The organism is Escherichia sp. 20412-1 (assembly GCF_003027595.1).
GTDB lineage: Bacteria > Pseudomonadota > Gammaproteobacteria > Enterobacterales > Enterobacteriaceae > Escherichia > Escherichia marmotae.
In genome coordinates this window covers 1-57,671 of record NZ_PYQM01000016.1, presented here as the reverse complement: position 1 = coordinate 57,671, position 57,671 = coordinate 1, and the positions used below count along the sequence as shown (strand labels likewise).

The 57,671-nt window shown below is 50.6% G+C and carries 43 protein-coding genes and 1 pseudogene (1 of these 44 running past the window's edge); 15 read left to right on the top strand and 29 right to left on the bottom strand.

Annotation, left to right across the window (positions count from 1 at the left end; translation table 11 throughout):
- From pqiB to rlmKL, 4 genes are all read right to left on the bottom strand, one after another.
- On the bottom strand, positions 1 to 1,572 hold the 5' portion of the coding sequence (pqiB, locus tag C7B16_RS12920) for an intermembrane transport protein PqiB (RefSeq protein ID WP_000445524.1). It extends 69 nt beyond the left edge of the window; the window shows 1,572 of its 1,641 coding nt (coding positions 1–1,572); the start codon lies at positions 1,570 to 1,572; its stop codon lies off the left edge, out of view.
- 4 nt (positions 1,573 to 1,576) lie between these two features.
- Complete coding sequence (gene pqiA / locus C7B16_RS12915) at positions 1,577 to 2,830, bottom strand: membrane integrity-associated transporter subunit PqiA (protein ID WP_000333137.1); 1,254 nt, start codon at positions 2,828 to 2,830, stop codon at positions 1,577 to 1,579.
- Positions 2,831 to 3,031: 201 nt separating this feature from the next.
- Positions 3,032 to 4,939, bottom strand: a complete 1,908-nt coding sequence (locus tag C7B16_RS12910) for an ABC transporter ATP-binding protein (protein ID WP_107179784.1) — start codon at positions 4,937 to 4,939, stop codon at positions 3,032 to 3,034.
- Positions 4,940 to 4,950: 11 nt separating this feature from the next.
- Positions 4,951 to 7,059, bottom strand: a complete 2,109-nt coding sequence (rlmKL, locus tag C7B16_RS12905; protein WP_107179783.1) for a bifunctional 23S rRNA (guanine(2069)-N(7))-methyltransferase RlmK/23S rRNA (guanine(2445)-N(2))-methyltransferase RlmL — start codon at positions 7,057 to 7,059, stop codon at positions 4,951 to 4,953.
- 244 nt (positions 7,060 to 7,303) lie between these two features.
- On the opposite strand from rlmKL, the gene C7B16_RS12900 reads away from it, so the two are divergent.
- On the top strand, positions 7,304 to 8,413 hold the full coding sequence (locus tag C7B16_RS12900) for a YcbX family protein (RefSeq protein WP_107179782.1): 1,110 nt from the start codon (positions 7,304 to 7,306) through the stop codon (positions 8,411 to 8,413).
- On the opposite strand, the gene zapC is transcribed toward C7B16_RS12900, so the two are convergent.
- Positions 8,410 to 8,952, bottom strand: coding sequence for a cell division protein ZapC (gene zapC, locus C7B16_RS12895; protein WP_001220666.1), 543 nt, complete (start codon positions 8,950 to 8,952; stop codon positions 8,410 to 8,412). The two genes, C7B16_RS12900 and zapC, sit on opposite strands and share 4 nt — an antisense overlap.
- Positions 8,953 to 9,125: 173 nt before the next feature.
- Positions 9,126 to 10,136 (bottom strand): quinone-dependent dihydroorotate dehydrogenase, encoded by a 1,011-nt coding sequence (pyrD, locus tag C7B16_RS12890; protein WP_107179781.1) that lies wholly within the window; start codon positions 10,134 to 10,136, stop codon positions 9,126 to 9,128.
- 236 nt (positions 10,137 to 10,372) lie between these two features.
- Between pyrD and ssuE the strand changes: the two genes are divergently transcribed.
- The 5 genes from ssuE to ssuB are packed head-to-tail and all read left to right on the top strand — an operon-like array spanning position 10,373 to position 14,609.
- Positions 10,373 to 10,948 carry an NADPH-dependent FMN reductase gene (ssuE, locus tag C7B16_RS12880; protein WP_001516126.1) on the top strand — a complete coding sequence of 192 codons (576 nt, stop codon included), beginning with the start codon at positions 10,373 to 10,375 and terminating at the stop codon, positions 10,946 to 10,948.
- On the top strand, positions 10,941 to 11,900 hold the full coding sequence (locus C7B16_RS12875) for a sulfonate ABC transporter substrate-binding protein (protein WP_107179780.1): 960 nt from the start codon (positions 10,941 to 10,943) through the stop codon (positions 11,898 to 11,900). Before ssuE ends, C7B16_RS12875 begins: the two co-directional genes overlap by 8 nt.
- The gene (gene ssuD / locus C7B16_RS12870; protein ID WP_001516124.1) at positions 11,897 to 13,042 is read left to right on the top strand and encodes an FMNH2-dependent alkanesulfonate monooxygenase; all 1,146 of its coding nucleotides are present in this window, start codon (positions 11,897 to 11,899) and stop codon (positions 13,040 to 13,042) included. Before C7B16_RS12875 ends, ssuD begins: the two co-directional genes overlap by 4 nt.
- Before the next feature lie 11 nt (positions 13,043 to 13,053).
- Positions 13,054 to 13,845 (top strand): aliphatic sulfonate ABC transporter permease SsuC, encoded by a 792-nt coding sequence (gene ssuC, locus C7B16_RS12865; RefSeq protein ID WP_107179779.1) that lies wholly within the window; start codon positions 13,054 to 13,056, stop codon positions 13,843 to 13,845.
- The gene (gene ssuB / locus C7B16_RS12860) at positions 13,842 to 14,609 is read left to right on the top strand and encodes an aliphatic sulfonates ABC transporter ATP-binding protein (protein WP_107179778.1); all 768 of its coding nucleotides are present in this window, start codon (positions 13,842 to 13,844) and stop codon (positions 14,607 to 14,609) included. Before ssuC ends, ssuB begins: the two co-directional genes overlap by 4 nt.
- 105 nt (positions 14,610 to 14,714) lie before the next feature.
- On the opposite strand, the gene pepN is transcribed toward ssuB, so the two are convergent.
- Positions 14,715 to 17,327 carry an aminopeptidase N gene (gene pepN / locus C7B16_RS12855; protein ID WP_107179777.1) on the bottom strand — a complete coding sequence of 871 codons (2,613 nt, stop codon included), beginning with the start codon at positions 17,325 to 17,327 and terminating at the stop codon, positions 14,715 to 14,717.
- Between the two features lie 265 nt (positions 17,328 to 17,592).
- On the opposite strand from pepN, the gene pncB reads away from it, so the two are divergent.
- The 4 genes from pncB to aspC all read left to right on the top strand — a co-directional run bounded on the left by pncB (position 17,593) and on the right by aspC (position 23,415).
- Entirely contained in the window at positions 17,593 to 18,795 is a 1,203-nt protein-coding gene (gene pncB / locus C7B16_RS12850; RefSeq protein ID WP_010376903.1) for a nicotinate phosphoribosyltransferase, read from the top strand.
- Positions 18,796 to 18,964: 169 nt separating this feature from the next.
- A complete protein-coding gene (gene asnS, locus C7B16_RS12845; RefSeq protein ID WP_000117892.1) occupies positions 18,965 to 20,365 on the top strand; it encodes an asparagine--tRNA ligase in 1,401 nt (466 codons plus the stop codon).
- 601 nt (positions 20,366 to 20,966) lie between these two features.
- Positions 20,967 to 22,040 carry a porin OmpF gene (gene ompF / locus C7B16_RS12840; RefSeq protein ID WP_000977929.1) on the top strand — a complete coding sequence of 358 codons (1,074 nt, stop codon included), beginning with the start codon at positions 20,967 to 20,969 and terminating at the stop codon, positions 22,038 to 22,040.
- 184 nt (positions 22,041 to 22,224) lie between these two features.
- Positions 22,225 to 23,415: an aspartate transaminase gene (aspC, locus tag C7B16_RS12835; protein WP_000462674.1), complete on the top strand. Its 1,191-nt coding sequence runs from the start codon at positions 22,225 to 22,227 to the stop codon at positions 23,413 to 23,415.
- 50 nt (positions 23,416 to 23,465) lie between these two features.
- Here the strand turns inward: aspC and gloC are convergent, their stop codons facing one another.
- The 7 genes from gloC to cmoM form a co-directional block, all read right to left on the bottom strand.
- A complete protein-coding gene (gene gloC, locus C7B16_RS12830; RefSeq protein WP_107179776.1) occupies positions 23,466 to 24,113 on the bottom strand; it encodes a hydroxyacylglutathione hydrolase GloC in 648 nt (215 codons plus the stop codon).
- Positions 24,114 to 24,139: 26 nt separating this feature from the next.
- Entirely contained in the window at positions 24,140 to 24,688 is a 549-nt protein-coding gene (locus C7B16_RS12825; protein WP_001516120.1) for a YcbK family protein, read from the bottom strand.
- Between the two features lie 181 nt (positions 24,689 to 24,869).
- Positions 24,870 to 26,702: a L,D-transpeptidase gene (gene ldtD, locus C7B16_RS12820; protein ID WP_107179775.1), complete on the bottom strand. Its 1,833-nt coding sequence runs from the start codon at positions 26,700 to 26,702 to the stop codon at positions 24,870 to 24,872.
- A 256-nt stretch (positions 26,703 to 26,958) separates the two neighbouring features.
- Entirely contained in the window at positions 26,959 to 31,419 is a 4,461-nt protein-coding gene (mukB, locus tag C7B16_RS12815) for a chromosome partition protein MukB (RefSeq protein WP_000572625.1), read from the bottom strand.
- Complete coding sequence (gene mukE / locus C7B16_RS12810; RefSeq protein WP_010329756.1) at positions 31,419 to 32,123, bottom strand: chromosome partition protein MukE; 705 nt, start codon at positions 32,121 to 32,123, stop codon at positions 31,419 to 31,421. The genes mukB and mukE overlap by 1 nt, the downstream gene beginning before the upstream one ends.
- A complete protein-coding gene (gene mukF / locus C7B16_RS12805) occupies positions 32,104 to 33,426 on the bottom strand; it encodes a chromosome partition protein MukF (protein ID WP_001288861.1) in 1,323 nt (440 codons plus the stop codon). The genes mukE and mukF overlap by 20 nt, the downstream gene beginning before the upstream one ends.
- Entirely contained in the window at positions 33,423 to 34,208 is a 786-nt protein-coding gene (gene cmoM, locus C7B16_RS12800; RefSeq protein WP_001516118.1) for a tRNA uridine 5-oxyacetic acid(34) methyltransferase CmoM, read from the bottom strand. The genes mukF and cmoM overlap by 4 nt, the downstream gene beginning before the upstream one ends.
- Before the next feature lie 135 nt (positions 34,209 to 34,343).
- Here cmoM and elyC point away from each other — a divergent pair, with 135 nt between their 5' ends.
- Positions 34,344 to 35,123 carry an envelope biogenesis factor ElyC gene (gene elyC, locus C7B16_RS12795; protein WP_000899544.1) on the top strand — a complete coding sequence of 260 codons (780 nt, stop codon included), beginning with the start codon at positions 34,344 to 34,346 and terminating at the stop codon, positions 35,121 to 35,123.
- On the opposite strand, the gene C7B16_RS12790 is transcribed toward elyC, so the two are convergent.
- From C7B16_RS12790 to C7B16_RS12725, 14 genes are all read right to left on the bottom strand, one after another.
- A complete protein-coding gene (locus tag C7B16_RS12790) occupies positions 35,100 to 35,993 on the bottom strand; it encodes a YcbJ family phosphotransferase (protein WP_000436936.1) in 894 nt (297 codons plus the stop codon). The two genes, elyC and C7B16_RS12790, sit on opposite strands and share 24 nt — an antisense overlap.
- A 152-nt stretch (positions 35,994 to 36,145) precedes the next feature.
- Complete coding sequence (gene kdsB, locus C7B16_RS12785) at positions 36,146 to 36,892, bottom strand: 3-deoxy-manno-octulosonate cytidylyltransferase (protein WP_000011587.1); 747 nt, start codon at positions 36,890 to 36,892, stop codon at positions 36,146 to 36,148.
- On the bottom strand, positions 36,889 to 37,071 hold the full coding sequence (gene ycaR, locus C7B16_RS12780) for a protein YcaR (RefSeq protein WP_000350069.1): 183 nt from the start codon (positions 37,069 to 37,071) through the stop codon (positions 36,889 to 36,891). The genes kdsB and ycaR overlap by 4 nt, the downstream gene beginning before the upstream one ends.
- Before the next feature lie 51 nt (positions 37,072 to 37,122).
- Positions 37,123 to 38,355 (bottom strand): crosslink repair DNA glycosylase YcaQ, encoded by a 1,233-nt coding sequence (ycaQ, locus tag C7B16_RS12775; RefSeq protein ID WP_001516116.1) that lies wholly within the window; start codon positions 38,353 to 38,355, stop codon positions 37,123 to 37,125.
- 35 nt (positions 38,356 to 38,390) lie between these two features.
- Positions 38,391 to 39,377, bottom strand: a complete 987-nt coding sequence (lpxK, locus tag C7B16_RS12770; protein WP_001516115.1) for a tetraacyldisaccharide 4'-kinase — start codon at positions 39,375 to 39,377, stop codon at positions 38,391 to 38,393.
- On the bottom strand, positions 39,374 to 41,122 hold the full coding sequence (gene msbA / locus C7B16_RS12765; RefSeq protein WP_000551252.1) for a lipid A ABC transporter ATP-binding protein/permease MsbA: 1,749 nt from the start codon (positions 41,120 to 41,122) through the stop codon (positions 39,374 to 39,376). The genes lpxK and msbA overlap by 4 nt, the downstream gene beginning before the upstream one ends.
- A 36-nt stretch (positions 41,123 to 41,158) precedes the next feature.
- On the bottom strand, positions 41,159 to 43,423 hold the full coding sequence (locus tag C7B16_RS12760) for a ComEC family protein (RefSeq protein ID WP_107179774.1): 2,265 nt from the start codon (positions 43,421 to 43,423) through the stop codon (positions 41,159 to 41,161).
- Between the two features lie 205 nt (positions 43,424 to 43,628).
- Entirely contained in the window at positions 43,629 to 43,913 is a 285-nt protein-coding gene (gene ihfB / locus C7B16_RS12755) for an integration host factor subunit beta (protein WP_000167336.1), read from the bottom strand.
- 159 nt (positions 43,914 to 44,072) lie between these two features.
- Positions 44,073 to 45,746 (bottom strand): 30S ribosomal protein S1, encoded by a 1,674-nt coding sequence (gene rpsA, locus C7B16_RS12750; protein WP_000140327.1) that lies wholly within the window; start codon positions 45,744 to 45,746, stop codon positions 44,073 to 44,075.
- A gap of 110 nt (positions 45,747 to 45,856) precedes the next feature.
- Positions 45,857 to 46,540 (bottom strand): (d)CMP kinase, encoded by a 684-nt coding sequence (cmk, locus tag C7B16_RS12745; protein WP_107179773.1) that lies wholly within the window; start codon positions 46,538 to 46,540, stop codon positions 45,857 to 45,859.
- Between the two features lie 172 nt (positions 46,541 to 46,712).
- The gene (ycaL, locus tag C7B16_RS12740) at positions 46,713 to 47,477 is read right to left on the bottom strand and encodes a metallopeptidase YcaL (protein WP_001516112.1); all 765 of its coding nucleotides are present in this window, start codon (positions 47,475 to 47,477) and stop codon (positions 46,713 to 46,715) included.
- 168 nt (positions 47,478 to 47,645) lie between these two features.
- Complete coding sequence (aroA, locus tag C7B16_RS12735) at positions 47,646 to 48,929, bottom strand: 3-phosphoshikimate 1-carboxyvinyltransferase (protein ID WP_000445220.1); 1,284 nt, start codon at positions 48,927 to 48,929, stop codon at positions 47,646 to 47,648.
- A 71-nt stretch (positions 48,930 to 49,000) separates the two neighbouring features.
- Positions 49,001 to 50,089, bottom strand: coding sequence for a 3-phosphoserine/phosphohydroxythreonine transaminase (serC, locus tag C7B16_RS12730; protein WP_000057146.1), 1,089 nt, complete (start codon positions 50,087 to 50,089; stop codon positions 49,001 to 49,003).
- Between the two features lie 197 nt (positions 50,090 to 50,286).
- On the bottom strand, positions 50,287 to 50,979 hold the full coding sequence (locus C7B16_RS12725; RefSeq protein WP_000642842.1) for a DUF421 domain-containing protein: 693 nt from the start codon (positions 50,977 to 50,979) through the stop codon (positions 50,287 to 50,289).
- A 129-nt stretch (positions 50,980 to 51,108) separates the two neighbouring features.
- Between C7B16_RS12725 and ycaO the strand changes: the two genes are divergently transcribed.
- From ycaO to pflA, 4 genes are all read left to right on the top strand, one after another.
- Complete coding sequence (gene ycaO / locus C7B16_RS12720; protein WP_001516111.1) at positions 51,109 to 52,869, top strand: 30S ribosomal protein S12 methylthiotransferase accessory factor YcaO; 1,761 nt, start codon at positions 51,109 to 51,111, stop codon at positions 52,867 to 52,869.
- Positions 52,870 to 53,275: 406 nt separating this feature from the next.
- On the top strand, positions 53,276 to 54,133 hold the full coding sequence (gene focA / locus C7B16_RS12715; protein ID WP_000642551.1) for a formate transporter FocA: 858 nt from the start codon (positions 53,276 to 53,278) through the stop codon (positions 54,131 to 54,133).
- 54 nt (positions 54,134 to 54,187) lie between these two features.
- Positions 54,188 to 56,470, top strand: coding sequence for a formate C-acetyltransferase (pflB, locus tag C7B16_RS12710; protein WP_001292821.1), 2,283 nt, complete (start codon positions 54,188 to 54,190; stop codon positions 56,468 to 56,470).
- A 191-nt stretch (positions 56,471 to 56,661) separates the two neighbouring features.
- Positions 56,662 to 57,402, top strand: coding sequence for a pyruvate formate lyase 1-activating protein (gene pflA, locus C7B16_RS12705; protein WP_000111043.1), 741 nt, complete (start codon positions 56,662 to 56,664; stop codon positions 57,400 to 57,402).
- A gap of 142 nt (positions 57,403 to 57,544) precedes the next feature.
- Here the strand turns inward: pflA and C7B16_RS25625 are convergent.
- A pseudogene (locus C7B16_RS25625) lies at positions 57,545 to 57,671 on the bottom strand (cellulose synthase); the annotation flags it as partial.

The window sequence follows — 57,671 nt, the reverse complement described above, 5'->3', positions numbered from 1 at the left end:
CTCATTGAGCGTTTTCAGCACTGGTTGCAATTCACGCAAGACCTGATCAAGACGCTGCATATCCGCCACCATCTTGTTGTAAGCTGCGGAGCCAGGCTGGAAGCCCTGCATACTGCGATTCAGCTCACGCAACGTTGACTGCATATCCGTCGGCAACTGCTGCATCGACTGGCTGGCCAGAATCTTGTTCATACTATCCAGCGTAGTTTGCAGGTTTTTCATCGTGCGCTGGCTTTCCGACAGCGTGCTGGTCGCCTGCTCAATCATCGGATTCAACGGAAGTTTGTTGATCTTATCCAACGCCTCCATCAGACGCTGCTGGATTTGCGCCAGGCCGCCGCTAACGGTCGGGATAATCTGATAACCATTAAACTCTCGGATCCCGGTTATCGCTGGCGTATTCGGGTAGAAATCGAGATCAACATAGAGTGCGCCAGTAACCAGATTTCCGGTTTTCAGCGATCCACGTAAACCACGCTTCAACAACTCTCCAAGATGCTTAACGACATCCGCATTTTCGCCAAGCTGCATTTTCAGTCGTTCCGGTTCAATGCGAATGAGTACCGGAATACGGTAATCATCATTAAATGTCTGACGCATATTCGGCGCAAAGAAAGGCACCTTACTTACTGTACCCAGGCGAATACCACGGAATTCCACTGGTGCGCCAGGCTGCAGGCCGCGTACCGAATCTTTAAAGAACATCAGATAATCAATGTGATCGGTGTACAGCGAATCCTGAATGCTCTTCTGATCGTCATACAAAACGAATGCTGTTTTCGGTGCAACAGGCTGCCCTAAATCCAGCCCTTCAGGCACGTCAAAGCTGACGCCGCCGCTGAGTAGCGTTGTCAACGACCCCATCTCCACGCGCATTCCCGCCGACGTGAGATCAACCGCAATGCCACTGTCCTTCCAGAAACGAACATTGCTGGTCACCAGTCGGTCGTAAGGCGCGTTAACAAAGAGCTGGTAACTAATATTACGTTTTTGGGTATCAAACGTGCTGGTTTCCACCGAGCCAACCCGAAAGCCGCGGAATAACACCGGATCCCCCGGAGAAAGTTGCCCGGCTTTTTTACTGTCGAGTATCACCCGGATCCCTTTCGCATCCGGCGGAGCCAGCGGTGGTGAATCAAGCAAATCGTATCTCGTCTGCTTGCCCCCTTTAGCCCCAGGCTGCAGCTCAATATAAACCCCTGACAGCAGAGTCCCCAGGCCGCTAATGCCCTCGCGACCAATCTGCGGTTTTACTACCCAAAAAACGGTATCTTTATGCAGCAGTTTTTCCATACCTGCGTTCAAACGCGCTTTGATTTCAACGTGCGTCAAATCATCAGCCAGTGTGGCGCTTTCAACCACGCCGACATCAACACTACGGCTTTTAATAGTGGTCTTGCCACCTTCTATCCCTTCCGCATTCGCGGTGATCAGGGTCACTTCCGGCCCCTGATGGCTGTAATGATAAAAAAGAACCCACGCTCCTATAAGCGCCGTGACGATAGGAAATATCCACACGGGAGACCAGTTCTTCACTTTCTGGATTTTGGCTTCCCCATTATTAGATTCCATACTGTCAGGACTCCTCATGCTCTGGTTCAGGTTGACGATCCCACGACAAACGCGGGTCAAACGTCATCGCAGAAAACATTGTCATAATGACGACTAAAGCAAACATTAATGCACCCATTGCCGGATAAATACTCATTAAACCTCCCATACGCACCAGCGCCGAGAGCACCGCAATCACGAAAACGTCAATCATTGACCAGCGGCCTACAAACTCAACAACTTCGTAAATCAAATGCATTCTTTCGCTGTCACGCTTGCCGTGTCCTTTGGCATCCCAGCACAACCAGCCAATGGCGATCATTTTTAAGGTCGGAACCATGATACTGGCCAAAAAGATAACCGCAGCGACCGGATAAGAACCTTCGCTCCACAGCAAGATCACCCCGGCGAGAATAGTCGACGGCATCTTTGAACCTAAAAAATCGGTCACCATGATGGGCAAGATATTGGCAGGGAGATACAGCATGATCGACGTAACGAGCAACGCCAGCGTCCATTGCAGACTGTTTTTACGTCGAACATACCCTTTGGTGCTACAGCGTGGGCACACCGGTTCATCGGCAGGAAGGATTGCTGTGCAACAAGAACAGGAGCGCAGCCCCTGGTTAATACCTGTCACCCCCGGTTTCAGCGGCTGATTCAGCGCAGGCATAGGAGCAATATCATCCCATAACCAACGGCGATCGACACACTGAAAGGCACGCAACTGAAGCACGCAGAACAAACACCAGGGAATAAAACTGCTGCCTACGCCAATGCTGCCATAAGCCATCAGTTTAACGAAACTCACCAGTACACCAGCGAGGAAAATCTCCGCCATTCCCCAGGTTTTAAGTTGAAAAAGCACCCGTCCTAAGTGCTCTTTCAGGCGAACTGGCAATTCCGCGCGGTTGACCAATAACAAAATAGTTATCAGGCAAAACGCAGGAACCAGTTGCACAAACAACAGAAAGAAAGTGCCAAGGCTGGCATAGTTTTCGGAAAACAACACGCCAGGAATTTCCAGCAACGTAATTTCGCTGGTTACCCCGGCGACGTTCATTTTCACAAAAGGAAACAGGTTGGACAGCAACAGCATAAACAGTGCAGCCAACGCGTATGCTGTGGGGCGCTGACGTGGGGCATCCCACGCAACAGTTAACGTCGTGCCACACCGGGGACATGCCGCTTTCTGACCATGCTCAAGGTGGGGTAACGCCACCAGCATGTCACACTGCGGGCACAAAATATGCTTCGCGGCATGATGATGTTCGCACATTGGTACTCCTTAATGATGCGCTATTTTACAGATTGCTGACAAAGTATTCGTTTATCATGCCGGATGCGGCGCGAGCGCCTTTTCCGGCATGATAAATTGTACAAATCCAATAAATTGAGGTTTCCCTCATGCCTGATAAGCGTAGCGCATCAGGCAATTTATCTTTGTCATCAGCCTCTATATCAAACAACTGTTTTGCGATCAGCCACCATTTTTCAGCGCTTCAAGATACTCCCAACGCTCAAAAGCTTGTTCCAGCTCCTGCTCAGCAGCAGCCAGATTGGCAAGCACTTTTTGCGTATGTTCATGAGACTGACTGAAGAAGGAGGCATCTGCCACCTGTGCCTGTAAGGCTTCCAGCTTTGCTTCCAGCTCTTCAAGTAATTGCGGGAGCTGTTCCAGTTCGCGCTGCAGTTTATAGCTTAGTTTGCTCGTGCTGCGTTTTACAGTTTCTGCTTTTGGCACAGGCACTTCTTCGGTTTTCTTCACCGCTGGTTGCTTAAGCGCCACATACTGTTCTTGCTGACCGCGAGCGTCGTGATAACCGCCAACATAACGACCGATTTTACCTTCACCTTCAAAGATCCAGCATTCTGTTACGGTGTTATCGACAAACTGACGATCGTGGCTCACCAGCAACACCGTGCCCTGGTAGCTGTCGATGAGTTCTTCAAGCAGTTCCAGCGTTTCGACGTCAAGGTCGTTGGTCGGTTCATCAAGGATCAGTAAGTTACTTGGTTTGAGGAACAGACGCGCCAGCAGCAGACGGTTACGCTCCCCACCAGAAAGTGCACGTACCGGCGTCATCGCCCGTTTCGGATGGAACAGGAAGTCCTGCAAATAGCCCAGTACGTGGCGTGGTTTACCGTTAACCATCACCTCTTGCTTACCTTCTGCCAGGTTATCCATCACCGTTTTATCGGGATCGAGTTCCGCACGATGCTGATCGAAATAAGCCACCTCCAGTTTCGTCCCGACATGGATGCGCCCGCTGTCTGGCTGAAGTTGCCCCAGCATCAGTTTTAACAACGTGGTTTTTCCGCAACCATTCGGGCCAATCAACGCAATTTTGTCGCCACGTTGCACCTGAGCGGAAAAATCTTTCACCAGTTGTTTGCCCTCAACCTGATAGCAAACATCTTCTATTTCAAAGACGATTTTACCGGAGCGGCTGGCCTCTTCGACCTGCATCTTCGCTGTGCCCATTACCTCGCGGCGCTGGCTACGTTCACGACGCATCGCTTTCAGGGCACGTACACGACCTTCATTACGGGTACGACGCGCTTTGATCCCCTGACGGATCCACACCTCTTCCTGTGCCAGTTTGCGATCAAACTCAGCATTTTGTAGTTCTTCAACGCGCAGAGCTTCTTCTTTTTCCAGTAAATACTGGTCGTAATTCCCAGGATAGGTCACCAGCTTACCGCGATCGAGGTCGACAATACGCGTCGCCATATTGCGAATAAATGAACGATCGTGGGAGATAAAAATTATCGTCCCGTTGAATGTTTTGAGGAAACCTTCCAACCAGTCGATAGTTTCGATATCCAGATGGTTGGTCGGTTCGTCGAGCAGTAACACGCGCGGATTGCTAACCAGCGCACGTCCTAATGCCGCTTTACGCAACCAACCGCCAGAAAGCGACGACAGCGCAGCATTGGGATCTAATCCCAATTGTGCCAGTACTTCGTTGATGCGGTTTTCCAGTTGCCACAGGTTATGGTGATCAAGCTGTTCCTGAACTTTCGCCAGTTCGTTAAGATTTTTCTCGCTCGGGTCATTCATCACCAGGCGTGAAATATCGTGGTAGCGTTTCAGGTATTCCGCTTGTTCTTCAATACCTTCAGCGACGAAATCATAAACGCTTCCCTCAACGTTACGCGGCGGATCTTGTTGCAGACGAGCAACGATTAAATCTTGCTCGTAAATAATGCGACCGTCATCCAGCCCCTGTTCACGGTTGAGGATCTTCATTAACGTCGATTTGCCCGCGCCATTACGGCCCACCAGACAAACACGTTCGTTATCTTCGATATGCAGCTCTGCATTATCGAGAAGTGGCGCGTCGCTGAACGACAGCCATGCGCCATGCATACTGATTAATGACATTACTATTCCTTTCAGGCTGCGGTAATCAGCCAGCAGTTGTGGATCTGGCGGTTACGGGCAAAATCCTGGGAAAGTGTTTTTTGCGTAATTTCTTGTGCTTTCAGCCCCAGTTTTGCCAGTCCGTCGAGATCCATACGAAAACCGCGTTTGTTGTTTGAGAACATAATCGTCCCCCCTGCGCGCAGCAGACGCTTCAGATCTTTCATCAGCGCCAGATGATCGCGCTGAACATCAAACGCATCTTCCATTCGTTTTGAGTTAGAGAAGGTTGGCGGATCGATAAAGATTAGATCGAACTGCTCATTAGCCTCACGCAGCCACGCCAGGCAATCGGCCTGAATCAGTCGATGCGCACGGCCAGTTAAGCCATTCAGACGCAGGTTGCGTTCTGCCCACTCCAGATACGTACGCGACATATCCACCGTAGTGGTGCTGCGTGCGCCGCCTAATCCCGCATGCACGGTGGCGCTACCGGTATAGGAGAAGAGGTTGAGGAAATCTTTGCCTTTGCTCATTTGACCGAGCATACGGCGTGCGATGCGGTGATCGAGGAACAGACCAGTATCGAGGTAATCCGTCAGATTCACCCATAAGTGAGCGTTGTATTCAGTGACTTCAAGAAACTCGCCTTTTTCGCCCAGTTTCTGATACTGATTTTTACCCTTCTGCCGTTCACGGGTTTTCAGCACCAGTTTGTTTGGCGCAATCCCCAATACCGAAATGGTCGCGGCGATAATATCGAACAGGCGCTGACGCGCTTTGTGCGCATCAATCGTTTTCGGCGGCGCATACTCCTGCACCACCACCCAGTCAGCATAGCGGTCAACGGCAACGTTGTATTCCGGCAAATCGGCGTCATACAGGCGATAACATTCAATCCCTTCCTGGCGTGCCCACTTCTCGAACTTTTTCAGGTTCTTACGCAGACGGTTAGCGTAATCTTCCGCCACCATCGCTGGTTTGCTGTCCGGAGTACTTTCGGCAACGTGGTAATTTTTCTGCACGCAGTCCAGCGGTCCGTTTTTCGCTTTGTACTGTTTGTCTGCGCGCAGTTGCAGGCAACTTAACAGATCCGGCGAAGCGCTGAATAAAGAGAGATTCCAGCCACCAAACTGGTTTTTCATGGTTCGACCCAGCAGGCTATGTAGCGCAATCAGCGCCGGTTCGCTGTCCAGACGTTCACCATATGGCGGGTTGCTCAGTACTGTACCGTACGGCCCTTTTGGCAGCGGATTGGTCAGTTGCGCGACATCCTTCACTTCAAAAGTAATCAGTTCGCCAATACCGGCGAGGCGGGCGTTAGTGCGTGCGCGTTGAATCACCCGCGCATCGCTGTCGGAACCGTAAAAATGAGAGCTGTATTCCGCCAGACCTTTACGGGCACGGGTCTGTGCTTCAGCTTTTACTTCCTGCCAGATGGCTTCGTCGTGCTGCGCCCAGCCGCTAAATCCCCAACGCCCACGGTGCAAGCCCGGTGCGCGATCGGTCGCCAGCATCGCCGCTTCAATCAGCAACGTACCGGAACCACACATCGGATCGAGCAGTGGTGTTCCCGGCTGCCAGCCGGAACGCATTACAATAGCCGCCGCCAGGGTTTCTTTGATTGGCGCAATACCCGCACGATCGCGATAGCCACGCAGATGTAAACCGTCACCGCTTAAGTCGAGAGCAATGCTGGCGGTTTCTTTATTCAGCCAGACGTTAACGCGGATATCCGGCGTATCGCGATCAACATTCGGACGCGGCAGATTCTTACGCGTGAAAGCATCAACGATGGCATCTTTCACTTTCATCGCGCCATACTGGTTGTTACGGATGGTGTCATTCAAGCCGCTGAAGTGAACAGCGAAGGTCGCGCCTGGATTAAACATCTCTGTCCAGTTGATCGCCTGAACACCGAGATAGAGGTCTAAATCGCTGTAAACCTTGCACTCGCTCAGCGGCAACATAATACGCGAGGCCAGGCGGCTCCACATCAGGCTCTGGTAAACAAGCCGCGTGTCGCCCTTGAAATGGACCCCACCCTGAACCACCTGGCATTCAACGGCCCCCAGGTTTTCCAGTTCAGTTTTTAACAGCTCTTCCAGCCCACGGGCCGTACTGGCAAACAGAGAATTCATATCGTCACTTTTACTCTAAGAGCCTACCGCAGTAGGCGTAATTGTTGCAGTCAGTCAGGAGATGGGCAGCGCGGAGAAACCGGTGCGTACACGTAGTACCTAATGATTTCGGGCGCAGCCCAGGGCCGAACTGACAAATAAAATAGCCTATTGGTATAGGCTCTAAGAAAATTGTTGCGCATTATAGCTAATAAGTGCGTCATGTCATAAAGTTGAGGGCTTATTTTCATTTGAGGACCGCTCCGTGGCGACATTAACCCGGCTTTTTATTCATCCTGTTAAATCCATGCGCGGCATTGGTCTGACACACGCTCTTGCAGATATCAGCGGGCTGGCCTTCGATCGAATTTTTATGCTGACAGAACCCGACGGCACATTTATTACCGCCCGTCAGTTTCCACAGATGGTGCGCTTTACCCCCTCTCCCGTTCATGACGGTCTGCATCTCACTGCGCCCGATGGCAGCAGCGCGTGGGTACGCTTTGCCGATTTCGCCGTACAGGACGCACCAACGGAAGTGTGGGGCAACCATTTTACTGCACGTATTGCTCCAGCCTCGATCAACACATGGTTAAGTGGATTTTTCTCCCGCGAAGTGCAGTTGCGCTGGGTGGGGCCGCAGATGACGCGGCGCGTAAAACGCCACAACACTGTACCCCTGTCATTCGCTGATGGCTATCCGTATCTACTCGCAAATGAATCCTCATTACGTGATGTACAGCAACGCTGTCCGGCAAGCGTCAGAATGGAACAATTCCGCCCCAATCTGGTTGTTTCTGGCGTGCCTGCGTGGGAAGAAGACACCTGGAAAGTGATTCGTATTGGCGATGTGGTGTTCGATGTGGTGAAGCCATGTAGCCGTTGTATTTTCACCACCGTTAGCCCGGAAAAAGGGCGAAAGCATCCGGCTGGCGAACCATTAAAAACGTTGCAATCTTTCCGTACTGCCCAGGATAACGGCGATGTCGATTTCGGTCAGAACCTGATTGCCCGCAACAGCGGTGTTATTCGTGTTGGCGATGAAGTGGAAATTCTGGCAACGGCACCGGCAAAAGCCTACGGCGCAGCCGCAGCGGACGACACTTTCCCAGCGACACAACAAGCGGACGCAAATGTAGATATCGACTGGCAAGGGCAGGCATTTCGCGGTAATAACCAACAGGTATTACTGGAACAATTAGAAAATCAAGGGATTCGTATTCCCTATTCTTGCCGTGCTGGCATCTGCGGAAGTTGTCGTATCCAGCTTCTGGAAGGCGAAGTCACCCCGCTGAAAAAATCAGCTATGAGCGACGACGGAACAATTCTTTGCTGTAGTTGTGTGCCGAAGAGTGCATTGAAACTGAAAGGTTAAACGGCTTGTTCAAGGCTGACGCTGTCATAACTCACGTGCGGTCTCAGCCTGTCATTCATAATTTTGATAGCGTCACCCAGTTGCATGGCGCGCCCGGCGATGACGACGCAAGGCTGTGCCAGCAGGCACAGTGCAGCATTTTCGCCAGATTCAATAACCAGTAAATTGACTTGCTCATTGGTGTCGCTTAACCAGACACAGGCTGCATCACCCGATACTGGTGCCCACATTTCGCCATGAGAAACAAAATGCCAGCTTTTCGGCATTTGCGGTTTGAGGTAACGAATCGCCACCAGCGCATTAAGCACCAGTTCGGCTTTTTGTTCTTTTGATAAGTTAAGGTCGCGGCATTTTTCTTCAAACGTGAAATAGAGCGCGGCGTCATCAACGCAAAATCCCGCAGGAGAAAAAGCATCCGGTGTCAGCATTTTACGAGCAAAACGTGAGCGAAATAGCATACCATTGGCTAAATCAAGCATCATTCGATCATGCTCTTCATCGTAATACCAACGCCAGTTATCATCTGGTTTAATTCGCATATGCCTCTCCTCTACCCTATAAATCTACCGCAACACATTCCATTGTCGCTTTGCTTAATAACCTCAACAAGAAAAGTACAAAATATCTAAATAAGTAACAGGAATGAATATAAAACAACCAGGGCTGAAAATAAAGCCCTGATTATCTTATAAAGAAAAAATGAAAGAAATAATTAGATATGGGTAATGATTTCTTTAATCAGCGGCGGGCCTTTAAAAATAAAACCAGAATAAATTTGCACCAGTGATGCACCCGCAGCAATCTTCTCACGGGCGGCGATGACCGAGTCAATACCACCAACACCAATGATTGGTAAACGGCCGTTTAATTCCTGCGACAAGCGGCGAATAATTTCTGTACTCTTTAATTGTAACGGGCGACCACTTAAACCACCGGTTTGCTCGCAATTTTTCATTCCCTGAACTAAAGAACGATCGAGGGTGGTATTAGTCGCAATAACACCATCAATATTATGGCGAACCAAACTATCGGCCACCTGGATCAACTCCTCTTCAGAAAGATCCGGCGCGATCTTCACTGCAATTGGCACATATTTATGGTGGATCGCCTGTAAATCATTTTGCTTATTTTTAATTGCAGTTAATAAATCATCCAGTGCTTCGCCATATTGTAAAGTGCGTAATCCTGGGGTGTTTGGCGATGAAATATTGATGGCAATATATCCCGCATAGGCGTAGATTTTTTCCATACAAATCAGATAGTCATCTTTACCCTGCTCTACCGGCGTATCTTTATTTTTGCCGATGTTAATTCCCAGAACACCGTCATAATGGGCTTTTTTAACGTTCTCAACGAGATTATCAACGCCGAGGTTATTAAAGCCCATACGGTTGATCAAACCTTCCGCATCCACCAGGCGAAAGAGACGAGGCTTATCGTTTCCTGGCTGTGGACGCGGGGTGACAGTACCGATCTCGATCGATCCAAATCCCATTGCACCTAAAGCGTCAATACACTCCCCGTCTTTATCAAGACCGGCAGCCAGACCAAGCTGGTTTTTAAAGGTCAGTCCCATGCAGTTAACCGGTTTCGCTGGAACGTTCTGCCGAACAAGTGCTTCAAACGGCGTTCCGGTAATGCGGCGTAATTGCTGAAAAGTAAATTCATGAGCGCGCTCAGGATCGAGCTGGAAAAGGGCTTTACGAACGAAGGGGTAGTACATGAACTCTCCTGGATTCCCGGTGTGCAAACCGGGGGCGTATTATGTGCGAGTTCAGCCAAAAAGGGAATTGACCTGCGGCAATAAATAGCAAACGTTTTCTTATTGCGCCTTTTTTATGCTTTTTTTGGCTTTCCTTCACCAGATAAATCATTTCGACTCACCAGCTCCCTCTGTCAGACTGACCCAATTGTTATCAATGTTAACGAAATAAGAACAATTAGTTATAAGGAGAGAGTATGCGTGTCATTACCCTGGCTGGAAGTCCTCGCTTTCCTTCTCGCTCCAGTTCCTTACTGGAATATGCGCGAGAAAAGCTGAATAGCCTGGATGTGGAGGTTTATCACTGGAATCTGCAAAACTTCGCCCCGGAAGATTTGCTCTATGCACGTTTCGACAGCCCGGCTCTGAAAACTTTCACTGCACAACTGCAAGAGGCTGACGGGCTGATTGTCGCGACCCCCGTCTACAAAGCGGCTTATTCCGGGGCGTTAAAAACCCTTCTCGACCTGCTACCTGAACGCGCACTGCAAGGCAAAGTGGTTTTACCACTGGCAACAGGCGGCACAGTGGCTCATCTATTGGCGGTCGATTACGCACTCAAACCGGTACTAAGCGCTTTAAAAGCGCAGGAGATCCTGCACGGTGTGTTTGCCGATGACTCGCAGGTGATTGATTTCCAGCATAAACCGCAATTCACGCCGAATCTGCAATCCCGTCTTGATGTCGCACTCGAAGCCTTCTGGCAGGCGTTGCACCGTCGTGATGTCCAGGTTCCTGATCTTTTCTCTCTACGAGGAAACGCCCATGCGTAACATATTTAAACTGGCGCTGGCGGGATTACTTAGCGTCACTACGCTCGCGGTTGCTGCGGAGTCTTCGCCTGAAGCGTTACGGATAGGTTATCAGAAAGGCAGCATCAGCATGGTGCTGGCAAAAAGCCATCAACTCCTGGAAAAACGCTATCCGCAAACAAAAATTTCATGGGTGGAATTTCCTGCGGGTCCGCAGATGCTGGAAGCACTCAACATCGGCAGTATTGATCTTGGCAGCACGGGCGACATTCCACCTATCTTTGCCCAAGTTGCTGGTGCGGATTTGGTATACGTCGGTGTCGAGCCGCCAAAACCAAAAGCCGAAGTCATTCTGGTGCCAGAAAACAGTCCCATAAAAACCGTGGCTGAACTGAAGGGCCACAAAGTCGCATTTCAGAAAGGTTCCAGTTCGCACAACCTGTTACTACGCGCACTGCAACAGACCGGGCTTAAATTCACCGATATCCAGCCCACTTACCTGACACCTGCTGATGCCCGCGCGGCCTTCCAGCAAGGTAACGTAGATGCCTGGGCCATCTGGGATCCTTACTACTCTGCTGCATTATTACAGGGTGGTGTGCGGGTATTAAAAGATGGTACTGGTCTGAATCAGACCGGGTCGTTTTATCTGGCGGCCCGCCCCTATGCAGAAAAAAACGGTGCCTTTATTCAGGGCGTACTGGAGACCTTTAGCCAGGCCGATGCGTTAACCCACAGCCAGCGCGAGCAAAGTATCACCTTGCTGGCAAAAACGATGGGCTTACCGGCACCGGTAATAGCCTCTTATCTTGGCCACCGTCCTCCCACCACCATCAAACCAGTGAGTGCCGAGGTTGCCGCTTTACAGCAACATACTGCCGACCTGTTTTATGAAAATCATCTGCTGCCGAAAAAAGTCGATATTCGCCAGCGCATCTGGCACCCCACTCAACTGGAAGGAAAACAATTATGAGTCTGAATATATTCTGGTTTTTACCTACGCACGGTGACGGTCATTATCTGGGAACGGAAACAGAGTCTCGTCCGGTTGATCACGGTTATCTGCAACAGATCGCGCAAGCGGCGGATCGTCTTGGCTATACCGGCGTGCTGATCCCTACGGGCCGTTCCTGCGAAGATGCGTGGCTGGTGGCGGCGTCGATGATCCCGGTTACGCAAAGGCTGAAGTTTCTTGTCGCCCTGCGCCCTGGTGTAACGTCACCTACCGTTGCCGCCCGCCAGGCCGCCACGCTCGACCGTCTGTCGAATGGCCGTGCGTTGTTTAACCTGGTAACAGGCAGCGATCCACAAGAACTGGCGGGAGACGGCGTGTTCCTCGACCACAGCGAGCGTTACGCAGCCTCGGCGGAATTTACTCAGGTCTGGCGACGTTTATTGCAGGGAGAAACTGTCGATTTCAACGGTAAGCATATTCATGTGCGCGGGGCAAAACTACTCTTTGCACCGATTCAACAACCGTATCCTCCGCTTTACTTTGGCGGATCGTCAGACGTCGCCCAGGATCTGGCCGCAGAACAAGTTGATCTTTATCTCACCTGGGGCGAGCCGCCAGCACTGGTAAAAGAGAAGATCGAGCAAGTGCGGGCAAAAGCGGCCGCACATGGTCGCAAAATTCGTTTCGGTATTCGCCTCCATGTGATTGTCCGCGAAACCAACGACGAAGCGTGGCAGGCCGCAGAACGGTTAATCTCCCATCTTGATGATGACACCATCGCCAGAGCACAGGCTGCATTTGCCCGCACGGATTCCGTGGGGCAACAGCGAATGGCTGCGTTACATAACGGCAAGCGCGACAACCTGGAGATCAGCCCCAATTTATGGGCAGGCGTTGGTCTGGTACGCGGCGGTGCGGGGACGGCGCTGGTAGGCGATGGTCCGACAGTCGCCGCACGAATCAACGAATACGCCGCGCTTGGCATCGACAGTTTTGTCCTCTCAGGATATCCACATCTGGAAGAAGCGTATCGGGTTGGCGAATTACTGTTCCCACATCTGGATGTTGCCATTCCACAGATTCCCCAACCACAGCCATTGAACCTGCAAGGCGAAGCGGTAGCGAATGAGTTCATCCCACGTAATGTCGCGCAAAGCTAAGGAAGAAAATGATGGCAACGCCAGTGAAGAAGTGGTTATTGCGCGTTGCCCCCTGGTTTTTACCGGTGGGCATCGTGGCGGTGTGGCAACTGGCCTCCTCGGTTGGCTGGCTGTCGACGCGTATTTTGCCCTCTCCGGAAGGAGTGGTGGCCGCGTTCTGGACGCTCTCGGCCAGCGGTGAGCTTTGGCAGCATCTGGCGATCAGCTCCTGGCGGGCGCTGATTGGTTTTTCGATTGGCGGATCGCTGGGGTTGATTCTGGGATTGGTTAGCGGCCTGTCGCGCTGGGGAGAACGGTTGCTGGACAGCTCAATTCAAATGTTGCGCAACGTGCCGCATCTGGCGCTGATCCCGCTGGTGATTTTGTGGTTTGGCATTGATGAGTCTGCAAAAATTTTCCTGGTAGCGCTCGGCACGCTGTTCCCCATTTATATCAATACCTGGCACGGCATCCGTAATATCGATCGCAGGCTGGTGGAGATGGCGCGTAGCTATGGCTTATCCGGCTTGCCGCTGTTTGTGCATGTGATCCTGCCTGGTGCCCTGCCCTCAATTATGGTCGGCGTGCGTTTTGCGTTGGGCCTGATGTGGCTGACGCTGATTGTTGCCGAAACCATCTCTGCCAATTCTGGCATTGGTTATCTGGCGATGAATGCGCGGGAGTTTCTGCAAACGGATGTCGTCGTCGTCGCCATTATTCTCTACGCCCTGCTCGGCAAACTTGCTGACATTAGCGCCCAATTGCTAGAGCGTCTCTGGTTGCGCTGGAACCCGGCTTATCATCTGAAGGAGGCCACGGCATGAATACTGCCCGTCTGAACCAGGGTACACCACTGCTACTTAATGCGGTGAGCAAACATTACGCAGAAAATATCGTGCTGAATCAACTGGATTTGCATATTCCGGCAGGTCAGTTTGTGGCTGTTGTTGGTCGTAGCGGCGGCGGTAAAAGTACTCTGCTGCGTCTGCTGGCGGGGCTGGAAACACCAACCGCAGGTGATGTACTGGCGGGTATAACACCGCTGGCCGAGATTCAGGATGATACGCGGATGATGTTTCAGGATGCGCGTCTGCTGCCATGGAAATCGGTGATTGATAACGTTGGGTTAGGTCTTAAAGGCCAATGGCGCGATGCGGCGCATCAGGCACTGGCTGCGGTAGGGCTGGAAAATCGTGCCGGGGAATGGCCTGCCGCACTTTCTGGCGGGCAGAAACAGCGTGTGGCGCTGGCAAGAGCGTTGATTCATCGTCCGGGTTTATTGTTGCTCGATGAACCGCTGGGCGCACTGGACGCCTTAACGCGACTGGAGATGCAGGATTTAATTGTGTCACTTTGGCAGGAGCACGGCTTTACCGTCTTGCTGGTGACGCATGATGTGAGCGAAGCGGTAGCGATGGCTGACCGGGTGCTGTTGATTGAAGAGGGAAAGATTGGCCTGGATTTGGCGGTGGATATTCCTCGCCCGCGCCGATTAGGGTCGGTACGGTTAGCGGAACTGGAAGCGGAAGTGTTACAGCGGGTGATGCAGCGAGGGCATTCTGAACAACCAGTTCGGCGTCATGGTTAACATGCCAGATGCGGCGTGAACGCCTTATCAGCCTACAAAACCAACAATTCCAACGGGTTTGTAGGCCTGATAAGACGCGCCAGCGTCGCATCAGGCACTTTTGTATTAAGCCAGTGCTTTGGTGATCTTCTCGTAAAGATCGCCAGAGAGATTATCCAACCCTTTCAATTGTTCCAGCGCCGCACGCATTTTCTCCTGACGTTTGACATCGTAACGTTTCAGGCGAATCAGCGGCTCAATCAAACGTGAAGCCACCTGCGGATTACGGCGGTTCAGATCGGTGAGCATTTCCACCAGGAACTGGTAACCACTGCCATCTTCAGCATGGAACGCTGCCAGGTTGCTGCCTGCAAACGCACCAATCAACGAACGAATACGGTTCGGGTTGCTCATGGTGAATGAGCGATGCTGTAACAGACCACGCACCGTCTCCAGCACATTCGCCGCTGGACTGGTGGCTTGCAGGATAAACCATTTATCCATCACCAGACCGTCCTGATGCCACCTGTCGTCGTACTCCTGCATCAACGCGTCACGGCACGGTAACTGCGCAGCAACCGCCGCCGAAAGTGCCGCCAGCGAATCGGTCATATTGTTCGCTTTATGGAACTGCTTACTCACTAACACGTCAGCCAGATGCGTTTCACCAAAGGCGAGGAAGCGCAGGCAGGCATTACGCAGAGTACGTTTCGCAATGTCTTCATGTTCAACACGATACTCACTCTGGTGATTGGCGTTATAGATAGCCAACAATTCATCCGCCAGTTCAGTCGCCAGTGTACGGGTGAGTGCTTCGCGAACTTCGGCAATGGCAATCGGATCGATGATATCGAATAGTTCCGCCATTTCATTGACAGAAGGCAGTGTCAGGATTTCTGCCGCCAGCGCCGGGTCGATCTTCTCATCGAGCAGCACAGCGCGGAAAGCATCTGCAACATGTGCTGGCAGCGATAACGGCTGCCCTTGTTGATGGCGAGCGACATTCAGTTTGATGTACGTTGCCAGCAGACTTTGCGCCGCATCCCAGCGGGAAAAATCATTGCGCGCATGACGCATCAGGAAGGTCAGTTGCTGATCGCTCCATTTATATTCCAGTTTCACCGGCGCGGAAAATTCACACAGCAGCGCAGGCACCGGCTGGAAGTAGACGTTATCAAAAACAAAAGTCTGTTCCGCCTGGGTGACATTCAGCACTGAATTGACCGGATGACCGTCCTTCTGCAACGAGATTACTTTGCCCTCGTTGTCATACAACTCAATAGCAAACGGAATATGCAGCGGCAGTTTTTCTGCCTGATCTGGCGTAGCTGGCGTGCGCTGACTGATGGTCAGGGTGTACTGCTCAGTTTCTGGATCGTAGTCGTCTTTAACAGTCACAATCGGCGTGCCGGACTGGCTGTACCAACGGCGGAAATGAGAGAGATCGACATTTGACGCATCTTCCATCGCCTGGACGAAATCGTCACAGGTTGCCGCACTGCCATCATGACGCTCGAAATAGAGCTGCATCCCTTTCTGGAAATTTTCTTCGCCCAGCAGGGTGTGGATCATTCGAATCACTTCTGCGCCCTTCTCGTAAACGGTCAGGGTATAGAAGTTGTTCATCTCAATGACCATGTCCGGGCGGATTGGGTGAGCCATTGGGCTGGCGTCTTCCGCAAACTGCAACCCGCGCATGGTGCGCACATTGTTGATGCGATTAACGGCGCGGGAACCCAGGTCAGAGCTGAACTCCTGATCGCGGAACACGGTTAAACCTTCTTTCAGGCTAAGCTGGAACCAGTCGCGGCAAGTCACACGGTTACCGGTCCAGTTGTGGAAATATTCATGGCCAATAACGCGTTCAATGTCGAGGTAATCTTTGTCGGTAGCAGTGTCGGTACGTGCCAGTACATATTTGGAGTTAAAGATGTTAAGACCTTTATTCTCCATTGCGCCCATGTTGAAGAAGTCCACGGCAACGATCATATAAATATCAAGGTCATACTCCAGACCAAAGCGCTCTTCATCCCACTTCATGGAATTTTTCAGCGAGGTCATCGCCCACGGCGCGCGGTCAAGGTTGCCGCGATCGACATACAACTCCAGCGCCACTTCGCGGCCAGAACGCGTGGTGAAGGTGTCGCGTAGCACATCAAAATCGCCTGCCACCAGCGCAAACAGATAGCACGGTTTCGGGAACGGGTCCTGCCACTGTACCCAGTGACGTCCGTTTTCCAACTCACCTTGCGCAACGCGGTTACCGTTAGAAAGCAGGAACGGGTATTTGGTTTTATCGGCAATAATTTTAGTCGTAAAACGCGCCAGCACGTCCGGGCGATCGAGATAGTACGTAATGTGGCGGAAACCTTCGGCTTCACACTGGGTGCAAAGCGCATCGCCTGACTGGTAAAGCCCTTCCAGTGCAGTGTTGGACGCAGGGCTAATTTCATTAACGATCTTGAGCGTAAAACGCTCCGGTAAATTACTGATGACCAGTGCGCCCTCTTCTTCTTTCCAGGCGGACCACGGCTCATCATTAATATGAATAGAGACCAGTTTAAGATCTTCGCCGTCAAGACGAAGTGGAGCATCTGATGCACCATGACGGACAGCCTGGCTGATCGCGGTAACCACCGTCTTTTGCGCGTCCAGGTCAAAGGTCAAGTCAATATCAGTAATCTGGTAATCCGGCGCACGATAATCGTGACGGTATTTGGCTTGTGGCTGTTGAGTCATAAATAACCTTTAGCATCTTTTATAGAGTCAGGTGTTCAGTCTATTCCTGTTGTATAAATCTCGCTACGCAGAATCTTCATCTTTTCAGGTACAAACGCTTTTATTGCTACATTTTTATAACATACAGAGCGCAACGCCATCGACCATAAACGTGGCATATGGTGTGATCGGGGTTCAATAAATTGCGAAACAAGGTATACTCCAGCAGTTCCTGAAGATGTTTATTGTACTAAACGCTCCCGTACGAGGACGCTACTGCGCACCTATGACACAATTCGCTTCTCCTGTTCTGCACTCGCTGCTGGATACAGATGCTTATAAGTTGCATATGCAGCAAGCCGTGTTTCATCACTATTATGATGTGCATGTCGCGGCGGAGTTTCGTTGCCGAGGTGACGATCTGCTGGGTATTTATGCCGATGCTATTCGTGAACAGGTCCAGGCGATGCAGCGTCTGCGCCTGCAGGATGATGAATATCAATGGCTCTCTGCCCTGCCTTTTTTTAAGGCCGACTACCTCAACTGGTTGCGCGAGTTCCGCTTTAACCCGGAACAGGTCACCGTCACCAACGATAACGGCAAGCTGGATATTCGTTTAAGCGGTCCGTGGCGTGAAGTCATCCTCTGGGAAGTTCCTTTGCTGGCGGTCATCAGTGAACTGGTACATCGCTACCGCTCACCGCAGGCCGACGTTGCGCAAGCCCTCGATACGCTGGAAAGCAAATTAGTCGACTTCTCGGCGTTAACTGCCGATCTCGATATGTCGCGCTTCCATCTGATGGATTTCGGCACCCGCCGACGTTTTTCCCGCGAAGTCCAGGAAACCATCGTTCAACGTTTGCAACAAGAATCCTGGTTCGTTGGCACCAGTAACTACGATCTGGCGCGTCGGCTTTCCCTCACGCCAATGGGAACTCAGGCTCACGAATGGTTCCAGGCGCATCAACAAATCAGCCCGGATCTTGCCAACAGCCAACGTGCCGCACTTGCCGCATGGCTCAATGAATATCCCGATCAACTGGGAATTGCGTTAACCGATTGCATTACTATGGACGCATTCTTGCGTGATTTCGGCGTGGAATTTGCCAGCCGCTATCAGGGGCTGCGTCATGACTCTGGCGACCCGGTAGAATGGGGCGAAAAAGCCATCGCGCATTATGAGAAGCTGGGAATCAACCCTCAGAGCAAAACGCTGGTTTTCTCTGACAATCTGGATTTACGCAAAGCGGTCGAGCTTTATCGCCACTTCTCTTCCCGTGTGCAATTAAGTTTTGGTATAGGTACACGCCTGACCTGCGATATCCCCCAAGTCAAGCCACTGAATATTGTGATTAAGCTGGTGGAGTGTAACGGTAAACCTGTGGCGAAACTTTCTGACAGTCCTGGCAAAACAATCTGCCACGACAAGGCGTTTGTTCGCGCACTTCGTAAAGCGTTCGACCTTCCGCACATTAAAAAAGCCAGTTAATATCATCAGGGAGCCATAACGGCTCCCTTTTTTACCTTTAATTCCGAAATCTTTCGCTGCATCTGCGAATTCTGCTTGTCTGATTGCGGATGCCAGGTAACATAGGTATCCCCCCATTTCACGGGTGGACAAGTGTTTATTTTTTCCGACTATTAACAGAGAGAATATTATGAGCGTTGTGCCTGTAGCCGACGTACTCCAGGGCCGCGTAGCCGTTGACAGCGAAGTCACCGTGCGCGGATGGGTACGTACCCGCCGAGATTCAAAAGCTGGCATCTCCTTCCTCGCCGTTTATGACGGTTCCTGCTTTGATCCTGTACAGGCTGTCATCAATAATTCTCTGCCCAATTACAATGAAGACGTACTGCGTCTGACCACCGGTTGCTCGGTCATTGTGACGGGTAAAGTCGTGGCGTCGCCGGGCCAGGGGCAACAATTTGAAATTCAGGCCAGCAATGTTGAAGTCGCTGGTTGGGTTGAAGATCCAGACACTTACCCGATGGCAGCAAAACGCCACAGCATTGAGTATCTGCGTGAAGTCGCTCACCTGCGTCCACGTACCAACCTGATTGGTGCCGTTGCGCGCGTTCGCCACACGCTGGCGCAGGCACTGCATCGATTCTTTAACGAACAAGGTTTCTTCTGGGTTTCTACACCGCTGATCACCGCGTCCGATACCGAAGGCGCTGGCGAAATGTTCCGTGTTTCAACACTGGATCTGGAAAACCTGCCACGTAACGATCAGGGCAAAGTTGATTTCGACAAAGATTTCTTCGGTAAAGAGTCGTTCCTGACCGTATCAGGCCAGTTAAACGGCGAGACTTATGCCTGTGCGCTGTCTAAAATTTATACCTTCGGCCCGACTTTCCGTGCAGAAAACTCCAACACCAGCCGTCACCTGGCGGAATTCTGGATGCTGGAGCCGGAAGTCGCGTTTGCTAACCTGAACGATATCGCCGGCCTGGCAGAAGCCATGCTGAAATACGTCTTTAAAGCGGTTCTCGAAGAACGTGCTGACGATATGAAATTCTTCGCTGAACGCGTGGATAAAGATGCAGTTTCACGTCTGGAGCGTTTCATTGAGGCAGACTTCGCGCAGGTGGATTATACCGACGCGGTAACCATCCTCGAAAACTGCGGTAAGAAATTTGAAAACCCTGTTTACTGGGGTGTGGATCTCTCTTCCGAGCATGAACGTTACCTGGCAGAAGAACACTTTAAAGCGCCGGTAGTCGTGAAAAACTATCCGAAAGACATTAAAGCGTTCTACATGCGCCTTAACGAAGACGGTAAAACCGTTGCAGCAATGGACGTTCTGGCTCCGGGTATCGGTGAGATCATTGGTGGTTCCCAGCGTGAAGAGCGTCTGGACGTTCTGGACGAACGTATGCTGGAGATGGGCCTGAATAAAGAAGATTACTGGTGGTATCGCGATCTGCGTCGCTACGGTACTGTTCCACATTCCGGTTTTGGTCTTGGTTTTGAACGCCTGATCGCCTACGTGACTGGCGTTCAAAACGTGCGTGACGTAATTCCGTTCCCACGCACTCCACGTAACGCCAGTTTCTAATTTAACTTTTCCGAGAGCCAGCACCCGCTGGCTCTTTTTTATCCCCTTCTGTCAAGTTATCTGTTTGTTAAGTCAATCAATCTAATTGCAACCCTGCCAAAGCAATCTTCCTGTTACGGAATGTTTCTTTGCAACATTTGCGAACAAAAAATAACCCATAGCCTTATTGCGGATTAGTCATTTCTTATCTGATAGCACAATTTTTATACTTATTATTGGCTTTCTGGATGGCTGAAAGTGTATTAGAGAGAAGTCACAGAGAGAAATCATCAGAAAGAAAATTTCTGTTTAGTTAGATTTAATATAAGTAAATCATATACATATATAAGATCCGCCATAAATATCATTAAATCCTGGTGGAAATATGACGGTGTTCACAAAGTTCCTTAAAATTAATGCTTGGTTACACATTTTTTCTTTTTGTAACTATATCTTTATCTTTGTAGCACTTTCACGGTAGCGAAACGTTAGTTTGAATGGAAAGATGCCTGCAGATACATAAAGACACCAAACTTTCATCAATAGCTCCGTAAATATTTATTGACGAAACTTATTGACGGCAGTGGCAGGTGTCATAAAAAAACCATGAGGGTAATAAATAATGATGAAGCGCAACATTCTGGCAGTGATCGTCCCTGCTCTGTTAGTAGCAGGAACTGCAAACGCTGCAGAAATCTATAACAAAGATGGCAACAAAGTAGATCTGTACGGTAAAGCTGTCGGTCTGCACTATTTTTCCAAGGGTAACGGTGAAAACAGTTACGGTGGCAATGGCGATATGACCTATGCCCGTCTTGGTTTTAAAGGGGAAACTCAAATCAATTCTGATCTGACCGGTTACGGTCAGTGGGAATACAACTTCCAGGGTAACAACTCTGAGGGTTCTGATGCCCAAAATGGCAACAAAACCCGTCTGGCGTTCGCTGGTCTGAAATTTGCTGATGCTGGCTCAATCGATTACGGTCGTAACTATGGTGTTGTTTATGACGCACTGGGTTACACCGATATGCTGCCGGAATTTGGTGGTGACACTGCATACAGCGATGACTTCTTCGTTGGTCGTGTTGGCGGCGTTGCAACTTACCGTAACTCCAACTTCTTTGGTCTGGTTGACGGCCTGAACTTCGCTGTTCAGTACCTGGGTAAAAACGAACGCGACACCGCACGTCGTTCTAACGGCGACGGTGTTGGCGGCTCCATCAGCTACGAATTCGAAGGCTTTGGTATCGTTGGTGCTTATGGTGCTGCTGACCGTACAAACTTGCAGGAAGCCCAACCTCTCGGCCAGGGTAAAAAAGCTGAACAGTGGGCTACTGGCCTGAAGTACGATGCGAACAACATCTACCTGGCAGCAAACTACGGTGAAACCCGTAACGCTACGCCGATCACCGGCGGCTTTGCTAACAAAACGCAAGATATCCTGTTAGTTGCACAATACCAGTTTGACTTCGGTCTGCGTCCGTCCATCGCTTACACCAAATCTAAAGCGAAAGACGTAGAAGGTGGTATCGGTGATGTTGATCTGGTGAACTATGTTGAAGTGGGCGCAACCTACTACTTCAACAAAAACATGTCTACCTATGTTGACTACATCATCAACCAGATCGATTCTGACAACAAACTGGGCGTAGGTTCTGACGACACAGTTGCTGTGGGTATCGTTTACCAGTTCTAATAGCAGACCTCTTTGTTAAATGCCGAAAAAACAGGACTTTGGTCCTGTTTTTTTTATGCCTTCCAGAGCAATCTCACGTCTTGCAAAAACAGCCGGCGTTTTCATCAGTAATAGTTGGAATTTTGTAAATCTCCCGTTACCCTGATAGCGGACTTCCCTTCTGTAACCATAATGGAACCTCGTCATGTTTGAGAACATTACCGCCGCTCCTGCCGACCCGATTCTGGGCCTGGCCGATCTGTTTCGTGCCGATGAACGTCCCGGCAAAATTAACCTCGGGATTGGTGTCTATAAAGATGAGACGGGCAAAACCCCGGTACTGACCAGCGTTAAAAAGGCTGAACAGTATCTGCTCGAAAATGAAACCACCAAAAACTACCTCGGCATTGACGGTATTCCTGAATTTGGTCGTTGCACCCAGGAACTGCTGTTTGGTAAAGGTAGCGCCCTAATCAACGACAAACGCGCCCGCACAGCTCAGACCCCTGGTGGTACTGGTGCGTTACGCGTGGCTGCCGATTTCCTGGCAAAAAATACCGACGTTAAGCGTGTGTGGGTGAGCAACCCTAGCTGGCCGAACCATAAGAGCGTCTTTAACTCTGCAGGTCTGGAAGTACGTGAATACGCTTATTACGACGCGGAAAAACATACTCTGGACTTCGACGCCCTGATTAACAGTCTGAACGAAGCCCAGGCTGGCGACGTGGTGCTGTTCCACGGTTGCTGCCATAACCCAACCGGCATTGATCCTACACTGGAGCAATGGCAAACGCTGGCGCAGCTTTCCGTTGAGAAAGGCTGGTTACCGCTGTTTGACTTTGCTTACCAGGGTTTTGCTCGCGGTCTGGAAGAAGATGCTGAAGGTCTGCGCGTTTTCGCAGCTCTGCATAAAGAACTGATCGTCGCCAGTTCCTACTCTAAAAACTTTGGTCTGTACAACGAGCGTGTAGGCGCATGTACGCTGGTTGCTGCGGACAGTGAAACCGTGGATCGCGCATTCAGCCAGATGAAAGCGGCGATTCGTGCGAACTATTCTAACCCACCCGCGCACGGAGCTTCGGTTGTTGCCACTATCCTGAGTAATGATGCGTTACGTGCTATCTGGGAACAAGAGCTGACTGATATGCGTCAGCGTATTCAGCGTATGCGTCAATTGTTCGTTAATACGCTGCAGGAAAAAGGCGCAAACCGCGACTTCAGTTTCATTATCAAACAAAACGGCATGTTCTCTTTTAGCGGTCTGACTAAAGAACAGGTACTGCGTCTGCGTGAAGAGTTTGGCGTGTATGCTGTGGCTTCCGGTCGTGTGAACGTAGCCGGGATGACGCCAGACAACATGGCTCCGCTGTGCGAAGCGATTGTGGCTGTGCTGTAAGCATTAAAACCAATGAAGCCCGCTGTGAAAGCGGGCTTTTTTATGCGCCTTTACCAGACGGGAATTTCGTCTTGCAGGAAGGGGTTATGCAACCGTTCATAGCCGAGGGTGGATAACGGCCCGTGCCCTGGAATAAACGTCACATCATCGCCAAGCGGCAGCAGTTTATCTTTGATAGAGGAGATCAGTTGATTATGGTCGCCACGTGGGAAGTCACTGCACCCTACTCCACCTTTGAAAATGACGTCGCCAGAAATCAGCAGTTTTGACTGATTATCAAAAAAGACCACATGACCCGGTGTATGCCCTGGGCAATGTAACACCTGTAAAGTCACATTCCCTATGCTGATCGTGTCGCCTTCATTCAGCCAACGATCCGGCGTCAGTGGCTGACACTCATCCAGGCCAAACATGCGGCTTTGCGCAGGCAAGCCTTGCAGCCAGAACTCATCTTCCTTTTCCGGACCAAGTACTGGCACGCCGTAATGTTTTGCCAGTTCCGCCGCTGCACCAACGTGATCCAGATGGCCATGTGTCAGTAGGATCTGCATCAGCGTCAGGCCGCTGGCATCAACTTCCTGTTTAATTTTTTCCGCATCACCGCCAGGATCAACCAGTGCTGCCAGGCGAGTTTGTTCACACCAGATCAATGAGCAGTTCTGGGAGAATGCAGTGACCGGAATAATACGATAATTCATACTGCCCCTGTTTCGTTAAGCGATTGCTACCAGTGCCGTGCAGGTCCGGTATCAATATGCACAAAGTTACTACGTGGGTAATATCCTACACCACCTGCGCGCATAGATAACGCGGCTTTGCGAATATTGCTTAACGCGACGCCTTCAATATGGAAATCCATCGCCTGGCCTTTGGTGTGATAGCTTTTCTTCGCTACTCCACGGCTGTGTGCGCGTAATTCATTATTGGTGTCGATAGAACGGTAACCAGAAATTAACTGTACCGGCTTGCGAGTACCTAACAGGCCTTGCAGGCGATACAACTGGTCGAATAATCCTGGATCGATGGACTTTATTTTGTTCGCGCGGAAATCGCGGAAAAAATGGTTTAGTTTTGCCAATTCTTCCTGAATATAGCCTCTGCCATCGAAAAACTCCGCTTTAATTGACTCTCCAGTATGGAGATTGTTGAGTGTCAAAATACGCGGGCGTGGGGTGGAGAGTGTCGCAAACGCAGGGGTCGGCAAGATGGCAGCACCAAGTGCAACGCCACCAAGCGCCAGTAGTTTGCGGCGATTAGCGTCGAATTTGTCCATGGTAATCAAGTCTACAGGTCAATGTTATCGTTTATATGCACTTCTGGCGCACAAGAGTGCACCTTAACCGCCCATAAAGCTAACGTCAAGGTGACTCAACCCCAGCAGTGATGGGGGCTACAAGGAATAGCCCCCAATCATGCCAATTATTACGACAACTGATTTCCCCGAACTACTTCATTTACCTGATTAATTGTTCCGCTTTCGATACAATTTGCGAGCTGGATCGCGCAGGCAGATCATAATTGTAAATATCTGTACGATATTGAGTACGCCCATCTGCGCCGACAAATGCTGTCAGGTAGTAGAGATTAACCGGGATAGACTGACGGATATTGACGTAACGGGTATCTCCCTGCTTCAGAGCATCGGAAATACGCTTGTCATTCCAGCCTGCATCCTGCAACAGCATGTTTGCCAGATCGGATGCCTTATTCACCCTCACACAGCCAGAGCTCAACGCACGCGTATCACGCTTGAACAGATTGTGATTAGGCGTGTCATGTAAGTAGATAGCGTCTGAACTCGGCATATTAAATTTATACCGTCCTAGCGAATTTCGTGGGCCTGGAGCTTGCTGAAAGCGGAACGGTAAATTCGACGCGGTAATCGTCGACCAGTCAACCTGCCACGGGTCAATTGCTTCTTTGCTGTTCCAGCCACGCATCACCGTATAGCCATGGCTTTCCAGATAGCCCGGATCATTACGCACTTTCGGCAGAATATCTTTGCGTGCCAGCGTCGGCGGTACGTTCCACGGCGGATTCACTACCACATTGTTTAAGGCACTGCTCATCATTGGTGTTTTGCGGTCAGGACGGCCGACAATCACCCGCGAGTCCAGCACCTGATTACCGTTCTGGTAATAGACCAAAGAATAGGCCGGTATATTGACCATGATGCCGGTAGAAAGCTCCGCAGGCAGCAAACGTAAACGCTGGATGTTGAGCGCCAACACACCTGCACGCTGTGCAGGTGTCACATTGAGCCAATCACGTGTGGCTGGACCAATAGCACCATCTGCCCCCAATCCTTGCCATACCTGAAAACGTTTAACCGCTTCAACCAGCTCATTATCGTAGGCGGCACGTACAGTTGGCTTAGGTTTACTAAGAAACTTTGTTTGCTTTTCCGCAGTTTCGACGGCAACGGCAGATGGGCTAACGACTGCATCAGCGGGTGTTTCATCGCCAGGCAGCGTAATTTTCGGCCCACCATCGAGCATACCTGTGCGCTGCAATATTTCGCGCAGTGCTGGTACGTCATTACTCCACTGGCCAGGACGCAACGTTGCTTTACCGGTCAGTTGTGGCCACGGTTTGGTATCACTGAGCAAGGTCAGTAAAGATTCATGCATCGCGGCATATTGCGGATGCTGCGGTGCCAGTCCTGCAACAAACGTTGGCAATTGGCCATTATTTAGCGCCACCTGCCATTGGTTAATGACCGAGAGCGGTGGTGTTGAGAGCGCATAAGGTTTACTGCTGTATAGCCAGCGCGTGCCTTTGACCGGAATGTTAGCAACGAAATGAAGGTAACCCAGCATTGCATCCGACAACACTACGTCACGTGCCAGACCGTTAACGCCTGGGTCAGTCAGTAACTCTACCCATTTATTAAACTGCGGCTGAAAACCGGCAATCGCCACTTCCGCCAGTTGCTGCTGGAAAGCTTTAACCGCATCACGGTTTTCCCACATCGGCTGCATATCACGTGCGGCATACAGCAGTTGAAGCTGGTTAAGATAAACCGGCTTATAACCTGCGGGTAATTGAGATTCGATTTGTGTGCGAGCGTTTTCCGCCGCACCCTCTGGTAGCGGTTGGATCCCCGCCATAATTGCCGTCGCTTGCGCTTGCGGCAGTACATCTCCCTGTTCGCTGACAGCCACCGGGCTGTCGCCAGGGATTACTTCAGGCTCATCAGCCTGCACACTGAACAGTGGAGCGAATGTTACGGCCAGACAAAAACTTATTGCCGAAAGCCGACGACCACACATCATGTTAAGCAACATCCCTTGCCCCCTGTTTTTATCATACTTTGAATAGCCAGGCTGCTTTTCTCTACTTGCCTGTACAACGCCAATACTCACGAAAGTATGACGAGCAAGCCTGTTACTTATCAGGCTTACCTTCAGTATATAAACGTCGATACGTTTTTACACAACCTAATGTAAAGAAGTTTAAAGAAAAGCGCACCGTAATGCGGCATTTTTTTAGTGCAGAAACGGAGTTTTCGAAAAAAAAGGCGACATCGCTGCCGCCTTAATCTTAACTTGCCTGGGAAGACGCTTCGTCAGTTCCTGGAAGCGTTTCAGGAAGCTGCGGCGCAAAGCCACGCAAACCAACCACATGTACGTGTTCGGTATTCTGGAATACCTTACGCACCAGTTTGTAGGTGGTGCCTTTTTCCGGACTAATATTTTCTGGTGCCGCGATGATGAGCTGCATTTGCAAACGCTCACACAATTCAAACAACGTGGCGATAGAACGGGCATCCAGGCGCGCTGCTTCATCGAGGAACAGCAGACGACAAGGAGAAATATCTTTACCGCGCAGACGACGGGATTCATCTTCCCAGCTCTGTACCACCATCACCAGAATCGACATCCCTGTACCGATGGCCTCACCCGTTGACAACGCGCCTGACTCCGCACGCAGCCATCCATCGGAACCACGGTTAACTTCAACTTCCATCTCCAGGTAGTTGCGATAATCCAGCAGCTCTTCACCAATGGTCTGCGGCGTGCGCTGCCCCATATCAATTTGCGGGTTAAGGCGCTGATACAGTTTCGCCAGCGCTTCCGAGAAGGTCAGACGGTTGCTGTTAAACAAATCCTGATGTTGTTCATGTTGTTCAGAAAGCACATCCAGCAACATGGCGTGCGTTTCACGCACATTCACGTTCAGACGTACGCTGTTCACCTGGCCGAACGACACGTTCTGCAAGCCCTGGTTGAGCATACGGATACGGTTCTGTTCGCGCTGAATGGTTTTGCGAATAATGTTCGACACACTGCGGGAACTGATCGCCAGTTTCTGCTCACGGGAGGTTAATTCTTCGGTCAGACGGCTAAGTTCGATCTCCATCTGCTCGATAGCTTCTACCGGATCATCGGTACGAATAATATCCTGGCGGATTCGTTCGCGCAGATGCTGGTAAACCGCCACGAAGAACTGGATTTTACGTTCCGGACGTTTTGGATCTTCCGACATACGCAGCACGTCGCGTAGATGTTCGTTATCCGCTACCGCCAGACGCAGCGCACCTAACGCCTTATCCGACATGGAACGCAAATCATCAGCAGAAAGATAAGCCAGCTCGCGACGGTGCAAGCGGCGTTCGACGCCGTTGTCTTTCACCATGCGCATTACCGCGCACCAGCCCGCTTTGGCGGTCACCACCTGCTCGCGCATCTCGTGATAATCACGCTCCAGCTTGCGCAGTTTACGGGTCAGGTTGTCCATCTCCGCTTCGCAGAAGGTGAGCGCTTTTTCCAGTTGGTTGCGACGGGAACGGTTATTACTGAGTTGCGCATGTAGCTCGTCACGGCGAATACGCGCGCGCTCTTCTGCGCCGCTATCGGCACGCACACCGATATCCTGCAATTCGCGTTGCAGATCGTTAAGCAGTTCTTTTTTAGTGTCGTAAGAACTTTTCAGCGATGCCAGCACCTGATTGTACTGGTTCAACTGTGTAGCATGACCACGCAGTGCTTCACGAGCACGGGTACGCTCTGCTTCCGCATGTTCCAGACGTTCACGCAATTTTTCGTTGAGATCGCTGTTACCACTGAGCATTTCTGCCGAGTCGGAGTAGCTAAAGTGTGCGCGACGCTGCACCACTTCCGTCAGGGCAAATGCCTGCTGACGGGCATCGCGCTGCATCTGCTGGGAGTATGCGTAATCTTCTTTTAACTGTTCAAACTGTTCCGGATCGCTTTGCAACACTGAAACGATCGGCTCCAGTTTCGCCAGTTGATTACCGAACTGCTGAACAAAACGCGCCGCTTCCTGGGCTTCATCCAGACGTTCGCGGATTTCATCGACGCGATCTGCCAGCGTATCGTCAGCCAACAGGTTAAGGCGCGGCAGGATGCGGTTAAGCGCTGTCACGCCCTCTTTCGCCTGCTCAAACTGAATGCGTTGCTGCTGGTTATCATTTTCATGATTACTCAACGCCCGCTCCAGTTCGACGCGGCGGCTGTTCAGTTGACGGATTTCAGCTTCCGGATCGGACTCAAATGCCACCGCCAGATGGCTGCCGATAAAGCGACTGAAAGCCTGATGCAGGCGCTGAGTTTTCTGTACATCAAAGGAGAGCGTGGCGAAGCGTTCGGAAAGCACTTCACGTTCGGCATGAAGGCTTTCAATACGGCTTTCGCGCGCCGCACGACCAAACAACGGCACTTCAGGGAAGCGCGAATAACGCCACTGACGGTCGGCAATTTTCACCACCACCGCTTTTTCCAGTTCATCAACGCTGAACACGCTGTCATCGAATGACTGCGGATCACCTTCGATCAGATAGAGATCTTCCGGGCAATCGGTTAAACCTTCCAGTTGTTCGGCAATCTGCGACAGATCGGGCACTACGATGGCGTGACGAGAGGGGCCATACAGCGCCGAGAAGTACGGCGCATCTTCCAGGCTAACGTCGTCATAAATTTCTGACAACAGCACGCCGCCAAAACGTTCCGCCAGCGCATTCAGGCGCTGATCTTCAGAGCCCCCCGGCTGACTTAAACGCTCGATCTCTTCGTCAACGGCGTTTTTGCGCGCGCCCACTTCGTCACGTTCAACAATCGCCTCGCGCTCGCGCTCCAGCAACTGTTGCATGTATTCAGTGACATCCTGACTGGAGGTGAACTCTTCACCGCACTGCTCGCTCAACTGATTGAGGCTGTTTTGCGCAGCCAACCAAACCGGCGCACGCTGCATCAGACTCTGAATGCGTGATTGCAGTTGTTCCTGTTCCTGACGCAGCGCCATGCGCTCTTCACGGGCATTAGACACGCTGTCAGAAAGGGAGGCAATGCGTGCTTCCAGTTCCTGATGCAGGGCTTCCAGTTCATCGATATCAAAGTTCTTGCCCTGGCGTTTGCAGAAATCCGCCAGCAGGCGCTCGGCTTCCTGTTGCTCACGCAGGCGCTGTTCCAGTTCGCTTAAGCGCATCCGCAGCGGCTGAACCTGTTCTGCAAGGTGACGTTGTTCGACCCCTTCGCGCAGCAGTTCACGAGCAACATCCCACGCTTCGTTACGCGCCAGCGGACCGTTAATGGCTGCGACTAACTGATAAGCCTGCTCAAACTGGCTATGCGCGGTTTGTGCCATGCTCATTTTCTGCTCAAGAGAGAGCATTTTTTCGGTGGCTTCCAGCTCTTTCGCCTGGAAGGTTTCCAGCCACTCGGCGGCGCTGTCGGCAGTTAAGTCCGGCAGATGACACAGTTCTTTAGCGCGGTTAAGTGCAGTAATCGCCTGGTTGTACTGGATCGCGCGCGTTTGCTGGACGTCCAGTGCCTGCTGGTAGTCAGCAAGCTGGTTTTTCAGCTCGTCCACTTCCAGTTCGGCGGCTTCCGCGCGCGCTTCATTCTCTTCCTGACGTTCGATGGCCTCTGCCACCACTTCGTTTTGCTCTTCGAGACGGATCTGCAATTCATCGAGATCCGCTTCGTAACGTTCGATCTTTTCCTGCTGACGCAGTGCGGTTTGCACGAGGTTCAAGTGATCGCTGGCTGCCTGATAATCTGCTTCCAGATCGCCTTCCGCACCGTTGTGCTCTGCCAGTTCACGCGCCATATCGACGTGTTTGTACTGCTCCGCCGCTAGTTGCTGACGAGAAGTGTGTAGCTCACGACGAAACTCTAGTGCCTTATCCAGATGAACGCGACGTTCGTTGGCGTGACGCATATAGTCCGCCGCCACATAGTTGGTGGCTTCACTGATCAAATGCTTAAACAGGTCGCGATCGGACTGCGTTACACGAATCGCTTCCAGCGTCATGCGGTTTTCACGCAGCGCTGCTTCCATATCCTGGAACGCTTTACGCACACCGCTGTTTTCTGGCAGCAGATAGTCACGCAGAGAACGGGTAATGGCACTGGAAATACCGCCGTACAGTGAGGCTTCGATCAGACGATAGAATTTACTACGATCAGACGCCGAGCGCAGACGACGCGCAATGATGCCCAGATCGAACATCAGTGAATGGTAATCGGTGATGGAATTGAACTGCTTAAACTGCACGCCTTCCATCGCTTCGAGCTTCTCTTTCAGCTCATTAAGCGGCAGCACGCGCGCCTGGCGTTCGTTCAGGGTTTCTGTCACCAGTTGCGTCGGCAGCACCGACATCGGTAGCCCCTGAATCGCAAACGGTTTGATATCCACTTTACGATCGCGCCCGGCAACCTGTTGCAGACGCACACCGACCACCACGCGCTGATGGCGCGAGTTGATGGTGTCAAGCATCGAATAACAGACGCCCGCTTTTAGCTTACCGTGCAAACCTTTATCGCGCGAACCACTGGTGGCCCCGGCTTCCGTGGTGTTACGGAAGTGCAGCAGGGTCAGGTCAGGAATAAGCGCCGTAACAAACGCCGCCATAGTGGTGGATTTACCTGCACCGTTACCGCCGGAAAGCGTTGTGACCAGCTCATCGAGGTCAAAGGTACGGGCAAAAAAGCCGTTCCAGTTAATCAGCGTCAGTGAGCGAAATTTACCGCGTTCAATCATTATTCTTCCTCTCCGCTATCTGGCTGATTCTCTTCGGTTTCGTCGTTGAGTTGCAGGTGATTTTCCAGCGACATTGCTTCACCATCGCGAATCAGGCGACGTTGGGCTTCGCGCGGATCGTCACCAGCACGCACATCCGCACCAAAACGGAACACCGATTCTGTAATGCGGAACTTGCTGCTGTCGTGGCCCATAAACCACACCATGCCCAAACGACGCAGACGATTTAGCGAAGAACGTACTTTTTCCTGCAACTTCTGGCGGTCAACGTCTGAACCGGTAGAACGGTTGTTTACCAGTTTCAGCAGTTTCGCTTCGTCAGCCAGGGTGAGCAGTTCGTCATACAGTTCCTGCTGAGTAAAAATCCCCTCGTTCGCCAGCCGTTCCGGGCTGAGATAGAGATAACAGAGGATTTTCCCAACCATCATATCCAGTTCGGACAACACGGAACGAGGGATCAACGTGGTGGAACGTGGACGCAAATAGAAGAAACCTTCCGGCGCGCGAATAAGCTCAACGTTATAACGCGCGTAAAACTCTTCCAGGTATTCCTGAAAATCCATCAGGAATGCATGGTTGTCCAGTTCGTCAAGACCGATATGGCGACCTGAACGTAAGGCGCTATCCAGCGCCGGAAATAACGGATTCGCCAGCGCTTGCGCCAGCTTAACCGGCATCACTTGTTCAATATTTGTCGATGACATGCGCCTGTACCTTGGCTCCGTAATCATTAATCGGCTGCCATTTCGCTGGCAGTCCGGTGAAGTCTGCTTGCGCTACGCCGAGGCGTACCGCCTGATCAATAACAATGCGCGCAACATCAAAGTGACGCGCACGCGGATACTGCGCCAGATATTCGCGTACCACCAGACCAAGATCCAGCGGCACTTGTCTGGTTTTATAGACGGCGAGCTGCTCTTCGATGATTGCCGCCAGTTGTTCGCGGATCTCGTTAAACTCTTCGTACTCTAAATCTGGCGGAAGTTCCCCGGTCACTTCTTCGTCACGCAGTGCCATCTCTTCGTCACGCATATCCAGCAGACGATCGGCATTGGCGTAAGTCAGCGCCCACGGGTCATCAAAATAGGTTTGTACCGACTGACGTAATCGCTGGGCAAAGACACGGTTTTTATCCATATCGATCGCGGTACGGATAAATTTATGTACGTGGCGGTCATAACCGATCCATAAATCGATGGATTGCTGACCCCAACTGATAATACGGTCGAGTTTGCTTTGCAGGTCGTACACCAGACGATCGACAAAATGCAGATCGTCATGGGTCATGGTCGCATCCTGGATGCGCAACAGGTTAGCCTGTAATTTGTCGCCCGCCGCTTCCAGCGTATCTTGCAATTCACGCAGCGTACCAGAGGTTTCCGAAAGCAACATTTCACAGCTTGAGATCGCCGCCCGCCAGTCTTTATTCAGTAACTGGGCGATATCGTCTTTCACCTGTTGCTGCTGTTCGTCCATCAGACGTTGCGTCAGGTCGATACTGTCGAAAATTTCTGCTACCGAGTATTTCAGCGGCGCATAGACGTTACGGTGCCAGTGAAACTCATCGCCGCCCTCTTCTGCCGCATCCGCCGCACGCTTCAGTTCGCCTGCAACGATCGACAATTGCATAGAAAGACGCAGCGTAGAAAACTCGCGCTGACGGATGTAGTAATCAGTAATGCCGATGCCGAGCGGCGTCAGACGGTAAATGGCGTTCCCTTCCGCCTGTTCGCTTGTAAAGCGGTTCAGCAGACGTTGACGCACCATATCGTTGATCGCGTTGTTGGCGCGCACGCCGATGGTTTCGCTGGTTTGCTCAAACGCATCACTCACGTGGCGGAATGCATCCACCAGCTCACCTTCACTCATCTCGCCGTCCAGACGCTCGCCGTTCAGCGTGGCCACCGCCAGCAGAAAAGAGAGACGGTCTACCGGCAGCGAGATGGAGAAGTCATTTTTTCTGGCCCAGGCAACCAGTTCGGGGACTGTCTGGGAAAATTCACTCATACTTTATCCTTGCTCTGCGGTTTGCGCGCGGTGACATGAATATAACGCCCCAGGCTAATGTAAGGTTCCTGACGGCAATAACGCGTTTCTAATTCAAGTAATGCTTCGTAGCAATCGCGCTGTTGGTGCTTTTCACGCAGATAATCATGAAACACGCGAACGCCGGTCTTGCCGGTAATTTGCCAGCCAGCTTCTTCCAGCCACTGATATACCTGCGCCGGATCGCGCGGAGAGTCTGGCGAAAGCGTCCGTTTTTTCTTTTTCGGCATTCCCGCCTGCACGTAATCAAAATTCCCTGCAACCATGTTGTGCATCAGCAAACCGTGCGCATTGTAGAACATTAACGACAACATGCCTCCTGGGCGCAACACTGACCACAGAGTCTGTAACACGCTACGGGGGTCAGCGACCCACTCCAGCACCGCATGGAACAATATCAGATCAACGGGCGTTTCCAAATGCGAAGCAACATCCTGAGCAGCGCAATGTATAAATTGCATGTTGCCGCTCACACCTTTTGCTTCTGCCGCCTGCTTTGCGCGGTCGATCATCTGCGCAGAAAGATCGCATAAAATGACCTGATGCCCACGCCCGGCCATTTTGATCGCCGTCTGCCCTTCACCACCGCCAGCATCCAGCACTCGCAATTTTTGCGAGCCTATTTCCGCCAGCACACGATCGAGATCCTGCCACAGAATAGCCTGTCGAAGCTGTCCTTTGGTGGTGCCGTAAATGTTACGGGAAAACTTTTCCGCAATATCATCAAAATTGCGATCCTGCATTGCTTTCTCCACCGGTTGGCTAAGACGTTTTCTGATAAAGGCGCTATTTTGTCACAGCCGAGGCGAGAATGAACCCGTCTGGTGTAATATCACTGCCGATCCCTCGCTATATGGTTAAAAAAGGAACCAGAAAGGATGCTTTTTACACTGAAAAAAGTGATTGGCGGTATGCTGCTGCCACTTCCGCTGATGTTGCTGATTATTGGTGCTGGCCTGGTGCTGCTGTGGTTTAGTCGTTTTCAAAAAACCGGGAAGATATTTATTAGCGTAGGATGGCTGGCACTTTTGTTATTAAGTTTGCAACCGGTAGCAGATCGTCTGCTGCGTCCCATCGAAAGCACCTATCCGACATGGAACAATGTACAAAAAGTGGACTATATAGTGGTGCTGGGCGGCGGCTATACCTGGAACCCGCAGTGGGCGCCAAGTTCAAATTTAATCAATAACAGTCTGCCACGCCTGAATGAAGGCGTGCGTTTGTGGCGTGAAAATCCGGGATCAAAGTTAATCTTCACGGGTGGTGTGGCAAAAACCAATACGGTGAGTACAGCAGAAGTGGGGGCCAGAGTGGCGCAATCGCTGGGTGTCCCACGCGAGCAGATTATTACGCTGGATTTACCGAAAGATACCGAAGAAGAAGCCACAGCAGTGAAACAGGCAATTGGTGACGCCCCTTTCCTGTTGGTGACCTCTGCGTCTCATTTGCCGCGCGCGATGATCTTTTTTCAACATGCAGGGTTAAATCCGCTACCTGCCCCCGCCAATCAACTGGCGATCGATTCACCGCTTAACCCGTGGGAACGGGCAATCCCGTCTCCGGTCTGGTTGATGCATAGCGATCGGGCCGGTTATGAAACGCTTGGCCGCATCTGGCAGTGGTTAAAAGGTTCATCAGGCGAGCCACGGCAAGAGTGATTTTGATGCCAGATCGAAGTTGCTCCGACTAAACCGTCCGGTATTGACCAGTTGCGCAACTTCATCCCATAACACATATAGCCAACGTCGCCAGATGAACGACTCCGCCACTGGCGCGCGTTGCAGGTAACTCCAGAGTAAATCTTCTGCCAGCGTATTATCCATTAGTCGGAACAGTTCATACTCTCGCGGTGCCCAAAGCATTAATCCCGGCCCGACCATCGCCAGTAGTTGATCGCTGCGCGAATCTTTCAACATGCTACGCAAACAGAAATTACCGTGAATCAGCACACAATTGTCGTTAAATCCTTCAAATAATGCTGGAAGACATTCGCGGGTGCGGAACAGAATCCGCTTATCCTGCATGGTTAAACCGGTGTTATTGAACTGATTGAGCGTGGTCCATAACACTTCAATATGTTGCCGATACCAGGAGGGCCAGAAATTTTCCTGGGTATTATCCACTGCGCCAACGCAACCGCGACTGTCCTGTCGGTGCCAGGCCAACAGAGCTTCAACAATTTGCTCTTTCAGATGCTCCCAACGTTCCGGTGTACGTGCAGGTGCTTCCACAGAAACACCACGCATCCGCTCCAGTAACAGGACATCGGGGCCTGGGTGTTCTTCATGTGTCATCACACCATAAATAGTTGGCATACGGATAGTCCCGCTGCGCGCCAGCATGGTGGTTTTCCATGCCAACTGTCGTGCTTGCCCTGGCGTACTAAAGCTTCTTGCCAACAGCGGCATTGGGTTTCCCTGGCTGTCATACAAAGCCCACAACGCCGTATTCGCTTTTTCATTGACACACTCAATACGACTGAGTTTTTCACCCAGTAAATGGCTTAATTCGGCACGCAGCTGTTCCATTCAGATTACCCTCATAAAAGCTACTGCCTTCATAATGAGCGCCAATGTAAAAGATGTCACCTGAATGAGATCAATTGTTGAAAAGAAAAATGAGGAAAATCGTAACGGTACGACACTCCCCCGAAAATCGGGTGGAGTGTCGTGAAATTAACTTAGCGCATTTCAGCGCGAACGCGCTCGAGATCTTCAGGGGTATCCACACCTGTACCAGGAACTTCCCGGGCGACAGCAACATGGATTTTTTCGCCGTACCACAGTACGCGAAGCTGCTCTAACATTTCGATGTGTTCTAACGGGCTTGGCTGCCAGTTAACATAACGGCGGATAAAGCCTGCACGGTAGCCATAAATACCGAGATGCCGCAGGAAGTTATCACCAACGGTTTCCAGACTTTTTGCAAAACGGTCACGATCCCACGGAATGGTGGCACGTGAAAAGTAAAGCGCATAACCTTCAGCATCAAGAACCACTTTAACCGCATTCGGATTAAAGACTTCTTCCGCATTGTGGATAGGTACAGCCAGGGTAGCCATTCCCACTTCACGCTGGGCGAGATTATCGGCAACCTGACGAATGATTGTTGCAGGGATCATGGGTTCATCCCCCTGCACATTAACAATCACCGTATCGTCACTGAACGCGCATTTTTCGACAACTTCCGCCAGACGCTCAGTGCCTGATTGATGATCGGCGCGCGTCATGCATACTTCACCACCCGCAGCTTCAACGACGCGGGCGACATCGTCATGATCGGTTGCCACGATGATGCGATCGGCACCTGATTCGCGGGCGCGCTCAAGGACATGAACGATCATGGGCTTGCCGTTAATATCGACCAGCGGTTTACCGGGCAGACGCGTAGAAGCGTAGCGCGCAGGAATAATGACCACAAAACTCATGATTTACTCTCATCGGCAGTCAGTACACGGGCTTCCGTTTCCAGCAGAACTGGAATGCCATCGCGCAGCGGGAAAGCCAGGTTATCCAGTTTGCAAATCAGTTCTTGTTTTTCCTGGTTATACCAAAGTTTGCCGTTGCAAACCGGGCAGGCAACGATTTCAAGCAGACGATGATCCATAGTTCCTCCAGATGGATCGGGTTATGAATGCATAAATCTTATCATAATCATTTATGCGTAGGGGGCTATTTCCCAGCCAGTGCGGCAATCGGTAAAAAGATCGGGTGGGCAGCGCCCTAATGTCACTCGCGTCGCCTGCTGCCAGCTAGCAAAATCGGTAATCGCCTGGCGCAACCCTTTTTGAAGAGAAGCTGTCGGTTTGATGCCATCCTGTAACCAGAGGGAGATAACTTCAAGAATGCCCGCCTGGCGATGTATTTTGGCATCCATTCGCCCGACTAATTGCCCACGATGTAGTAACGGCAGAACGAAATAGCCATACTGGCGTTTCGGCGCTGGCGTGTAGCATTCCAGCCGGTAGCTAAAATCAAAAAGTTGCTCTGCACGTTTACGATCCCAGACGACAGGGTCAAAAGGTGACAGTACAGTGCTATGCGTCGCGGTTAGTTTCCCCGCGAGAGCTGTTTCGAGAAGAGGCAACAAGTCAGCATGCAGCCAGAGTTGTCCTAATCTCTCCACATTTATGGGGATAATTTGTTGCTGTTCAGCACATAGATCACGCCAGGCCGACAGTGCAGGACGTTTCAAACGATAATAATCCGCCAGCCACTGTTCGCGGAATATTCCCAGGCAACGCGCGCTGTTATCCAGCATGGCGATTTCTGCTTCTGTTTGCGAAACGAGATCACGCTCATCATCCCAGTGAGGCATGACGCGATGGGTTAGATCATAAACTCGCTGGAAGTTGCGCCGTTCAACTACCATGACTTTTCCGGCAGTAAATAAGCCTTCCAGATGCCGTTTATGGGGCTTCCACTCCCACCAACCGCTTGCCCCTTTTCGGGGATGTTCAAAATCGGCTGAACGTACCGGTCCGTTATCTTGTATGTGCTGAATTAACTGTTCAATTTCTGCTACATGTTCCTGCATCCAGGCGTCTTTGTATTTCCAGCCCATTTTTTCAGGTGCCAGCATTCGGTGGCGAATAAGACGAAAATCGCTACGCGGCATAAAGCAGGCTTCATGCGCCCAGTACTCCATTAATTCGCCACGTGTCAGTGACTCATCCAGCCACTGCGGAGAATAATTACCAAGGCGACTAAAAAGTACCAGATAAGGGCTGCGGGCAACGATATTGATAGTGTCGATTTGTAGCAGGGAGATACGGGAGATAGTTGACAGGATATCTTCTGGCGACGCACGACGGCGGGATTTGTTTAACAGGCCTTGCGCGGCAAGGTGAAGATTACGCGCATCGGCAAGGGAAATATACGGCAGCGTCATCATGGCTCCATCTATTGAACGCTGCCGCGGCGGAATTAGTTGCCAGAAGCCAGCGAGGAAAGTTGCGCGAGCAGTTTCTCTGGTTCATCGCCCGAAAGCTGTGCGTCAACGGGCAAATACCACCAATTTTCTTCTGCAAAGGCCCGGCATTTCACCGCATCTTTTTCAGTCATGATCAGCGTTTGCCCGGCACTTAACAGTGCGCTGACATCCGCATGATTCAAAGACTGATGATCGGCCAGCGGAACACATTTTTCTGGTTGAACACCGCACATCTTCAGCGTGGCAAAAAAGCGCGGCGGGTGACCAATCCCCGCCATTGCTACCACATGTTCAAGTTGTGCAACATCACAACGCGTACCAGTACGCAAATTCACAGCCTGACCCGGCAGCAGATGCATTGGGATTTCACCATTGTGCGGTACACCGCCGTTGACGATTACCGCATCAACCGATTTTAAGCGCCCCGCTCGCTCACGCATTGGCCCCGCGGGCAACCACCAGCCATTACCAAAGCGACGCACACCATCGATGACGACAATTTCTACATCTCGCGCCAGGCGATAATGCTGTAGACCGTCGTCAGTCACGATGAGTTGTACATCAGGATGCTGCGCCAGAATCACTTTTACTGCATCAGAACGTTCGGGAGAAACCGCAACAGGCGCACCAGTGCGCTGATAAATAAGCACCGGTTCATCACCCGCCTGTGCCGTGGTGGTATCTGCCGACAGTAACAACGGATACGACTCGGCCTTACCGCCATACCCCCTTGACACCACACCAACGCGAACACCGCGTTTTTGCAGTTGTTCCACCAGCCAGACAACGACCGGGGTTTTTCCATTGCCACCTGCGGTGAGGTTACCGACCACCACAACTGGCACTGGCGCGCGCCATGCGCGTTTCAATTTTAATTTGTAGCAAAGACGGATTGCACCACTCACCAGGCCATACAGCCAGGAGAGTGGCAGCAACAGCCGCCACAAAGGCGATTCACCAGACCAGATTTTTTCAATCATTGGCCAAACTGCATTTTGTGAAGTTGCGCGTAGACACCACGGTGTTCAAGCAAATCGTTGTGCGTACCGCGTTCCACAATGACCCCGTCCTCGACGACCACAATTTCGTCTGCCTTTTCAATGGTAGACAAACGGTGGGCTATCACCAGTGAAGTACGGTTTTTCTGCAACTCATCCAGCGCCGCCTGAATTGCACGTTCAGATTCAGTATCCAGTGCCGAGGTGGCTTCGTCCAGAATCAGAATCGGGCTGTCACGCAACAAAGCACGAGCAATAGCAATACGCTGACGCTGACCGCCAGAAAGCAGTACACCGTTTTCGCCAATTACCGTATCGAGACCGTTATCCATCTTATTGATAAAGTCCATGGCATAAGCCATACGCGCCGCTTCTTCAATTTGCTCACGGCTGTACTGGTCAGTACGTGCGTAAGCAATGTTGTTGGCAACCGTATCGTTAAACAGATGGACATTCTGCGACACCAGCGCAACCTGATTACGCAATGACGCCAGGGTATACTCGCGTAGATCGTGACCATCCATCAGGATCTCGCCTTCATCGATATCGTAGAAGCGAGTGATTAAACTCGCGATGGTCGATTTACCCGAACCAGAACGTCCAACCAGAGCAACTGTTTTCCCTGCCGGGATTTTCAGGTTGATGTTACGCAAAGCGGGAACTTCACGCCCTGGATAGGTGAAGGTAACATTACGGAATTCCACATCGCCGGTAGCACGCTCAATCTCACGCTTACCTTCGTCTTTCTCCTGTTCACTATCCAGAATGGTGAACAGCGTCTGACAGGCCGCCATACCACGTTGGAACTGGGCGTTAACGTTGGTCAGCGATTTCAGCGGACGCATCAGTGCAATCATTGAAGAGAAAACAACGGTAATCGTACCGGCTGTCAGGCTATCCATCACACTTGGGAAGCTCGCCGCATACAGAACAAACGCCAGCGCCAAAGAAGCGATCAATTGAATGATCGGGTCAGAGATGGACGAGGCGGACACCATCTTCATCCCCTGCAAACGCATTTTGTTGCTGACCTTATCAAAACGCTTCGTTTCCACTTCCTGGCCACCAAAAATCAGCACTTCTTTGTGGCCTTTCAGCATCTGTTCCGCACTGGTGGTCACCTGCCCCATCGTGTTTTGCATGTTTTTACTGATGCTGCGAAAACGCTTCGATACGATACGAATTGCAATCGAGACAATGGGTGCCAGCACAATCAAAATGATCGATAACTGCCAACTGTAATAGAACATCATGGCGAACAAACCAATGATGGACGCACCTTCACGTACAACAGTAATCAGTGCGCCGGAAGATGACGAAGCAACCTGTTCAGAATCGTAAGTAATACGTGAAAGCAGAGTCCCGGTTGACTGTTTATCAAAAAATGAAACCGGCATTCCCATCATATGACCAAACAGGCGACGACGCATGGTCATTACCACTTTGCCAGATACCCAGGAGATACAGTAGCTGGATATATAACTGGTGATACCACGTAAAATCATCAGCCCAATAACCACCAGCGGCATCCACATCAGCACGGAGCGATCTGTTTTACCAAAGCCATCATCAAGAAGTGGCTTAAGGAGCGATAACATGAAGGTATCGCTGGCCGCGTTGAGGATTAACGCTATGCCCGCCACGATCAGACCCGCTTTAAAAGGCGCAATGGTTGGCCACAGTCGGCGGAATGTCTGCCACGTAGAGAGATCTTTGTCGTTATGCATTCAAAAAACCAGCATTTGTTGAAATAGCCGCATATTCTACCCGTTATCCACTGGCACGCCAAACCACTGATGATACCAACGAGGTAAAATTTGCTCCCTTAGGCTGCGTACCAGCCAACCTTGCGCTGAAAAATCGACGGTTATTTGCCCCTGATGAGGGGTGTCAACCCATTGATATCCCTGAAGTTGATAACGTCTTTTAATTTTACTGGAGGGTAGTCGCCACGCGTTATAGCGCGATGCCGATGCCAGTGCCACTTTTCCATTCACACGCTGAATTAATGGCAATGATGATGAGGTATTACTACCGTGATGGGGCACCTGAAGTAATGTCGCCTGCACATGCTGCCAGTAACGACTTAGCATTTTTTGTTCAGCTAGTGCTTCAATATCACCAGTTAAAAGAATGCTATACATTCCGTCATCAACCTTAACCACACAGGAATGGTTATTTCCTTTATCGTTGCTACCTTGTAAAGGCCAGTGCACACTAAAACGTAATCCTTGCCACTGCCACGCTTCGCCACGCACACAGGGCTGATGATGCTCCCCATTTAAAGGGCTTCTGACCCATAACGTCGGCCAGGTACGTAATATCGAGTCCAGTCCTCCCCGATGATCCAGATGCTCATGGCTAAGAATGACGCCTTCCGGTTCAAGGTTATGCCAGCGTAGCCAGGGGATGATAATTTGTTGCCCGCTGTCGCCCTCCGGCCAGGCAAGTCCCGTATCATAGAGAATCGCTTTGCCATTTCTCGCAATCACCATTGCCAGTCCCTGGCCGACATCAAGCATATACACCTGCCACTCGTCGGGCTGTGGTTTTTGCCACAGCGGCCAGCACATCATAATGCCTCCAGCCACACACACCACTGGCAGTGTTCGCCATACGTTTAGTCGCCATACTATCAACAATAACCAGGGAGAAAATGATAGCCATTGCCAACGTTCAGCAATGTTGATCCATCCTTCCGGCAAACTCTTTAACCCCCAGAAAAGTAAAGCCAAAGACCTGTCGGCAAGCAACCATAAACCTTGCTCCACAATTAATGGTCCGCTTAAATGCACGATCATCGCGGCAAGCGTCAACGGAACAGTAATAAATGTCACTAAAGGAATGGCAAATAGATTTGCTATAAACGAGGTCAGGCTAATGCCATGAAATATGACGATTTGTACAGGCATTAACAGGAGCGTTATTCCCAGTTGCAGATGGATGAGAGAAACCATCGCACGCACTGCAGGTGGCAGCGACCATACCGGACAGGGAAACCACTGATACCAAAAAATAAGCGCCGCCACCGCGGCGGCAGAGAGCCACAAGCTTTGCGAGAGAATGGCAACAGGGTCCATCAGCAATATTACTGCAAGGCAGCATATCCACACATCCCAGCTACTCCATTGTCGACCACTTAACTTAAGCATTCCCCACGTTGCAAGCGCCACTACGGTACGCAATGCGGGAGGTTGCATACCAGTCAACCATGCATAAAAAGCAGCACAGCAAATTCCGCCAATTAATGGTATCTGCCAATGGATCCAACGCCCAGGAAGGAAAATTTGCCCACTGCGAATAAGCCCTGCCGCCAGTAATGCCACAAAAGCAATGTGTAATCCCGATATCGCCATTAAATGCGCTGTACCGGTATTGCGCATAATATTTTTGATTTCTCTGGGTACAGATAACCGTTCACCCATACCTAAACCAAGAATGACCGTTTTCCACGGATAGGGTTGCAGAGACGTTTGTAAAGAGGCCAGATATTGCGCTCGCAGACTACAACTCGCTTCAATGACGCTTGCCTGCAGAAAGCGCCCGGTGAGCGGCTGATGCTGGGCAATGGCATAACGCTGGCTGTCAAAGCCGCCATCATTAAGCTGGCCGTGAACCGCACGAACGTTGAGTTTCATTGACCATTGTTGTCCGGCACAAACTGCTTGCGGCAGATATTCGCCATACAGCACGATGCCTGGCGCAGGGAAAAGACGTCGGCCTTGTAAGTGGGTAATTTGAGCGTAATGAGTGGTCATGCCATCAGTGGCAGTAATCTCGACGATTGCATCCTGCGTCGCACCAGCTAAGGCTTCTCCTACCCACATAACTTGCTTCGCCGCCAGTACGCCCCAAAGAAAAAACAGCAATATCAGCGTGAAATAACGAACAGCTTTAACAGGAATAAATGCCAGTACGCAGGCGAAAGTTGTAAGAACTGCAGTGGCTAACGTCCCGGGTAGTTGCGGTAATACCAGCAGTGGAAAAATCCCACAAATTACGCATACGCTGATCGTCGTTACTTTCATGCCCCCCTCCCTGTTTTGGAAAGTGTGCAACTTTGTTCGGCAGTTGTCTGGTGGGTGTTTTGCTTTACCCGAGGCGCGTTCAGAAGAATTTAACAGGAAGATGAAAACTGTACACAACTCTGCGAGACATCTTCCAGATTCAGATTACAGAAATGAAAAAAGCACCCGACAGGTGCTTTTTTCGCGTTCAAGTTTGTGTAAAAACTCAACCGTAAATATTGGCGCGATCGCGCAGTTCTTTACCTGGTTTAAAGTGAGGAACGTATTTTCCTTCCAGTTCTACTTTATCGCCAGTTTTCGGATTACGTCCGGTACGAGGTGCGCGGTAGTGCAAAGAGAAACTGCCGAAACCGCGGATTTCAATACGCTCGCCCTGCGCAAGAGTCGAGGCCATATGCTCCAGCATCTCTTTTACTGCATCTTCAACCGTCTTGGCGGGAATGTGCGATTGCTGGGTGGCAAGTCTTTCTATCAATTCTGACTTGGTCATGATTCCTCCGGTTCCTTAAAGGCAAATTTAGCGGCTGCTGTTGCTGCATTGATTAAGGGCGGCCGTAGCCGCCCTTAGTGCTTGATTACAGGACGAAACCTGCAATCTGTCAAGTAAACTCAACAAACTTCGGAATAAAAATCCCGAAGAGTCAGAGAATTACTCGCCTTTAGCTGCTTTGAAAGCTTCAGCCATTGCGTTGTTGGAGAAGTTTGCATCTTCCTGTTTGTTAACAGTTGCGATTGCATCTTTCTCGTCAGCTTCGTCTTTCGCACGAACAGACAGGCTGATTGCGCGGTTTTTACGATCAACGCCAGTGAATTTAGCTTCAACTTCGTCGCCAACGCTCAGAACCAGGGTAGCATCTTCAACGCGGTCACGGGATGCTTCAGAAGCACGCAGGTAACCTTCAACGCCGTCAGCCAGTTCTACGGTTGCGCCTTTAGCGTCAACTGCAGTTACTTTACCGGTTACGATAGCGCCTTTCTTGTTCAGAGCAACCCAGTTGTTGAACGGATCTTCTGCGAGCTGCTTAACGCCCAGGGAGATACGTTCACGTTCTGCGTCAACCTGCAGAACAACTGCAGCGATTTCGTCGCCTTTTTTGTATTCACGAACTGCTTCTTCGCCTGCAACGTTCCAGGAGATGTCAGACAGGTGAACCAGGCCATCGATGCCGCCGTCCAGGCCGATGAAGATACCGAAGTCAGTGATAGACTTGATTTTACCTTCAACACGGTCACCCTTGTTGTGGGTTTCCGCGAACTGCTGCCACGGGTTAGCTTTGCACTGTTTCAGACCCAGGGAGATACGACGACGTTCTTCGTCGATATCCAGAACCATAACTTCCACTACATCGCCAACGTTAACAACTTTGGACGGGTGGATATTTTTGTTGGTCCAATCCATTTCGGAAACGTGTACCAGGCCTTCAACGCCTTCTTCGATTTCAACGAAGCAGCCGTAGTCGGTCAGGTTGGTTACGCGACCAGTCAGTTTAGTACCTTCCGGATAACGTTTAGCGATAGCTACCCACGGATCTTCGCCCAGTTGTTTCAGGCCCAGGGATACACGGGTACGTTCACGGTCGAACTTCAGCACTTTAACAGTGATTTCGTCGCCCACGTTGACGATTTCGCTCGGATGCTTAACGCGTTTCCAGGCCATGTCAGTGATGTGCAGCAGGCCGTCAACGCCGCCCAGATCAACGAATGCACCGTAGTCAGTGAGGTTCTTAACGATACCTTTAACTTCCATGCCTTCCTGCAGGTTTTCCAGCAGTTGATCGCGCTCTGCGCTGTTTTCGGATTCGATAACGGCACGACGAGAAACAACAACGTTGTTGCGCTTCTGATCCAGCTTGATTACTTTGAATTCAAGCTCTTTGCCTTCCAGGTGCAGAGTGTCACGCACCGGACGAACATCTACCAGAGAACCTGGCAGGAACGCACGAATACCGTTCAGCTCAACAGTGAAGCCGCCCTTAACTTTGCCGTTGATAACACCGGTAACAGTTTCAGCATCTTCGTAAGCTTTTTCCAGCGTGATCCAGGCTTCGTGACGTTTAGCTTTCTCACGGGACAGCAGAGTTTCACCGAAGCCGTCTTCTACTGCGTCCAGAGCAACGTCAACTTCGTCACCTACCTGGATTTCCAGCTCGCCCTGGGCGTTTTTGAACTGCTCAGCCGGGATGGCAGACTCAGATTTCAGACCAGCGTCAACCAGTACTACATCTTTGTCGATAGCAACAACAACGCCACGAACGATAGAACCCGGGCGGGTTTCGATTTCTTTTAAGGACTCTTCAAAGAGTTGAGCAAAAGATTCAGTCATGTTTAATCTTCAGGTTTATATTTAACGTCCACCTGGCTCCGTGCCGGATGGGGTTGTTTAACATACCCGCTGTCATTCCATTGCAGCGGGGGTACTGCAAATTCGGTCGCTTATGCGAGAGCCAATTTTTGGCGCGCGTAGTGTAACGCTTTTTCAATCACTTGCTCAATGCTTAAGGAGGTGGAATCCAACACTAAAGCATCGGCTGCCGGAACCAACGGCGCTACCGCGCGATTACGATCGCGGTCGTCGCGTTCTTTGAGCTCGGCCAAAAGGCGCTCAAAGTTAACACTAAAGCCCTTCTCCTGCAACTGTAGCATGCGGCGATGTGCACGTTCTTCTGAGGAGGCGTCAAGGAAAATTTTCACTGGTGCATCAGGGAATACCACCGTTCCCATATCGCGGCCATCGGCAATCAGGCCAGGTAATTCGCGAAATGCGCGTTGGCGACGCAATAATGCTTCGCGAACACGGGGAAATGCCGCGACTTGTGAAGCGGCATTCGCCACTTCCTGGGTGCGAATTTCACCACTGACATCTTCCCCTTCGAGGATCACTTCCAGATTGCCATTGGTCGATACAAAACGTACATCCAGGTGGGATGCCAGTGGCACCAGAGCATCTTCCGACGCCACATCAACATGGTGATGTAATGCCGCCAGTGCCAGTACGCGATAAATTGCACCCGAGTCCAGCAGATGCCATTGCAACGCTTCCGCCATAGCCTTACACAAAGTGCCTTTCCCTGCACCGCTTGGGCCATCAATGGTAATAACCGGGGCAATTGCCGTCATCTTTATCTCCTTAAAACAGGCGTACCGTTAACATAACCGCGCGCATTATACGCGCCAGCGCCACAAATCGTTAACGTTGTGTGCAAAAACCAGTTTTGTCTGTATTCAGATGGGGATTTATTGCGCAATTATAGCGGGCTGGCGAAAGACCAGCCCGAAAGATGACAATGATTTACTTACCAGAGGCGATACGGTCACGGATGTGTTGTGCACGCTCTGTTGATGGTGGATGAGAGTCAAACATAGACTGGGTACGACCGCCATCCAGGCTGGCCAGTTTTTCAAAGCTACCGACCAGTCCCTGGGTGTTGATGCCACGTTTCTTCAGCAGATCAAAGGAGAAATCATCTGCTTCGGACTCTTTATCGCGGGAGTACTTAGCATTGATAGCGCCTTCTGCGATATCGCCTAATTGTGAGCGGGAAAGCTGAGAAGCCACACCGCTGGTTGCGGAAATCGCATCACGTGCGGCAACAATCGCATAAGAGGCTTTCATTTCAGCCAGCGAGTGACCCAATGCAACGTGCCCCAATTCATGGCCCAGAACACCTTCAATTTCATTGTCGTTCATCATGTCCATCAGGCCACTGTAGACACGAACACAGCCGTTTGCCATCGCCCATGCGTTAACGTCGCTGGTCATATATACCTTATAGTTGACCGGCGTACCGTTAATATTGCTACCCAATGCTTTGGCGATTTTTGCCAGACGTTTACCGTACTTGCTGGATTTGCTAGCGACTTTGTTGCCGCTGTCCATTTCGACACAACCCTGATTGGCAATCGCTTTTGCATCGGCATCGCTTAACGTTACGGCTTTATAGGCATTTAAACCGGAGCTGATAGCCAGATCGGTATTAATACCGTGCGTATTCTGACACCCTGTCAGTAATGCTGCAGAGGTCGCAATCGCCAGCAGTAATTTAGTATTCTTCATGTGAATCATCCGTTGATTAATCATACATAAATATTATGTATCAACAACTTACATTGACAACTAACGCTACCATTAATACGAATGGCTCACAATGTCCGAAAAAAAACGCCGACAATAAACCGACGTTTTGATAAAGAAAGATCTGTCTATTTATTGCCTGATATTCGTTCAGGCTGGTTGGCTAATACGTTCCAGTTGCTCGAAGTAATCCGGGAATGTTTTAGCCGTACATTTAGGATCAAGAATCGTCACCGGCGTATCTGACAATGCTACCAGCGAGAAACACATTGCCATTCGGTGATCGTTATAAGTGGCGATCCCGGCAAATTTCAGTTTTTCTGGCGGCGTAATGCGAATGAAATCATATCCCTCTTCCACTTCTGCGCCGACCTTACGTAATTCGGTCGCCATCGCAAACAGACGATCCGTCTCTTTAACGCGCCAGTTATAAATATTGCGCAGCGTGGTAGTGCCTTTAGCAAATAGCGCCGTCGTAGCGATAGTCATCGCCGCATCGGGAATATGGTTCATATCCATGTCGATAGCGTTCAGTTCACCACGCGTGCAGGCAATATAATCATCGCCCCAGCTAATGGTCGCCCCCATTTTTTCCAGTACGTCAGCAAAGCGAATATCACCCTGCATACTGTTGCGTCCAATGCCAGTCACTTTTACCGTACCGCCTTTAATCGCTGCTGCAGCGAGAAAGTAAGACGCCGAGGATGCATCCCCTTCCACTAAATAGTGGCCCGGTGACTGATAAGATTGACCGCCTTTTACTACAAATTGTTGATATTGCTTATTTTCAATCTCAACACCAAACGTCTTCATCAGGTTGAGCGTGATATCGATATAAGGTTTAGAAACCAGATCACCTTTAATCCGAATAACCGTATCTTCCGGCGCAAGCGGTGCGGTCATTAATAGTGCGGTGAGGAACTGACTGGAAACAGAGCCATCAACTTCGACATTGCCGCCAGTAAAACCACCCTGTAAACGCAACGGTGGATAATTTTCTTGTTCCAGGTAAGCGATTTTTGCCCCGCCCTGGCGCAGCGCATCGACCAGATGACCGATCGGGCGTTCTTTCATACGCGGTTCACCGGTCAGGACAATATTATTGCTTCCCAGACAAAGTGCCGCCGCCAGAGGACGCATCGCTGTCCCCGCATTACCGAGAAATAACTCCAGCGCACTTTCTGCGTGTAATGGACCGCCGTTACCGATAATTTCGCAACGCGTACGATCAGCAGAAAGCGTATAGCTCACCCCCAACGCCTGCAGTGCATTCAGCATATGGCGAACATCGTCGCTATCCAGCAGATTGGTTAATACGGTTTTGCCGTGTGCTAATGCCGCCAGCAATAAAGCGCGGTTAGAAACGCTCTTGGAACCGGGCAGATTAATGGTGCCATCAACACGGGCGATGGGTTGTAACGTCAGGGATTCCATGAACTCAACTCTCTACAACAGAAATAAAAACCCCACAGTCTGGCTGTGGGGGATTAAGCAAAATTTCGGTATTAGCCGTGACGGCGTTCGAACTCAACCATGAAGTCTGTCAGCGCTTTAACACCTTCCAGCGGCATAGCATTATAAATAGACGCGCGCATTCCGCCGACCACACGGTGACCTTTCAACGCATGAAGGCCCGCAGCGAAAGACTCTTCGAGGAACAACTTGTCAAGCGCACTGTCCGCCAACTGGAACGGCACATTCATCCGCGAACGGTTATCTTTTGCGACATCATTACGATAGAAATCGCTGTTATCTATTACGCCATACAGCAGTTCTGCTTTTTGCTGATTGATGTTGTCCATTGCAGCCACACCGCCGTTCGCTTTCAGCCATTTGAAGACCAGGCCAGATAAGTACCAGGCAAAGGTCGGCGGCGTATTAAACATGGAATCGTTATCGTTAAGGATGGAGTAATCCAGAATCGACGGGCATGCGATATTCGCTTTACCCAGTAAGTCTTCGCGAACGATGACGATCGTCAGGCCAGCCGGGCCGATATTTTTCTGCGCGCCAGCGTAAATCACGCCGTAGCGGCTGACATCAATCGGGCGGGAAAGAATCGTTGAAGAGAAATCGGCAGCGACTACCACATCTTTACCAAAGTCTGGCGTTTCATCGATGGCAATACCATCGATAGTTTCATTCGGGCAATAATGCATATAAGCAGCATTATCAGAGAGTTGCCATTCACGCATTGGCTTAACCGCGCGCAAACCATCAACAGTCACTTTGGCGTCAAACACATTTGGCGTGCAGTATTTTTTCGCTTCTTTGATGGCGCTTGCCGCCCAGTAGCCGGCATCAACATAATCTGCAGTGGTTTTATCACCGAGAATATTCAGCGGTACAGCCGCAAACTGACCCCGACCGCCACCATGGCAGAACAATACTTTATAGTTGGAGGGGACGTTAAGAAGATCGCGAAAATCCTTCTCGGCTTCCTCTGCAACCTGAATGAATTCTTTGCCGCGGTGGCTCACTTCCATCACCGACGTACCAAGACCGTTCCAGTCGCGCAGTTCCTGTTGAGCCTGTTTAAGCACCTCTGCCGGTAGCATTGCCGGACCAGAACTAAAATTGAAGATTTGAGCCATTTCCCCTCACCACGTTGCGTTGTTATTGACCCACGGTAATCGATTGCGACCCTGGGTAATACGTTATTCCTGTGACTATCGGTTTTATCATTCAGTGACGCGCGTCGCAATGGGTAAAACTGTTGCGGGTAAAAATGTGGCCCGCGTCACACAACAGAATATCTCGGATTCTAGTCAAAAAGCCGCTGTTTTTGCTGTCAGGTCACCCGTTTTACCCGACTTGCCTTCGTCCATTCTGGATTTGCACAGCGGGGACATAATTGTTTTTCACCTGCTTCCATATGAATGATTTCACTGCAACGGATACAGGCGTAGTCCGCCGACTCCGGCACCACTTTATAACGCTGAGTACAATCACTGGGTAAAATAAGTAATCCTGGTTTCACCTTTTCATCTTCAAAGAAATAGACGCTGATTTGCCCGTTGGTTTCAAGAATAGCCAGACGAACCTGTCCCAGTTGTTCCACACCACGCAACCGTAGCTCCATAAAAAACTCAAATTCCGTCATGTTGGAGTTATTAAGTTTCGACCAGGCCAGCTCACCATCTTCAATAATGACAACCGGCTTACCCTCCAACAGATCTTCCAGTTTTTCACTGTGCGCCATCGACCACATCACCAGGCGATATAACAACGCCAGAGTAATAAAGACAATAAGTACCGGGATCATCGGCACATCGTCATAAAATGCCACATCCCCAGCCGCCGACCCTAGTGTCAAAATGATTAACACTTCAAACAGCGACATTTGCCGCACGCCGCGTCTTCCGGTCATTTTGAGGAACAGAAAGACCAACACAAAGGTATAGAGACTGCGTAGGGCAACTTCGCCAAGGAAATCAAAAGGCACTTTATCGAATGCCATACGGTGGAGATCGAACGCCTTCATTTTTATGCTCTTATCGTGGTTTATCCACTAAAAGCATAGTCAACAGTTCATCGGCATGGCAGCGGTGATAGCGCCTTTGAGATAAAACCCGTATTATTGCGCGCTTTCCGTACGACTAAAGTGATTTTCATGACACAAACATTTATCCCCGGCAAAGATGCCGCTCTGGAAGATTCCATCGCTCGCTTCCAGCAAAAACTCTCCGACCTCGGTTTTCAAATTGAAGAAGCTTCCTGGCTGAATCCGGTGCCTAACGTCTGGTCTGTACACATCCGCGATAAAGAGTGCGCGCTATGTTTTACCAACGGTAAAGGCGCAACCAAAAAGGCGGCGCTGGCTTCTGCCCTCGGTGAATATTTCGAGCGTCTCTCTACTAACTACTTTTTTGCTGATTTCTGGCTGGGCGAAACCATCGCCAACGGCCCGTTCGTGCATTATCCCAACGAAAAATGGTTCCCACTGACCGAAAACGACGATGTGCCGGAAGGCCTGCTTGATGACCGTCTGAGGGCATTTTACGACCCGGAGAATGAACTGACCGGCAGTATGCTGATTGATCTGCAATCCGGTAATGAAGATCGCGGTATTTGCGGCCTGCCGTTTACTCGCCAGTCCGACAATCAAACCGTTTATATTCCGATGAATATTATCGGTAACCTGTATGTTTCCAACGGTATGTCCGCTGGTAATACCCGCAACGAAGCGCGCGTCCAGGGATTATCCGAAGTTTTTGAACGCTATGTGAAAAACCGCATCATCGCTGAAAGCATCAGCCTGCCAGAGATCCCGGCTGATGTGCTGGCACGTTATCCGGCGGTGGTTGAAGCCATCGAAACGCTGGAAGCGGAAGGTTTCCCAATCTTTGCTTATGATGGTTCGCTTGGCGGTCAGTATCCGGTGATCTGCGTGGTACTGTTCAACCCGGCTAACGGCACTTGCTTTGCCTCTTTCGGCGCACATCCTGATTTTGGCGTTGCACTGGAACGTACCGTGACTGAACTGCTGCAGGGCCGCAGTTTGAAGGACCTGGATGTATTTACTCCGCCAACCTTCGACGATGAAGAAGTAGCTGAACATACCAACCTCGAAACGCACTTTATTGATTCCAGCGGTTTGATCTCCTGGGATCTGTTCAAGCAGGATGCCGATTATCCGTTTGTCGACTGGAATTTCTCCGGCACCACTGAAGAAGAGTTCGCCACGCTGATGGCTATCTTCAATAAGGAAGGTAAAGACGTTTATATTGCTGATTATGAGCATCTGGGTGTCTACGCTTGCCGTATTATCGTGCCGGGCATGTCCGATATTTATCCGGCAGAAGATTTGTGGATGGCGAATAACAGTATGGGCAGCCATTTACGAGAAACGATTCTGTCGCTGCCAGGCAGTGAATGGGAAAAAGAAGATTACCTGAACCTCATCGAGCAACTGGATGAAGAAGGTTTTGACGATTTTACCCGCGTACGTGAGCTGCTGGGTCTGGCAACGGGGTCGGACAACGGCTGGTATACCCTGCGTATCGGTGAACTGAAAGCCATGCTGGCGCTGGCTGGTGGCGACCTGGAACAGGCTCTGGTCTGGACCGAATGGACGATGGAGTTTAACTCATCGGTGTTCAGCCCGGAGCGCGCGAACTATTATCGCTGCCTGCAAACCTTACTGCTGCTTGCTCAGGAAGAAGATCGTCAGCCACTGCAATATCTGAACGCGTTTGTTCGCATGTACGGTGCTGATGCGGTAGAAGCTGCCAGCGCAGCCATGAGTGGCGAAGCCGCGTTTTATGGCCTGCAACCGGTAGACAACGATCTACATGCGTTTGCCGCACATCAGTCACTGCTGAAAGCTTACGAAAAACTGCAACACGCCAAAGCGGCATTCTGGACAAAATAAAATCAAATAGCCTACGCAATGTAGGCTTAATGATTAGTCTGAGTTATATTACGGGGCGTTTTTTTAATGCCCCGCTTTACATATATTTGCATTAATAAAATAATTGTAATTATAAAGTTAAATATCGGTAATTTATATTTAATAAATACGATCGATATTGTTACTTTATTTGCCTGATGCCCCCCTTTTAATTAACTGTTTTAGCGGAGGATGCGGAAAAAATTCAACTCATTTGTTAATTTTTAAAATTTATTTTTATTTGGATAATCAAATACTTACTCCGTGTTTGCATAAAAACCATGCGACTTACGGGCCTATAAGCCAGGCGAGATATGATCTATATCAATTTCTCATCTATAATGCTTTGTTAGTATCTCGTCGCCGACTTAATAAAGAGAGAGTTAGTGTGAAAGCTGACAACCCTTTTGATCTTTTACTTCCTGCAGCAATGGCCAAAGTGGCCGAAGAGGCAGGTGTCTATAAAGCAACGAAACATCCGCTTAAGACTTTCTATCTGGCGATTACCGCCGGTGTTTTCATCTCAATCGCATTCGTCTTCTATATCACAGCAACCACTGGCACAGGCACAATGCCCTTCGGCATGGCAAAACTGGTTGGCGGCATTTGCTTCTCTCTGGGGCTGATTCTTTGTGTTGTCTGCGGTGCCGATCTCTTTACTTCTACCGTGTTGATTGTTGTTGCCAAGGCGAGTGGGCGTATCACCTGGGGCCAGTTGGCGAAAAACTGGCTGAATGTCTATTTTGGCAACCTGGTCGGCGCGTTGTTATTTGTACTTTTAATGTGGCTTTCCGGCGAGTATATGACCGCCAATGGTCAATGGGGGCTGAACGTCCTACAAACCGCCGACCACAAAGTGCACCATACTTTTATTGAGGCCGTCTGCCTCGGTATCCTGGCTAACCTGATGGTATGCCTGGCGGTATGGATGAGCTATTCTGGCCGCAGCCTGATGGACAAAGCGTTTATCATGGTGCTGCCGGTCGCGATGTTTGTTGCCAGCGGTTTTGAGCACAGTATCGCAAACATGTTTATGATCCCGATGGGTATTGTAATCCGCGACTTCGCTACACCGGAATTCTGGACCGCTGTCGGTTCAGCACCGGAAAATTTTTCTCACCTGACCGTGATGAACTTCATCACTGATAACCTGATTCCGGTTACGATCGGCAATATTATCGGCGGTGGTTTGTTGGTTGGGTTGACATACTGGGTCATTTACCTGCGTGAAAACGACAACCATTAATGGCTGTCGAAGTACGCAGTAAATAAAAAATCCACTTAAGAAGGTAGGTGTTACATGTCCGAGCTTAATGAAAAGTTAGCCACAGCCTGGGAAGGTTTTACCAAAGGTGACTGGCAGAATGAAGTAAACGTCCGTGACTTCATTCAGAAAAACTACACTCCGTACGAGGGTGACGAGTCCTTCCTGGCTGGCGCTACTGAAGCGACCACTACCCTGTGGGACAAAGTAATGGAAGGCGTTAAACTGGAAAACCGCACTCACGCGCCAGTTGACTTTGACACCGCTGTTGCTTCCACCATCACCTCTCACGACGCTGGCTACATCAACAAGCAGCTTGAGAAAATCGTTGGTCTGCAGACTGAAGCTCCGCTGAAACGTGCTCTTATCCCGTTCGGTGGTATCAAAATGATCGAAGGTTCCTGCAAAGCGTACAACCGCGAACTGGATCCGATGATCAAAAAAATCTTCACTGAATACCGTAAAACTCACAACCAGGGCGTGTTCGACGTTTACACTCCGGACATCCTGCGTTGCCGTAAATCCGGTGTTCTGACCGGTCTGCCAGATGCTTATGGCCGTGGTCGTATCATCGGTGACTACCGTCGCGTTGCGCTGTACGGTATCGACTACCTGATGAAAGATAAACTGGCACAGTTCACCTCTCTGCAGGCTGATCTGGAAAACGGCGTAAACCTGGAACAGACCATTCGTCTGCGCGAAGAAATCGCTGAACAGCACCGCGCTCTGGGTCAGATGAAAGAAATGGCTGCTAAATACGGCTACGACATCTCTGGTCCGGCTACCAATGCTCAGGAAGCTATCCAGTGGACTTACTTCGGCTACCTGGCTGCTGTTAAGTCTCAGAACGGTGCTGCAATGTCCTTCGGTCGTACCTCCACCTTCCTGGACGTGTACATCGAACGTGACCTGAAAGCTGGTAAAATCACCGAACAAGAAGCGCAGGAAATGGTTGACCACCTGGTCATGAAACTGCGTATGGTTCGCTTCCTGCGTACTCCGGAGTACGATGAACTGTTCTCTGGTGACCCGATCTGGGCAACCGAATCTATCGGTGGTATGGGTCTCGACGGTCGTACGCTGGTTACCAAAAACAGCTTCCGTTTCCTGAACACCCTGTACACCATGGGTCCGTCTCCGGAACCGAACATGACCATTCTGTGGTCTGAAAAACTGCCGCTGAACTTCAAGAAATTCGCCGCTAAAGTGTCCATCGACACCTCTTCTCTGCAGTATGAGAACGATGACCTGATGCGTCCGGACTTCAACAACGATGACTATGCTATCGCTTGCTGCGTAAGCCCGATGATCGTTGGTAAACAAATGCAGTTCTTCGGTGCGCGTGCAAACCTGGCGAAAACCATGCTGTACGCAATCAACGGCGGCGTTGACGAAAAACTGAAAATGCAGGTTGGTCCGAAATCTGAACCGATCAAAGGCGACGTCCTGAACTACGATGAAGTGATGGAGCGCATGGATCACTTCATGGACTGGCTGGCTAAACAGTACATCACTGCACTGAACATCATCCACTACATGCACGACAAGTACAGCTACGAAGCCGCTCTGATGGCGCTGCACGACCGTGACGTTATCCGCACCATGGCGTGTGGTATCGCTGGTCTGTCCGTTGCTGCTGACTCCCTGTCTGCAATCAAATATGCGAAAGTTAAACCGATTCGTGACGAAGACGGTCTGGCTATCGACTTCGAAATCGAAGGCGAATACCCGCAGTTTGGTAACAACGATCCGCGTGTAGATGACCTGGCTGTTGATCTGGTAGAACGTTTCATGAAGAAAATTCAGAAACTGCACACCTACCGTGACGCTATCCCGACTCAGTCTGTTCTGACCATCACTTCTAACGTTGTGTATGGTAAGAAAACCGGTAACACCCCAGACGGTCGTCGTGCTGGCGCACCGTTCGGACCGGGTGCTAACCCGATGCACGGTCGTGACCAGAAAGGTGCTGTAGCTTCTCTGACTTCCGTTGCTAAACTGCCGTTCGCTTACGCTAAAGATGGTATCTCTTACACCTTCTCTATCGTTCCGAACGCACTGGGTAAAGACGACGAAGTTCGTAAGACCAACCTGGCTGGTCTGATGGATGGTTACTTCCACCACGAAGCGTCCATCGAAGGTGGTCAGCACCTGAACGTAAACGTGATGAACCGTGAAATGCTGCTCGACGCAATGGAAAACCCGGAAAAATATCCGCAGTTGACCATCCGTGTATCTGGCTACGCAGTACGTTTCAACTCGCTGACTAAAGAACAGCAGCAGGACGTTATTACTCGTACCTTCACTCAATCTATGTAATTAGATTTGACTGAAATCGTACTGTAAAAAGCGTACAATAAAGGCTCCACGAAAGTGGGGCCTTTTTTAGCAAGAGAGCCTTTTTTGTCAGCTATCTATACTTTAAGGTGACTGCCAAAACAGACTCGACGTAGCCTTCGAGCTGCGCACCAACACGGCCTCAGATGGGCCACATCTGGAGAAACACCGCAATGTCAGTTATTGGTCGCATTCACTCCTTTGAATCCTGTGGAACCGTAGACGGCCCGGGTATTCGCTTTATCACCTTTTTCCAGGGCTGCCTGATGCGCTGCCTGTATTGTCATAACCGCGACACCTGGGACACGCATGGCGGTAAAGAAGTTACCGTTGAAGATTTAATGAAAGAGGTGGTGACCTATCGCCACTTTATGAACGCTTCAGGTGGCGGCGTTACCGCATCTGGCGGCGAAGCAATTCTGCAAGCTGAGTTTGTTCGTGACTGGTTCCGCGCCTGCAAAAAAGAAGGCATTCATACCTGTCTGGACACCAACGGTTTTGTTCGTCGTTACGATCCGGTGATTGATGAACTGCTGGAAGTAACCGACCTGGTAATGCTTGATCTCAAACAAATGAACGACGAGATCCACCAAAATCTGGTAGGCGTTTCCAACCACCGAACGCTGGAGTTTGCCAAATATCTGGCGAACAAAAATGTGAAAGTCTGGATCCGTTATGTCGTAGTACCTGGCTGGTCTGACGACGACGATTCCGCCCACCGTCTTGGTGAATTTACCCGTGATATGGGTAACGTCGAAAAAATCGAACTCCTCCCCTACCATGAGCTGGGCAAACACAAATGGGTGGCGATGGGCGAAGAGTACAAACTCGATGGCGTGAAACCACCGAAGAAAGAGACCATGGAGCGCGTGAAAGGCATTCTTGAGCAGTATGGTCATAAAGTGATGTTCTAAAACATCACGTGCAGGTTGAATTTCGCCCTGCAATTTTGGCTCCCCTCCTGTTAGTGATAATCAGTAAGCCAGCGTTAGGAGCATTCTCAACGCTGGCTTGCTCGACTTAATTTCCGCGTCGTAATCTTCTGATTCTAGCTCGTTACCAGTCGGCGTAAGGTATCAGCGGCTGCGGCGGTAAATCCATGTCGCCCTGCCATCCGGCGGCGGAATACCGTACATAGAGCAGGAAATGGCTGGGCGCATAATCTTTCGCCTGCTGGATATCG

Coding starts and splice junctions, on each gene's coding strand:
- ycaQ (WP_001516116.1), bottom strand. CDS start 38,355: ATGACGCTGCCGTATATTTCCCTTGCCGATGCGCGTAATCTTCACCTT.
- lpxK (WP_001516115.1), bottom strand. CDS start 39,377: ATGATTGAAAAAATCTGGTCTGGTGAATCGCCTTTGTGGCGGCTGTTG.
- pflB (WP_001292821.1), top strand. CDS start 54,188: ATGTCCGAGCTTAATGAAAAGTTAGCCACAGCCTGGGAAGGTTTTACC.
- ssuD (WP_001516124.1), top strand. CDS start 11,897: ATGAGTCTGAATATATTCTGGTTTTTACCTACGCACGGTGACGGTCAT.
- pepN (WP_107179777.1), bottom strand. CDS start 17,327: ATGACTCAACAGCCACAAGCCAAATACCGTCACGATTATCGTGCGCCG.
- rlmKL (WP_107179783.1), bottom strand. CDS start 7,059: ATGAATTCTCTGTTTGCCAGTACGGCCCGTGGGCTGGAAGAGCTGTTA.
- C7B16_RS12725 (WP_000642842.1), bottom strand. CDS start 50,979: ATGAAGGCGTTCGATCTCCACCGTATGGCATTCGATAAAGTGCCTTTT.
- ihfB (WP_000167336.1), bottom strand. CDS start 43,913: ATGACCAAGTCAGAATTGATAGAAAGACTTGCCACCCAGCAATCGCAC.
- rpsA (WP_000140327.1), bottom strand. CDS start 45,746: ATGACTGAATCTTTTGCTCAACTCTTTGAAGAGTCCTTAAAAGAAATC.
- C7B16_RS12910 (WP_107179784.1), bottom strand. CDS start 4,939: ATGTCATTAATCAGTATGCATGGCGCATGGCTGTCGTTCAGCGACGCG.
- aspC (WP_000462674.1), top strand. CDS start 22,225: ATGTTTGAGAACATTACCGCCGCTCCTGCCGACCCGATTCTGGGCCTG.
- C7B16_RS12790 (WP_000436936.1), bottom strand. CDS start 35,993: ATGGAACAGCTGCGTGCCGAATTAAGCCATTTACTGGGTGAAAAACTC.
- serC (WP_000057146.1), bottom strand. CDS start 50,089: ATGGCTCAAATCTTCAATTTTAGTTCTGGTCCGGCAATGCTACCGGCA.
- ycaL (WP_001516112.1), bottom strand. CDS start 47,477: ATGAAGAATACTAAATTACTGCTGGCGATTGCGACCTCTGCAGCATTA.
- ssuE (WP_001516126.1), top strand. CDS start 10,373: ATGCGTGTCATTACCCTGGCTGGAAGTCCTCGCTTTCCTTCTCGCTCC.
- asnS (WP_000117892.1), top strand. CDS start 18,965: ATGAGCGTTGTGCCTGTAGCCGACGTACTCCAGGGCCGCGTAGCCGTT.
- C7B16_RS12760 (WP_107179774.1), bottom strand. CDS start 43,423: ATGAAAGTAACGACGATCAGCGTATGCGTAATTTGTGGGATTTTTCCA.
- zapC (WP_001220666.1), bottom strand. CDS start 8,952: ATGCGAATTAAACCAGATGATAACTGGCGTTGGTATTACGATGAAGAG.
- elyC (WP_000899544.1), top strand. CDS start 34,344: ATGCTTTTTACACTGAAAAAAGTGATTGGCGGTATGCTGCTGCCACTT.
- gloC (WP_107179776.1), bottom strand. CDS start 24,113: ATGAATTATCGTATTATTCCGGTCACTGCATTCTCCCAGAACTGCTCA.
- ldtD (WP_107179775.1), bottom strand. CDS start 26,702: ATGTTGCTTAACATGATGTGTGGTCGTCGGCTTTCGGCAATAAGTTTT.
- msbA (WP_000551252.1), bottom strand. CDS start 41,122: ATGCATAACGACAAAGATCTCTCTACGTGGCAGACATTCCGCCGACTG.
- pyrD (WP_107179781.1), bottom strand. CDS start 10,136: ATGTACTACCCCTTCGTTCGTAAAGCCCTTTTCCAGCTCGATCCTGAG.
- mukE (WP_010329756.1), bottom strand. CDS start 32,123: ATGTCATCGACAAATATTGAACAAGTGATGCCGGTTAAGCTGGCGCAA.
- aroA (WP_000445220.1), bottom strand. CDS start 48,929: ATGGAATCCCTGACGTTACAACCCATCGCCCGTGTTGATGGCACCATT.
- ssuB (WP_107179778.1), top strand. CDS start 13,842: ATGAATACTGCCCGTCTGAACCAGGGTACACCACTGCTACTTAATGCG.
- kdsB (WP_000011587.1), bottom strand. CDS start 36,892: ATGAGTTTTGTGGTCATTATTCCTGCGCGCTACGCTTCTACGCGTCTG.
- pncB (WP_010376903.1), top strand. CDS start 17,593: ATGACACAATTCGCTTCTCCTGTTCTGCACTCGCTGCTGGATACAGAT.
- ycaR (WP_000350069.1), bottom strand. CDS start 37,071: ATGGATCATCGTCTGCTTGAAATCGTTGCCTGCCCGGTTTGCAACGGC.
- mukF (WP_001288861.1), bottom strand. CDS start 33,426: ATGAGTGAATTTTCCCAGACAGTCCCCGAACTGGTTGCCTGGGCCAGA.
- C7B16_RS12875 (WP_107179780.1), top strand. CDS start 10,941: ATGCGTAACATATTTAAACTGGCGCTGGCGGGATTACTTAGCGTCACT.
- cmoM (WP_001516118.1), bottom strand. CDS start 34,208: ATGCAGGATCGCAATTTTGATGATATTGCGGAAAAGTTTTCCCGTAAC.
- ycaO (WP_001516111.1), top strand. CDS start 51,109: ATGACACAAACATTTATCCCCGGCAAAGATGCCGCTCTGGAAGATTCC.
- ompF (WP_000977929.1), top strand. CDS start 20,967: ATGATGAAGCGCAACATTCTGGCAGTGATCGTCCCTGCTCTGTTAGTA.
- pflA (WP_000111043.1), top strand. CDS start 56,662: ATGTCAGTTATTGGTCGCATTCACTCCTTTGAATCCTGTGGAACCGTA.
- C7B16_RS12825 (WP_001516120.1), bottom strand. CDS start 24,688: ATGGACAAATTCGACGCTAATCGCCGCAAACTACTGGCGCTTGGTGGC.
- ssuC (WP_107179779.1), top strand. CDS start 13,054: ATGGCAACGCCAGTGAAGAAGTGGTTATTGCGCGTTGCCCCCTGGTTT.
- mukB (WP_000572625.1), bottom strand. CDS start 31,419: ATGATTGAACGCGGTAAATTTCGCTCACTGACGCTGATTAACTGGAAC.
- pqiA (WP_000333137.1), bottom strand. CDS start 2,830: ATGTGCGAACATCATCATGCCGCGAAGCATATTTTGTGCCCGCAGTGT.
- cmk (WP_107179773.1), bottom strand. CDS start 46,540: ATGACGGCAATTGCCCCGGTTATTACCATTGATGGCCCAAGCGGTGCA.